The sequence below is a fragment of the Paractinoplanes pyxinae genome (assembly GCF_026626335.1).
In the GTDB taxonomy this organism is placed as follows: Bacteria; Actinomycetota; Actinomycetes; order Mycobacteriales; family Micromonosporaceae; genus Actinoplanes; species Actinoplanes pyxinae.
Genome location: NZ_JAPNTZ010000001.1, coordinates 223,683 through 280,757 on the forward strand (window position 1 = coordinate 223,683; position 57,075 = coordinate 280,757).

49 protein-coding genes (2 of these 49 running past the window's edge) are annotated in these 57,075 nt (G+C 72.1%); 26 read left to right on the forward strand and 23 right to left on the reverse strand.

The window, feature by feature from the left end:
* Positions 1-174, forward strand: the 3' end of a protein-coding gene (locus OWR29_RS01065) for an alpha/beta fold hydrolase (protein ID WP_267560325.1). It extends 1,359 nt beyond the left edge of the window; the window shows 174 of its 1,533 coding nt (coding positions 1,360-1,533); its start codon lies off the left edge, out of view; its stop codon occupies positions 172-174.
* Between the two features lie 6 nt (positions 175-180).
* On the opposite strand, the gene OWR29_RS01070 is transcribed toward OWR29_RS01065, so the two are convergent.
* On the reverse strand, positions 181-699 hold the full coding sequence (locus tag OWR29_RS01070; RefSeq protein ID WP_324291217.1) for a peptidase M23: 519 nt from the start codon (positions 697-699) through the stop codon (positions 181-183).
* Positions 700-883: 184 nt separating this feature from the next.
* On the opposite strand from OWR29_RS01070, the gene OWR29_RS01075 reads away from it, so the two are divergent.
* On the forward strand, positions 884-1,747 hold the full coding sequence (locus tag OWR29_RS01075; protein ID WP_267560326.1) for a hypothetical protein: 864 nt from the start codon (positions 884-886) through the stop codon (positions 1,745-1,747).
* A gap of 2 nt (positions 1,748-1,749) precedes the next feature.
* Here the strand turns inward: OWR29_RS01075 and OWR29_RS01080 are convergent, their stop codons facing one another.
* Both OWR29_RS01080 and OWR29_RS01085 read right to left on the reverse strand, forming a co-directional pair.
* On the reverse strand, positions 1,750-2,499 hold the full coding sequence (locus OWR29_RS01080) for an SDR family oxidoreductase (RefSeq protein WP_267560327.1): 750 nt from the start codon (positions 2,497-2,499) through the stop codon (positions 1,750-1,752).
* A gap of 2 nt (positions 2,500-2,501) precedes the next feature.
* Complete coding sequence (locus tag OWR29_RS01085) at positions 2,502-3,374, reverse strand: TIGR03620 family F420-dependent LLM class oxidoreductase (RefSeq protein ID WP_267560329.1); 873 nt, start codon at positions 3,372-3,374, stop codon at positions 2,502-2,504.
* 256 nt (positions 3,375-3,630) lie between these two features.
* Between OWR29_RS01085 and OWR29_RS01090 the strand changes: the two genes are divergently transcribed.
* Positions 3,631-4,086 carry a DoxX family protein gene (locus tag OWR29_RS01090; RefSeq protein ID WP_324291209.1) on the forward strand — a complete coding sequence of 152 codons (456 nt, stop codon included), beginning with the start codon at positions 3,631-3,633 and terminating at the stop codon, positions 4,084-4,086.
* 4 nt (positions 4,087-4,090) lie between these two features.
* The gene (locus OWR29_RS01095; protein WP_267560331.1) at positions 4,091-4,861 is read left to right on the forward strand and encodes a hypothetical protein; all 771 of its coding nucleotides are present in this window, start codon (positions 4,091-4,093) and stop codon (positions 4,859-4,861) included.
* A 3-nt stretch (positions 4,862-4,864) separates the two neighbouring features.
* Here the strand turns inward: OWR29_RS01095 and OWR29_RS01100 are convergent, their stop codons facing one another.
* On the reverse strand, positions 4,865-6,202 hold the full coding sequence (locus OWR29_RS01100) for a ricin-type beta-trefoil lectin domain protein (RefSeq protein ID WP_267560332.1): 1,338 nt from the start codon (positions 6,200-6,202) through the stop codon (positions 4,865-4,867).
* Positions 6,203-6,431: 229 nt separating this feature from the next.
* Here OWR29_RS01100 and OWR29_RS01105 point away from each other — a divergent pair, with 229 nt between their 5' ends.
* The 4 genes from OWR29_RS01105 to glnII all read left to right on the forward strand — a co-directional run bounded on the left by OWR29_RS01105 (position 6,432) and on the right by glnII (position 11,305).
* The gene (locus tag OWR29_RS01105) at positions 6,432-8,477 is read left to right on the forward strand and encodes a S1 family peptidase (protein WP_267560334.1); all 2,046 of its coding nucleotides are present in this window, start codon (positions 6,432-6,434) and stop codon (positions 8,475-8,477) included.
* A 98-nt stretch (positions 8,478-8,575) separates the two neighbouring features.
* Positions 8,576-8,896, forward strand: coding sequence for a putative quinol monooxygenase (locus tag OWR29_RS01110; protein ID WP_267560335.1), 321 nt, complete (start codon positions 8,576-8,578; stop codon positions 8,894-8,896).
* Between the two features lie 35 nt (positions 8,897-8,931).
* Positions 8,932-10,155, forward strand: a complete 1,224-nt coding sequence (locus OWR29_RS01115) for a sugar porter family MFS transporter (RefSeq protein WP_267561163.1) — start codon at positions 8,932-8,934, stop codon at positions 10,153-10,155.
* 121 nt (positions 10,156-10,276) lie between these two features.
* Positions 10,277-11,305 (forward strand): glutamine synthetase, encoded by a 1,029-nt coding sequence (glnII, locus tag OWR29_RS01120; RefSeq protein WP_267560336.1) that lies wholly within the window; start codon positions 10,277-10,279, stop codon positions 11,303-11,305.
* On the opposite strand, the gene OWR29_RS01125 is transcribed toward glnII, so the two are convergent.
* The 4 genes from OWR29_RS01125 to OWR29_RS01140 all read right to left on the reverse strand — a co-directional run bounded on the left by OWR29_RS01125 (position 11,296) and on the right by OWR29_RS01140 (position 17,606).
* Positions 11,296-13,989 carry an ATP-binding protein gene (locus tag OWR29_RS01125; protein ID WP_267560337.1) on the reverse strand — a complete coding sequence of 898 codons (2,694 nt, stop codon included), beginning with the start codon at positions 13,987-13,989 and terminating at the stop codon, positions 11,296-11,298. The two genes, glnII and OWR29_RS01125, sit on opposite strands and share 10 nt — an antisense overlap.
* A gap of 22 nt (positions 13,990-14,011) precedes the next feature.
* The gene (locus OWR29_RS01130; RefSeq protein WP_267560338.1) at positions 14,012-15,025 is read right to left on the reverse strand and encodes a medium chain dehydrogenase/reductase family protein; all 1,014 of its coding nucleotides are present in this window, start codon (positions 15,023-15,025) and stop codon (positions 14,012-14,014) included.
* A 75-nt stretch (positions 15,026-15,100) separates the two neighbouring features.
* Positions 15,101-16,906, reverse strand: coding sequence for a multicopper oxidase family protein (locus OWR29_RS01135; RefSeq protein ID WP_267560339.1), 1,806 nt, complete (start codon positions 16,904-16,906; stop codon positions 15,101-15,103).
* 61 nt (positions 16,907-16,967) lie between these two features.
* Entirely contained in the window at positions 16,968-17,606 is a 639-nt protein-coding gene (locus tag OWR29_RS01140; RefSeq protein ID WP_267560340.1) for a TetR/AcrR family transcriptional regulator, read from the reverse strand.
* 150 nt (positions 17,607-17,756) lie between these two features.
* Between OWR29_RS01140 and OWR29_RS01145 the strand changes: the two genes are divergently transcribed.
* Positions 17,757-17,879, forward strand: a complete 123-nt coding sequence (locus OWR29_RS01145; RefSeq protein WP_267560341.1) for a hypothetical protein — start codon at positions 17,757-17,759, stop codon at positions 17,877-17,879.
* Complete coding sequence (locus OWR29_RS01150) at positions 17,876-18,988, forward strand: winged helix DNA-binding domain-containing protein (protein WP_267560342.1); 1,113 nt, start codon at positions 17,876-17,878, stop codon at positions 18,986-18,988. The genes OWR29_RS01145 and OWR29_RS01150 overlap by 4 nt, the downstream gene beginning before the upstream one ends.
* On the opposite strand, the gene OWR29_RS01155 is transcribed toward OWR29_RS01150, so the two are convergent.
* Genes OWR29_RS01155 through OWR29_RS01165 form a run of 3 tightly spaced genes read right to left on the reverse strand, consistent with a single transcriptional unit; the run spans position 18,985 to position 21,007 of the window.
* Positions 18,985-19,428, reverse strand: coding sequence for a cupin domain-containing protein (locus OWR29_RS01155; RefSeq protein ID WP_267560344.1), 444 nt, complete (start codon positions 19,426-19,428; stop codon positions 18,985-18,987). The two genes, OWR29_RS01150 and OWR29_RS01155, sit on opposite strands and share 4 nt — an antisense overlap.
* Before the next feature lie 23 nt (positions 19,429-19,451).
* Positions 19,452-20,216: an SDR family NAD(P)-dependent oxidoreductase gene (locus OWR29_RS01160; protein ID WP_267560345.1), complete on the reverse strand. Its 765-nt coding sequence runs from the start codon at positions 20,214-20,216 to the stop codon at positions 19,452-19,454.
* On the reverse strand, positions 20,216-21,007 hold the full coding sequence (locus tag OWR29_RS01165) for an alpha/beta hydrolase (protein WP_267560346.1): 792 nt from the start codon (positions 21,005-21,007) through the stop codon (positions 20,216-20,218). The genes OWR29_RS01160 and OWR29_RS01165 overlap by 1 nt, the downstream gene beginning before the upstream one ends.
* Before the next feature lie 101 nt (positions 21,008-21,108).
* Between OWR29_RS01165 and OWR29_RS01170 the strand changes: the two genes are divergently transcribed.
* The 8 genes from OWR29_RS01170 (at position 21,109) to OWR29_RS01205 (ending at position 33,238) form a co-directional block, all read left to right on the forward strand.
* Complete coding sequence (locus tag OWR29_RS01170) at positions 21,109-23,865, forward strand: ATP-binding protein (protein ID WP_267560347.1); 2,757 nt, start codon at positions 21,109-21,111, stop codon at positions 23,863-23,865.
* 85 nt (positions 23,866-23,950) lie between these two features.
* Entirely contained in the window at positions 23,951-26,635 is a 2,685-nt protein-coding gene (locus OWR29_RS01175; RefSeq protein ID WP_267560348.1) for an ATP-binding protein, read from the forward strand.
* A gap of 52 nt (positions 26,636-26,687) precedes the next feature.
* Positions 26,688-28,031 carry an FAD-binding oxidoreductase gene (locus tag OWR29_RS01180; protein WP_267560349.1) on the forward strand — a complete coding sequence of 448 codons (1,344 nt, stop codon included), beginning with the start codon at positions 26,688-26,690 and terminating at the stop codon, positions 28,029-28,031.
* Positions 28,032-28,151: 120 nt separating this feature from the next.
* Entirely contained in the window at positions 28,152-28,658 is a 507-nt protein-coding gene (locus OWR29_RS01185; protein WP_438872544.1) for a MarR family winged helix-turn-helix transcriptional regulator, read from the forward strand.
* A gap of 1 nt (position 28,659) precedes the next feature.
* Positions 28,660-29,484 (forward strand): helix-turn-helix transcriptional regulator, encoded by an 825-nt coding sequence (locus OWR29_RS01190; RefSeq protein ID WP_267560352.1) that lies wholly within the window; start codon positions 28,660-28,662, stop codon positions 29,482-29,484.
* 189 nt (positions 29,485-29,673) lie between these two features.
* Positions 29,674-30,603, forward strand: a complete 930-nt coding sequence (locus OWR29_RS01195; protein WP_267560353.1) for an NADP-dependent oxidoreductase — start codon at positions 29,674-29,676, stop codon at positions 30,601-30,603.
* Between the two features lie 248 nt (positions 30,604-30,851).
* Positions 30,852-31,352 carry a cupin domain-containing protein gene (locus OWR29_RS01200; protein WP_267560354.1) on the forward strand — a complete coding sequence of 167 codons (501 nt, stop codon included), beginning with the start codon at positions 30,852-30,854 and terminating at the stop codon, positions 31,350-31,352.
* A 116-nt stretch (positions 31,353-31,468) separates the two neighbouring features.
* The gene (locus tag OWR29_RS01205) at positions 31,469-33,238 is read left to right on the forward strand and encodes a DUF6055 domain-containing protein (RefSeq protein ID WP_267560356.1); all 1,770 of its coding nucleotides are present in this window, start codon (positions 31,469-31,471) and stop codon (positions 33,236-33,238) included.
* An 872-nt stretch (positions 33,239-34,110) separates the two neighbouring features.
* Here the strand turns inward: OWR29_RS01205 and OWR29_RS01210 are convergent.
* Entirely contained in the window at positions 34,111-34,899 is a 789-nt protein-coding gene (locus OWR29_RS01210; protein ID WP_267560357.1) for a CAP domain-containing protein, read from the reverse strand.
* Between the two features lie 190 nt (positions 34,900-35,089).
* On the opposite strand from OWR29_RS01210, the gene OWR29_RS01215 reads away from it, so the two are divergent.
* On the forward strand, positions 35,090-36,538 hold the full coding sequence (locus OWR29_RS01215; protein WP_267560358.1) for an alkaline phosphatase PhoX: 1,449 nt from the start codon (positions 35,090-35,092) through the stop codon (positions 36,536-36,538).
* A gap of 2 nt (positions 36,539-36,540) precedes the next feature.
* Here the strand turns inward: OWR29_RS01215 and OWR29_RS01220 are convergent, their stop codons facing one another.
* Genes OWR29_RS01220 through OWR29_RS01240 form a run of 5 tightly spaced genes read right to left on the reverse strand, consistent with a single transcriptional unit; the run spans position 36,541 to position 42,248 of the window.
* The gene (locus OWR29_RS01220; protein ID WP_267560359.1) at positions 36,541-37,632 is read right to left on the reverse strand and encodes an ABC transporter ATP-binding protein; all 1,092 of its coding nucleotides are present in this window, start codon (positions 37,630-37,632) and stop codon (positions 36,541-36,543) included.
* On the reverse strand, positions 37,629-38,612 hold the full coding sequence (locus tag OWR29_RS01225; protein ID WP_267560360.1) for an ABC transporter ATP-binding protein: 984 nt from the start codon (positions 38,610-38,612) through the stop codon (positions 37,629-37,631). The genes OWR29_RS01220 and OWR29_RS01225 overlap by 4 nt, the downstream gene beginning before the upstream one ends.
* Positions 38,613-38,618: 6 nt before the next feature.
* Positions 38,619-39,563 (reverse strand): ABC transporter permease, encoded by a 945-nt coding sequence (locus tag OWR29_RS01230; RefSeq protein ID WP_267560361.1) that lies wholly within the window; start codon positions 39,561-39,563, stop codon positions 38,619-38,621.
* Positions 39,560-40,567: an ABC transporter permease gene (locus tag OWR29_RS01235; RefSeq protein ID WP_267560362.1), complete on the reverse strand. Its 1,008-nt coding sequence runs from the start codon at positions 40,565-40,567 to the stop codon at positions 39,560-39,562. Before OWR29_RS01235 ends, OWR29_RS01230 begins: the two co-directional genes overlap by 4 nt.
* A gap of 7 nt (positions 40,568-40,574) precedes the next feature.
* The gene (locus tag OWR29_RS01240) at positions 40,575-42,248 is read right to left on the reverse strand and encodes an ABC transporter substrate-binding protein (protein WP_267560364.1); all 1,674 of its coding nucleotides are present in this window, start codon (positions 42,246-42,248) and stop codon (positions 40,575-40,577) included.
* Positions 42,249-42,421: 173 nt separating this feature from the next.
* On the opposite strand from OWR29_RS01240, the gene OWR29_RS01245 reads away from it, so the two are divergent.
* The 3 genes from OWR29_RS01245 to OWR29_RS01255 all read left to right on the forward strand — a co-directional run bounded on the left by OWR29_RS01245 (position 42,422) and on the right by OWR29_RS01255 (position 46,824).
* Positions 42,422-45,070 carry an AfsR/SARP family transcriptional regulator gene (locus OWR29_RS01245; RefSeq protein WP_267560365.1) on the forward strand — a complete coding sequence of 883 codons (2,649 nt, stop codon included), beginning with the start codon at positions 42,422-42,424 and terminating at the stop codon, positions 45,068-45,070.
* A gap of 143 nt (positions 45,071-45,213) precedes the next feature.
* Entirely contained in the window at positions 45,214-46,413 is a 1,200-nt protein-coding gene (locus tag OWR29_RS01250; protein ID WP_267560366.1) for an MFS transporter, read from the forward strand.
* A 24-nt stretch (positions 46,414-46,437) separates the two neighbouring features.
* The gene (locus OWR29_RS01255; RefSeq protein WP_267560367.1) at positions 46,438-46,824 is read left to right on the forward strand and encodes a hypothetical protein; all 387 of its coding nucleotides are present in this window, start codon (positions 46,438-46,440) and stop codon (positions 46,822-46,824) included.
* On the opposite strand, the gene OWR29_RS01260 is transcribed toward OWR29_RS01255, so the two are convergent.
* The 3 genes from OWR29_RS01260 to OWR29_RS01270 form a co-directional block, all read right to left on the reverse strand.
* Complete coding sequence (locus OWR29_RS01260) at positions 46,809-47,693, reverse strand: aminoglycoside phosphotransferase family protein (RefSeq protein ID WP_267560368.1); 885 nt, start codon at positions 47,691-47,693, stop codon at positions 46,809-46,811. The two genes, OWR29_RS01255 and OWR29_RS01260, sit on opposite strands and share 16 nt — an antisense overlap.
* Complete coding sequence (locus OWR29_RS01265; RefSeq protein ID WP_267560369.1) at positions 47,690-48,472, reverse strand: transglutaminase-like domain-containing protein; 783 nt, start codon at positions 48,470-48,472, stop codon at positions 47,690-47,692. Before OWR29_RS01265 ends, OWR29_RS01260 begins: the two co-directional genes overlap by 4 nt.
* Positions 48,473-48,716: 244 nt before the next feature.
* Complete coding sequence (locus tag OWR29_RS01270; protein ID WP_267560370.1) at positions 48,717-50,147, reverse strand: glycoside hydrolase family 76 protein; 1,431 nt, start codon at positions 50,145-50,147, stop codon at positions 48,717-48,719.
* 130 nt (positions 50,148-50,277) lie between these two features.
* Here OWR29_RS01270 and OWR29_RS01275 point away from each other — a divergent pair, with 130 nt between their 5' ends.
* Both OWR29_RS01275 and OWR29_RS01280 read left to right on the forward strand, forming a co-directional pair.
* The gene (locus OWR29_RS01275; protein ID WP_267560371.1) at positions 50,278-50,961 is read left to right on the forward strand and encodes a TetR/AcrR family transcriptional regulator; all 684 of its coding nucleotides are present in this window, start codon (positions 50,278-50,280) and stop codon (positions 50,959-50,961) included.
* Entirely contained in the window at positions 50,948-52,453 is a 1,506-nt protein-coding gene (locus tag OWR29_RS01280; RefSeq protein ID WP_267560372.1) for an FAD-dependent monooxygenase, read from the forward strand. The genes OWR29_RS01275 and OWR29_RS01280 overlap by 14 nt, the downstream gene beginning before the upstream one ends.
* On the opposite strand, the gene OWR29_RS01285 is transcribed toward OWR29_RS01280, so the two are convergent.
* Positions 52,450-53,469, reverse strand: a complete 1,020-nt coding sequence (locus tag OWR29_RS01285) for an aldo/keto reductase (RefSeq protein ID WP_267560373.1) — start codon at positions 53,467-53,469, stop codon at positions 52,450-52,452. The genes OWR29_RS01280 and OWR29_RS01285 overlap by 4 nt on opposite strands.
* Before the next feature lie 44 nt (positions 53,470-53,513).
* Here OWR29_RS01285 and OWR29_RS01290 point away from each other — a divergent pair, with 44 nt between their 5' ends.
* Positions 53,514-53,813, forward strand: coding sequence for a hypothetical protein (locus tag OWR29_RS01290; protein ID WP_267560374.1), 300 nt, complete (start codon positions 53,514-53,516; stop codon positions 53,811-53,813).
* On the opposite strand, the gene OWR29_RS01295 is transcribed toward OWR29_RS01290, so the two are convergent.
* Positions 53,810-55,171, reverse strand: a complete 1,362-nt coding sequence (locus OWR29_RS01295) for a glycoside hydrolase family 6 protein (protein WP_267560375.1) — start codon at positions 55,169-55,171, stop codon at positions 53,810-53,812. The genes OWR29_RS01290 and OWR29_RS01295 overlap by 4 nt on opposite strands.
* A gap of 94 nt (positions 55,172-55,265) precedes the next feature.
* Positions 55,266-55,901 carry a fasciclin domain-containing protein gene (locus OWR29_RS01300; RefSeq protein ID WP_267560377.1) on the reverse strand — a complete coding sequence of 212 codons (636 nt, stop codon included), beginning with the start codon at positions 55,899-55,901 and terminating at the stop codon, positions 55,266-55,268.
* A gap of 134 nt (positions 55,902-56,035) precedes the next feature.
* Here OWR29_RS01300 and OWR29_RS01305 point away from each other — a divergent pair, with 134 nt between their 5' ends.
* Positions 56,036-57,075 carry the 5' portion of a sensor domain-containing phosphodiesterase gene (locus tag OWR29_RS01305; RefSeq protein WP_267560378.1) on the forward strand. 166 nt of this gene lie beyond the right edge of the window, so 1,040 of the gene's 1,206 nt are visible here — the first part of the coding sequence; the start codon lies at positions 56,036-56,038; its stop codon lies off the right edge, out of view.

Below are 57,075 nucleotides of genomic sequence, written 5' to 3' on the forward strand. Positions count from 1 at the left end.
CTGGTGACCGTGGACGACAACCAGCACGGCGTCTACGTCTACGGCGGCAACGCCTGCGCGCTCACCGTCGGCACGGCCTGGCTGGTCGACGGCAAGTTCCCGAAGGACACGGACTGCGCGGCCTCGCCGGCAGCCGGGCCGGCCGGGACGCTCAGAGGGTTCGGTCAGCGGTAGAGCAGGTCAGGAGCAAGGGCTGGGGCGCGGGTCACTTCCGGCGCCCCCGCTCAGCCTCTCGACCAGACGGTTGGCGGCCGGAACGTGCTTCGCGTACGCCTCCGGGTAGGCCGAGATCTGGACGGCCTGCGCGGCCTCGGTGACCCGCATCTGCTGCCAGCCGTCGGTGCGCAGCAGCTTGTCGTAGAACTTGCCGGTCTGGTACGCCGGGTCGCGCAACTGCTTGGGCGTTCCCCAGCCTTGACTGGGCCGCTGCTGGAACAGCCCGATCGAGTCGCGGTCGCCACCGCGCAGGTTACGCAGGCTCGATTCCTGCATGGCGGTGGCGACCGCGACCACCAGACCCGCGTCCGGAACCCGTCGCTGCTGCCCGATCGTGACGATGACGCGAGCGTTGGCGACCTGCTCGTTGGTCCAGTGGTCGCGAACCGGAGCCGACGACGGCTGGGCGGGGGTGCTGCACTCCGCGTCGGCCTTGAGAGCCGGACTGAGGGCGAAGCCGACCACGACGGCGGCGGTGATCACGAGCAAGGCACGCACTATGAAAATGACCTTCCGGGGTTGGGGCCCGGAGAGAGTACATGGAAGCCGGCCGATGACAACATCGACGGAACGGGCATCGGCGGCGGCCGACGTCCGCCTCTTCCCTTCTTAAGACGTATGTCTTAGGTTCGGCGCTGACCGTACGGCGCCGGCTGCAGGGGGATCCGTGCCATCACATCGCGACGATGAGCGGCCGGAGCTGTTCACCGGGGAGGACGGCTCGCGGCGGGCTCGGTGGACGTTGGGTGCTGCCGTTGCCGGCAGCCTGCTGCTGGTCGGGGTCACTGCGTTCTTCGTACGCCTGGGGAACGAGCCGGTGGGGGAGGAGCCGCCGCCGGTTTCGCTCACCGAGCCGTGGGAGCCGCCGCTCCGGTTCGAGTCGGAGCCGGCGCGGTCCGAAACGCCGTCTGTTCCGGTGGCCACCACGCCGCACGAACAGCCCGTCCGGACCCGGCCGCCCGCCCCCGTTACGAAGAAGCCGGTCGAAGCGCCGCCGGCCCTCAGCGTCACTCGGTCTTCCGTGCCCGCCGTCGTCGACCTCTCGGGGGTCGGCACTCGAGACTGGCTCCACTGGGGACTTTCGAGCCCGGAATCGGTCGACCGGCGAGCCGGTGGCTCCGGCGAGATCAAAGACCTCGTCGTCTCGGCGCCGGCCGGGCGCTACGACAACAACCCGCAGAGCTTCAGCTGGACCGTTGGCACGCCGACCGCCTCGGCCGGGCCCTCGCCTACCGGGCTGTACGTCTGTCAGCCGGGCGCAACGTTCACCATCGCCGTTGCCGCGGCCCCGGCCACCCGGACCTTGCGTCTCTACGCCGGCGTGTGGATGGCCGAGGGGCGGCTGACCGCCACCTTGGCCGGCCGGACCGTGACGGCCGAACTGGTCAACGAGCGGACCAACGGCAACGCGGTGTTCGTCCTGCGGTTCCGGGCGCCGGCCGCCGAGACGCTGCGGGTGACCTGGGCCAACGCCGTGCCGCACCACCCAACCTGCGGCAACGTCAACGTCCAGGCGGCCGCGCTGAGCTGAGCTCAGACCTGGCTGGCGCCGCCGTCCACGTAGATCTCGGCGCCGGTCATGTAGGAGCTGGTGGAGGAGGCCAGGAAGAGCACGGCGTCGGCGATCTCGTCCGGGCGGCCCAGGCGGTCCATCGGCACGCCGCTGGCCAGGCCCTTGAGCAGCTGCTCGGCCGCCTCGGGGTCGGGGGCCAGGCCGCTCAGCCCGGGCGTCGCGATCGGGCCGGGCGCGATGCTGTTGACCCGGATGCCCCGCCCGACCAGCTCGGCCGACCAGCTGCGGGCGAACGAGCGCAGGGCTGCCTTGCTGGCCGCGTAGACGCTGAACGACGCGGCGCCCTTCACGTCGATGTTGGAGCTGGTCAGGATGACCGAGGCGCCCCGGTTGAGCAGCGGCAGCACGGTCTGCACGGTGAACAGCGTGCCGCCGACGTTGGTGTTGAACGTGCTCGCGTAGTGCTCCCAGGTGATGTCGCCCAGGGCGGCGAACTCGCCGCCGCCGGCGTTGGCGAACACGATGTCCAGGCCGGCGCCGCGCTCGCGGATCGCCGCGGCCACGCGTTCCAGGTCGGCCGGGTCGGCCACGTCGGCCCGTACGCCGGTGGCGTCGGGGCCGATGGCCGCGACCGCGTCGTCCAGGGCCTGCTGCCGGCGGCCGGTCAGGAAGACGTGGGCGCCCTCGGCCGCGAGCTTCCGCGCGGCGGCCAGGCCGATGCCCGAGGTCGCGCCGGTGACCAGGGCGGTCTTGTTGTCGAGAGTGTTCATGATCAGTTCTCCTTGGTGGTGACGAGGCCGGCCAGCTCGCGCCATTGCGCCAGCGGCAGGCCGGAGGAATCGGGGGTGAGAAGGTCCAGCGCCAGGTGATCGGCGCCGGCGTCGAAGTGCTCGTCGATGCGGCGCCGTACGTCGTCGGCGGTGCCGTGCGCGACCAGGGCGTCGATGAGGCGGTCGCTGCCGCCGGGCCGCAGGTCGTCGTCTCCGAAGCCGAGGCGCCGCAGGTTGGCCTGATAGGTGGGGAAGCCGAGGAACATGCCGATGCCGGCCCGGGCGGTGGCGCGGGCGCGGGCCCGGTCGGTGTCGAGCACGACGGCCAGGTGCGGGGCGATGAACGGGGCCGCGCCGACCCGTTCGCGTTCGGCGGCCACGTAGCCGGGGGTGACCAGGAAGGGGTGCCAGCCGGCGGTGCGGGTCACGGCCAGGTCGACCATGCGCGGGCCCAGCGCGCCCAGCAGCCGCCGCGAGGTTCCGACGGCCGGGCCGAGGTCGTCGAGGTAGCGGGACATCGTGGCGACGGGGCTGCCGTACTCGAGGCCGTGGGCCCGGGCGCCGGCCGGACTGCCGATGCCCAGGCCGACCACGGTTCGCGGGCCGTGCTCGGCGTCGAGCTTCGCGACCCGGTCGGTCAGCTCGGCGGCTTGCTGGCCCCAGATGTTGAGTACGCCGGTGACCACCCGGCTGCGCGGCGCGCCGGACAGCACGTGGCCGGCGTCGTCGAGCGTGCCCGCGCCGTCCATGCCGGGCAGCCACAGCGTCCGCCAGCCGATCTCCTCCAGTCCGGCCGCGAGGTCGCCCAGTCGCGAGCGGCCGGCGTGCCGGAACCGGGTGCTCCAGAGACCGGCCCGGCCCAGTTCGTCTCTCATCGCCGCCTCCTTTTCTGTATCGGTCGGTATGTAATTAGAGAAGCTAGCACCCCGCCAGCCATTTCTGTACTGATCGGTTGGAGTCGTGCGTCACGCCCGGAGCGGGAATTCGTGCGCTCGCCGCGGCGGTTGCCTTCCCAGCCTTTGGGAGCGCTCCCATACCGCTACCAGGACATAGATGAACTTCATTGCGTACGGGTTTCCGGCGCTCTTAGCCTGCGGTCGTCCCCGTCCCCACGGTTCCCCAGGAGAAGCCATGACTCCCCACCGCTTCACCGCACCGACGTGGTCGCTGTTCCGCATCGTGGTCGGCCTGCTGTTCCTCTGTCACGGGCTCGCGTCCGTGTTCGGGGTGCTGGGCGGCAACCGCGGCACCGGGCAGCCGATCGAGCCGGGCACGTGGCCCAACTGGTACGCCGCCCTCATCCAGCTGGTGTGCGGCGCCCTGGTGCTGGCCGGCCTGGCCACGCGTCCGGCCGCGGTGCTGGCTTCCGGTTCCATGGCGTACGCGTACTTCGTCGTCCACCAGCCGCAGGGCGTCCTGCCCATCGAGAACGGCGGGGTCACGCCGGCCCTGTACGCGTGGGCCTTCCTCACCATCGCGGTGCTGGGCGCCGGGCCCTGGTCGCTCGACGCGCTCATCGCCGGGCGGCGCGGCGTGCCCGCCGTGGCCGCGAGCAACCTCCACCTGCAGCCCAGCAACGGGAGATAGAAAGATGCGCCGCCTTCTCACCATTCTCGCCGCAACAGTGATGCTCGGCGCCGGCGCAGCAAGCGCCGCCGAAGCGGGCGCCGCCGCACGCGGGTCGTGCCGTCCGGGGCTGCTCTTCTGTGAGGACTTCGAGCGGCTGCCGACCGGCGGCGCGGCCACGCTCAAGTGGGGCGTCGACACGCGCAACGGCGCGCTCACCGTGGAGCGGGCCCGCCGAGGCAACAAGGTGCTGCACGTGCGTACAGCCGGGAACGGGCACGCCTTCCTGCGGGTCGACGACTTCGCGGCGCCGGGCAACCGGTTCTTCGGGCGGATGCGGTTGCGCGTCGACGCCTTCCCGACCGCCCCCGATTGGGCGCATTTCACGCTCGTGGAGGCGACCGGCTCGGGCAGCGACGAGATCGTGCGGCCCGTCGGCGGCCAGTACGCTCCGACCGTACCGGGAACGTTCTGGGGTGTCGGGGCGGACGGCGGCCCCACCGGTGACTGGACGAACTGGCGCGAGTCGGCCCCCGTCGCCGAGGACACCTGGCAGTGCTTCGAGTGGATGCTCGACGCGAACGGCAACCGGGTGGCCGTGTGGATCGACGGCGTGGCCAACCCGGAGCTGACCGCCTCGACCACGGACCACGGCGGCAACGACGTTCCGTTCGTGCTCCCGGTCGTGGACACCGTCAAGGTGGGCTGGCAGCTCTACCAGGACGGGTCCACGCCGGGTGCGTACGACCTGTGGATCGACGATCTGGCCCTGTCGACCCGGCGACTCGGATGCTGATGGCTAACCGCGGCGCCACTTCTGGTTGGCGCCGCCGACGCAGGTCCACAGGTGTAGCAGGGCGCCGTTGTCGGGTTTCCACTCGGCGATGTCGACGCACTTGTTCGCCTGCGGGTTGACCAGGTCGCCGGCCGCGTTCAGCACGAACTGCTGAGCCGCGGTGCCGTTGCAGGTGTAGATCTGGATGGCCGCGCCGTCGTTCGTGGCGGCGTCGGCCACGTCCAGACACTTGTTGTTCTCGGTGCGCAGCGTGCCGTTGACGAACTGCCACTTCTGGTTGGTGCCGTCGGTGCAGTCCCACACGTGCACGCGCTGGCGGTCGGCGAAGTTCCAGGCCGGCACGTCGATGCACTTGTTGTTCCAGTTGCTGACGATCCGGCTGGTCGTGCCCGCCGGCGGATTGTCGGTCGAGCTCGGCGTGCAGGTGTTGTCGGCGGTGACGTTGTCGGTGTGCCTCGTGCCGGCCGCGCGGAAGGCGTTGACCCGGGCCGTCGCCTCGGCCGGGGTCAGCACCTGCTTCTTGGCGTGGAAGACGTAGTCGATGTTCTCGTGCCAGACGCTGGTGCCGCCGCTGTGCCCGGTGAGGTCGATGAACCACTGGTTGAAGTCGATCGACATGTTCTGCCGGGGATAGAACTTGCCGCCGTGCGTGCCGACGAGCTGGCCGTCGATGTAGTAGCGGACCTCGCCGTTGGCCACGGTGGCCATCACGTCGCGCCAGCCCGCGATGCTGCGGCTCTGGCTGCTGTACTGGCGGTCCTGCACCCACGGGTCGGGCTGGTACGTGTACCAGGTGGTCTGGAAGTTGGTCGGCCCGGTCGCGCCCCAGCCGCCGTTGGGCAGGTACTCGCTGAAGTCGAGCTCGCTGTAGATGGGGTCCATCGCGTAGCGCAGCGGCGAGATCGTGTAGAAGGTCTGGTTCACCAGGTCGCCGTCGGGGCCCGAGGCCGGGGTGTCGGCGAACTTGATCCGGGCGAAGTAGGTGCCCTCGAAGAACCGCCGGTCGGACAGCGACATCTCGGCGTGCGTGGTGCCGCCGGCCGTGCCGTTGGTGGTGGCCTGCAACCGGGCCACGGTCTGGCCGTCCACGACGGGGAACGAGACGTTGCCGGCCGACCAGGTGGCGCCGGGCACACCGGGGCCACCCGAGTTCGTGCGTACGTGCCACCCGCGCTGGCCGAGGGCGGGGTCCGCGGTCGAGCTGTAGGTGAAGTCGTCGAACAGCACGCCGCACGTGACCGCGGCCTGCGCGGGCGAGGACGGCGCCGCGGCCAGCCCGGCGGCGACCACGAGCGCGGCCGCGGCGGCGTGGATCGTACGGCGTATCAAGGCTTTTGCCATCGGAGTGGGGCCTCCTTGGGGGATGGGGGAGGCTCACAGCATCGCCACGGCCGTCGACGCCGGTCAATGAATTTTTTACATCCCATGGCCAAGTAGAGAAAATTATTACTGTCGACGGTGCCCGAACGTACATCGATGGTCGTTCACGCAGCGTTCACCGGCCGGGACCACCGGAACATTCATGATCATCTACTCTTGTGGGCTGGTTCCTAAACATGGGGGAAGAGTTGTGCGCACTTTGAAAGGCCGTCGAGCCGGTCTGCTCGCGGCAGCAGTGGCGTCCACGGCGCTGATCGGCGCCCCGGCGTACGGCATCGCCGGCGGGACCGAGGCCGCGGCCGGCGCCTATCCGTTCGTGGCCCAGGTCGCCGTGAGCGACAGCTTCGCCTGCACCGGATCGCTGGTCGCTCCGCAGTGGATCGTCACCGCCGCCGACTGCTTCGGTCCCGGTGCCACCGACCGGCCGGCCCAGCCCACCACCGTCACCATCGGGCGCAGCTCGCTCGCCGCCAACGCCACCGGCCGGGTCCGCGCGGTCACCAGCCTGGTTCGCCACCCCGGCGGCGCCGTCGTCCTGGCCCGCCTCGACGCGCCGGTCACCGACATCACGCCGGTCACGATTGCCACCGCCCCGCCCACGGCCGGTGAGACCCTGCGCAGCGCCGGCTACGGCCGCACGGCCACCACCTGGATCCCGGGCACGCTCAGCACCGCCGACTTCGCCGTCGACACCGTCGCCGACGCCGCCATCGACGTCACCCCGTCCGGCGACGTGTCGACGTGCAAGGGCGACGCGGGCGGTCCGCTGTTCCGGGCCGGTACCCCGGCCCAGCTGGTCGCCCTCAACGCCGCGTCCTGGCAGGGCGGCTGCCTCGGTGAGAGCGAGACCCGCCGCGGCGGCACCGGGGCCCGGCTCGACACGCTGGCCGACTGGGTCGCCCGGAACACAACCGACCCCTACCCGGGCGTGATCAGCCCGCCCAACCCCGGCTTCGAGAGCGGGCTGTCCGGCTGGGCGCAGTACGGAGCGGGCGGCAACGTCGCCTCCACCGAGCGCGTCTACGCCGGCACGAGCGCCGTGAAGATCGTGGACAGCAGCACGTCGGCCGCCGACGGGGTGGAGAGCACCCGCATGCCGGCCGCGCCCGGCATCCGCTACACGGCCGTGGCCTTCGCCAACGCCTCCAGCGGCCAGCCCGACCTCTACGTCCGCTTCCTCGACGCGAGCGGCGCCCAGATCTCGGCCGCCCTCACCACGTACTCGGCCGCCGCCGGGCAGTGGCAGCGCATGTCGACCACCGGGTTCGCGCCGGCCGGCACCGAGCAGGTCAGCGTCCTGCTCTACTCGGCGCAGGCCAAGACCACGACCGCGTACTTCGACCAGGTCGAGCTGACCCGCACGCCCGGCGTCCCGCTGATCAACGCCGGGTTCGAGAGCGGGCTGACCGGCTGGGCCCAGTACGGCGGGGGCGGCAACACGGTGTCGGCCGATTACGCGTACGAGGGAATCAATTCCGCCAAGATCGTGGACGCCAGCACCACGGCCGCCGACGGCCTGGAGGGCACCAGCCAGCCCGCCGTGCCCGGGGTCTCGTACACCGCCACCGCCCAGGTCACCGTCACCGCCGGCAAGCCGGATCTGTACCTGCGCTTCTTCAACACGGCCGGCGACGTGGTGGGCAGCTCGGCCACCGCCTTCGCCGGGAGCCTCGGCCGGTGGACCCCGATCGCCCACACCGCGACCGCGCCGGCCGGCACCGCCCGGGTGTCCGCGCTGCTCTACTACAGCCTGGTCAACACCGGCACGGCCTACTTCGACCAGATCGCGGTGGCCCGGACGGCCGACGTCGCGGTGCCCAACCACGGCTTCGAGAACGGGCTGGCCGGCTGGACGCAGTGGGGCGCCGGCGGCAACACCGCCTCGACCGAGCGGGCGTACACCGGCGCCACGTCGGCCAAGCTCGTCGACACCAGCACCGCGACCGCCACCGGCCTGGAAAGCGTGCGGCTGCCGGCCGCGCCCGGCGTCCGCTACTCCGGCCTGGCCCGGATGTTCGTCCAGTCCGGAACGCCGTCGATCTACCTGCGTTTCTACAACGCGTCGGGCGCCCTGATCACCAGCACGGCCGTCGACCACGCCGGCCCGGCCAACTCGTGGCAGTGGCTGAGGGTGGCCGCCACCGCGCCCGCCGGCACCGCCGAGGTCACGGTGCTGCTGTACTCGAAGGCCGCCTCGACCGGCACCGCCTTCGCCGACCACGTCATCGTGCAGTGACGCCCCGGAGGGCCGGCGCGGTGAACGTGCCGGCCCTCCGCCGCACCGCCTAGCATCCCGACGGGGCCCGACAGCGGCCGGAGGGAAGGGCAGGGGCGATGTTCGCACTGGTAGTACGGTTCGATTGCCGCGACGACGAGGCGGCCGCCCGCTTCGACGAGCTGACCGCCACGGCGGTGCAGCAGATCACCGAACTCGAGCCGGGCACCCTGGTCTACGCGACCGCAGCCGTCGAGGGCGAGCCCCTGGCCCGGGTCTTCTACGAGGTCTACCGGGACCGGGACGCCTTCCAGGCCCACGAGGACGCCGAGCACATGCGGCGCTTCCACGAGCTGAAGAATCCGCTGCTGACCGCCACCCGCGTCGAGTTCCTGCAGCCGGGACCCGGCAAGGGAGCCGTCTCGGGGGAGCCGGCTTAGGCGCGCCGGCTCGGGGTAACCCCGTCGGCGCTGTCATCGGGGCCCTCACCTGCAGCCGGCTGGCCGAACGGCGGGGCCGGCACGGCACCCTGCTCCTCATCGGCATCGTCTTCGTCGTCGGGTCGCTGGCCGCCTCGCTCTCACCCGATCCGATCACCCTGTCGCTCAGCCGACTGGTGCTGGGCTTCGCAGTCGGTGGCGCCACCCAGACCGCGCCCGTGTACGTGGCCGAGCTGGCGCCGACCGCCTACCGCGGGCGGCTGGTGCTCTTCTTCCAGATCGCCATCGGCGTCGGCATCGTCATCGCCACCATCACCGGCGCGGCCGAGGTCATCGACTGGCGCGTGGCGATCGGCATGGCCGCCGTGCCCGCCGCCATCATGTTCGCGCTGATGCTGAGGCTGCCGGAGAGCCCGCGCTGGCTCGCGCGAGAGGGCCACCTGGACCGGGCCCGGCAGGCGCTGGAGCGGGTGCGGCCCCAGGGCAGCGACCTGTCCGGGGAACTGCGCGAGATCGAGGACAACGCGCAGGCCGAGAAGGGGGCCGGCACCCGCGGGTGGGCCGGGCTGAAGGCGGCCTGGGTGCGGCCGGCGCTCGTGGTGGGCTGCGGGCTGGCGATCTTCACCCAGCTCTCCGGCATCGAGATGATCGTCTATTACACGCCCACGATCCTGACCGACAACGGCTTCCCGGACTCGACCGCGCTGCGGGTGTCGGTCGCCCTCGGCCTGACCTACCTGATCGCGCAGCTCATCGGCTTGTCCATCATCGACCGGGTGGGCCGGCGCCGCCTGACGCTGCTGACGCTGCCGTGCGCCGCGGTCGCGCTCATCGTGCTCGGCGCCTTCTTCGTGACCGGCCACGACGGCAAGTCGATGATCCCCTGGATCGTCGGGACCCTGATCGCCTTCATGGCCTTCACCGCCGGGGGGATCCAGCTCATGGGCTGGCTGACCGGCTCCAAGATCTATCCGCTGGCCACCCGGGCGGCGGGCGCCGCGGCGCAGTCGGCCTCGCTGTGGGGCACCAACGTGCTGATCACGCTGACGGTGCTGAGCACCATGAAGGCGATCGGCACGGGGCAGACGTTCTGGATGTACGCCGTCTTCAACCTCGTCGCGTTCGCCTTCCTCTATCGGAAGATGCCCGAGCTGACCGGCCGCAGCCTCGAGGAGATCGAGAACCGGCTGGAAGAGGGACAGTTCACCCCGGCCGCGTTCGCCCGGCGGGACTCGACGGCCGGCGTCAGGGCCGGGTGACGGCAGACACACGCTCCGAAACGTGGGCGTCACACATGAGCAATGGGCGGGAAACCGGGTGTTGCCAGGCTGGCCACGTCACCGCGCAGGCCGTACAGCTAATCCCCGGAGGATGTGGATCGTGAGCTTCAAGGCAGAGTACATCTGGATCGACGGCACCGAGCCGACGGCGAAGCTCCGCTCCAAGACGAAGATCCTGGACGACCAGGCCAAGGGGGCCGAGCTGCCGATCTGGGGCTTCGACGGCTCGTCGACCAACCAGGCCGAGGGCCACTCCTCCGACCGGGTGCTCAAGCCGGTCTTCACCTGCCCCGACCCGATCCGCGGCGGCGACCACATCCTCGTGCTGTGCGAGGTGCTGAACATCGACATGACGCCGCACGAGTCCAACACCCGGGCCGTGCTGGCCGAGGTCGCGGAGCGGTTCGCCGGGCAGGCGCCGATCTTCGGCATCGAGCAGGAGTACACGTTCTTCGACGGCGCCCGCCCGCTCGGCTTCCCGGCCGGCGGCTTCCCGGCCCCGCAGGGCGGCTACTACTGCGGTGTCGGCGCCGACGAGATCTTCGGCCGTGACGTCGTCGAGGCGCACCTGGAGAACTGCCTCAAGGCGGGCCTGACCATCTCGGGCATCAACGCCGAGGTCATGCCCGGCCAGTGGGAGTTCCAGGTCGGCCCGCTGGCGCCGCTCGAGGTGGCCGACCAGCTGTGGGTGGCCCGCTGGCTGCTCTACCGCACGGCCGAGGACTTCAAGATCTCGGCCACGCTCGACCCGAAGCCGGTGAAGGGCGACTGGAACGGCGCCGGGGCGCACACCAACTTCTCGACCAAGGCGATGCGCGAGGGCTACGACGCCATCATCACCGCGTGCGAGGCGCTGGGCGAGGGCTCGAAGCCGATGGACCACGTCAAGAACTACGGCGCCGGCATCGACGACCGCCTGACCGGCCTGCACGAGACCGCCCCGTGGAACGAGTACAGCTACGGCGTCTCCGACCGCGGCGCCTCGGTGCGCATCCCGTGGCAGGTCGAGAAGGACGGCAAGGGCTACATCGAGGACCGCCGGCCCAACGCCAACGTCGACCCGTACGTCGTGACCCGCCTCATCACCGACACCTGCTGCTCCGCCCTGGAGAAGGCCGGTCAGGCGTAGGCGTTTCCCCGCGTGGCGCCGATCAGCTCCGGGTGGTCCCGGAGCTGCCGGCGTGACGTGAGGCCGAGCTTGCGGAAGATGCTGCGCAGGTGGGCGTCGACCGTGCGCTTGCTGACGAAGAGCTGACCTGCCACCTCGTTGGAGGTGGCGCCGGCTCCGACCAGGCGGGCGACGGCCACCTCCTGCATGGTGAGTTTTTCGTACGGGTGCTCGGACCGGGAGTGCACCCGCTCGCCGGTGGCCCGCAGCTCGTCGGCCGCGCGCCGGGCGAAGCCGTCCTGCCCGGCCGTCTCGAGCAGGTCGTACGCGGTGTGCAGCTGCACCCGGCAGTCGCGGCGCCGGCCCTGGCGGCGCAGCCATTCCCCGTACAGCAGATGGGCCCGGCCCAGGTACGGCGTGAGCCGGCCGTCGGCCAGCAGGTCGACGGCCTCGCGGTAGTCGTTCTCGTTCCCGGTCACCAGCCCGCGCGCATAGGCGGCGATGCCCCGCCCGGTCGCGGTTCCGCTGGCCTCGGTGCGTTCGGCCAACGTGGCCAGGGCTTCGGCCGCGACGGCGGGCTCGTCGCAGCGGACCGCCGCCTCGACCAGTTCGGGCAGCGCCGGTCCGATTAGGAAGATGCCGCCGGGCTCGACGGCCCGGCGGGCGGCGGCCAGCGCGGCCGGGTAGTCGGCCAGCCCGTTGTGCAGGGTGGCCGCCGTCGCGTGCAGGTTGGTGACCCACCCGGCCTGGTCGGGCTCGGCTGCTATCGCCGCCGCCAGCTGGAGAAATTCGTCGCGGCGGCCGCGCTGGGCGGCCAGGTGCAGCCGGTGGTACAGCAGCGGGGCGGCGTCGGTGGCGTCGGCGACGGCCGCCTCCTCGGCGGTGGCCGCGAGGGCCTGCCCCGGATCGCCGGTCAGGACGATCGCCTCGACCGCCTTCTGGGCCAGGCCGAGCCGCAGCAGCAGCGGGGATCCGGTGGCCCGGCCCGTCTTCACCAGCCATTCGGTGATGGCGGCGTGGGTGTCCGGGTCCCACAGCTCGACGGCGACCATGGTGGCCAGCGCCGGCCGCCGGGCCCGGGTCGTGTCGTCGTCGATGGCCCGGCGCAGCAGCGGAGCGGCGGCCCGGTAGCCGTCGGTGACCAGCGCCAGCAGAGCATCCAGCAGATCGGGCGAGGCCGAGGCGGGCGCCGAGGCGCGGGCGGCCGCGACCACCTGACCGACGACACCGCCGGCCCGGCCCACGACCAGGCTCATCTCGAGGGCGTCGAGGAACCAGCCGCGGGCCCGTTGCGGGTCCAGGGTGGACAGCCGCCGGGCGGCGCTCACCATCAGCATCGGCCCGGCGCCGTCGCGATGCCGGGCGAACGCCGTGCGGCCGCGCAGCAGCTCGGCCTGCGCCCGCTGCAGCTCGCTGAGCCCGGCGTTGTCGAGCGTGGTGAGCAGGGCGATCGCCTTGTCGGTGGCCCCGGCGTCGAAACTCGCCTGGGCGGCGGCCAGGGTCCGCTCGATCCGGAGCTCCGGATCGAGCGAGAGCGCCACCGAGCGTTCGAGGAAGGCGGCCGCCGCGGCCACCCCGCCTCGGGACTGCGCACGGGCGGCACACCGGTCGAGCTGGGCCGCGACCTCGTCGTCGGGCCCGGCGCAGGCCTGGGCCCGGTGCCAGGCCTGCCGGTCGGGCGCCGTGCCGGGGTCGGTGGCGTCGGCCAGGGCGCGGTGGGCGGTGCGGCGCTCGGCGTCCCCGGCCGCCCGGTACACCGCGGAGCGGGCCAGCGGGTGGCAGAAGCTGACGCGGTGGCCGAACGCCGCCAGGCCGGTGCCGGCCGCCTCGGCGCTCGTGCTCGTCAGATCGAGGCCGAGGTGATGGGCCGCGCTCCACAGCAGGCCCGGATCGCCGGTCGGGTCGGCGCTCGCGAGGATCAGCAGCAGCCGGGCGTGGCCGGACAGGCCGGTCAGCCGGGCCCGGAAGCCGTGCTCGATCCAGGCCGGCACCGAGGAATTGTCGGGCGGCTCGAACCCGCCGGCTCGGGGCAGTTCGAGCAGGGCCAGCGGGCTGCCCTGGGCCTCGGCCACCAGCCGGTCGCGCACCTGGTCGTCCAGCGGGAACGGGCTGCGCTCGGCCAGCAGGGTACGGGCCTGGTCGTCGGTGAGGCCGCGGAGAAGCACCTCGGGCAGCTCGTCGAATTCATCGGCGCGCTCCCCGATGCGTACGGCGAAAAGCAGGGCGACCGGATCGGTGGCCAGCCGCCGGGCGAGGAACCGCAGGACCTTCGCCGACGCGCCGTCCAGCCATTGCGCGTCGTCGACCCGGCACAGCAACGGCTGCGACCGGGCGGCCGCCGACATCAGGCCGAGCACCCCCAGCCCGACCTCGAACTCGCCCGGGGTGCCCTCGGCCATCCCGAAGGCCACCCGCAGCGCGTCGCGGTGCCGGGGCGGCAGATCGTCCAGGTGCTCGAGCAGCGGCACACAGAGCTGGTGCAGGCCGGAGTACGGCAGCTCCTGCTCGAACTCCGACCCGAAGGCGTCGACCACGCGGAACGAGGGCGCGGCGCGTACGGCGTGATCCAGCAACGCCGTCTTGCCGATGCCCGCCTCGCCCCGCACCACCAGCGCCCCGCCGCGACCGTCGCGCGCCGCGGCGGTCAGCGCCTCGATGCGCCGCGTTTCGTCGAGCCGGCCGACCAGGGCCGGCGAAGTGTGCATGGCACCACCGTAGAGAACCGGATCACTCCCCGGTCAGGATGACCTTGCCCGCCACCGTGTGCGACTCGGCCAGCGCCATCGCCTCGGCCGCCCGGTTCAGCGGGAACGTCGCCGCGATCTGCGGGGTGAGCACGCCCTCGGCGAGCAGCTTGAACACCGCCGCGAGGTCTTCGTGGTGCCGCCTCTTGGAGGCGGCGGCCCAGAAGTTGTAGAAGCGGGCGCTGCGGTTGTTGGGCGACAAGTGCCACATCCACAGCTGCGAGAACAGGTTCAGGAAGGTCAGCTGGGGCGAGCCCGGGCTGTTCTTGTCGGCCGCCGTCCCGTACGAGACCAGCGTCCCGCCCTTGCGCACGAGCCGCCACGACTTCTTGAGCCCGTCCCCGCCGACGTGGTCGAACACGGCGTCCACCCCGTCCGGGGCATGGTGGGCGATTTGCGCGTACGCGTCGGGGTCGCGGTAGTCGACCGGGATCGCGCCGAGCTCGCGCACCAGGCCGTGGTGCCGGGCCGAGGCCGTGCCGACGACCGTGATGCCGGCGTGCCGGGCCAGCTGCACGAGCGTGGACCCGACACCCCCGTTCGCGCCCAGCACCACGATCGTCTGCCCGGCCCGCACTCGCGCCACCCGGTACAACATCTGATACGCGGTGACGCCGTTGACCACGACGGTCTCGGCATCGGCCGCGCCCACCCCGTCCGGCACCGCCACCAGGGCCGCCGCGTCGGTCACCAGGTGGCTGGCCCAGGCCCCGACCTTGGTGACCACCGCGAACCGCCGCCCGGCCGGCCCCGAATCCACGCCGTGGCCGGTCGCGGTCACCGTTCCGACGGCGTCGTAGCCGGGCACGAACGGGAACGGCGGCTGGCCGAAGTAGCGGCCGAGGCGCATCTGCTGCTCGGCGAACGAGACCCCGGTCGCCTCGACGCGCAGCACGACCTGGCCCGGGCCGGGCGGCGGCAGGTCACGGGTGCGGACCTGCAGGCCGCTCGGCTCGACGACGCCGGGCAGGACGATTTCGGTGGCGGTAACAGTCACCCGCCGAGTGTGTCCGGGGTCCGGTGCCGGCGGCCTCGGCGAGAGTTGCCTAATCGGCGATCGGTGACGGCCCGGCTACTCGGGCGCGTGCTCCGACGAGTACGGGGTGGTGACCCCGGCGTACGCCAAATGCATGATCATCCCGTCGGCGCCGTGCTGGAAGTTGTGGCAGTGGTCCATCCAGATGCCCGGGTTGTCGGCCCGGAACTCGATCTCGTAGACCTCGCCGCCGGCGATGTTGAGCGTGTCGGTCCACCACGGGCTGCCCGAGGCCGGCTCGCCGTTGCGGGCGAGCACCCGGACGCGATGGCCGTGCAGGTGGAACGGGTGGTTGATGATGCTGCGGCTGGCGATCCGCATCCGCACCCGGTCGCCCCGGCCGACTTCGAGGGTGGGCACGGCGGGGTAGAGGCGCCCGTTGATCAGGCTGCTGACGTACGACAACCGGCCCTGGCTGAACCCGAAGCCGTCGTCCAGCCGCAGGTCGAACGTCTTGTCGTGGCCGCCCAGCACCGGTTCCGAGCCCGAGCCGTACGTCAGGGGGTCGAACTGCCCGCCGCCGGTGTCCGGGGCTTGGCCGGCCGAGCCGTTGGGACTGAAGGTGAGCGCGGCATCCGGGCTGCCGAGCGTGACCGGGCCGGCCGGCATCGTGAAGGCGACGTCGTAGCGGCCGCCCGCCGCCAGCAGCAACTCGGTGCCCGGCTCGAGCGGGGTGGCGCCCTGCACCGCGTTGCCGTCGATCGCCGTCACCCGGAACGGGGCGCCGCTCACCCGGACGGTCTGCGGCTCCTCGGAGCTGTTGACCGCGCGGACCAGCACCTCGCGACCGGCCGGCGCGGTCTCGCCGGTGGGCCGGTCGTTGCGGTCGAGCGCGACGACGTCCCCGTCCGGCCCGGGCCAGGCGTGGGTGAACACCGTACGGTCCAGGCCTTCGAAGGTCGCCGGCTCCTCGACGATCAGGGCGCCGAACAAGCCCTTCTTGACGTTGAGCAGGCCGTCCCGGTGCGTGTGGTACCAGAAAGTGCCCGACCGGTTGGGCACGAACCGGTAGACGTGCCGCTGCCCCGGGGCGACGGCGTCCTGGGTCACGCCGGGCACGCCGTCCTCGGCGTTGGGCACGTCGACGCCGTGCCAGTGGATGGTCACGCCCTCGTCCACGTTCTCGTTGACCAGGGTGACCTCGACCAGCTGGCCCCGCTTGACCCGGAGCTGCGGGCCGGGCGAGGAGCCGTTGAAGGTCAGTCCTGCCACGGCGAGCCCGGAAGCCAGGTGCACCGACGTTCTCGCGGCGACAAATGTTTCGCGTACGGCGGGAACTTGGTCTTTCGGCCCGGCCAGCTGACCCACCGCGAGTGGCCCCGAACCGCCGTGCTCGTGCCCGTCGGCGGACGCGTCGGCCCGGCCGGCGAGCACCAGCGTGGTCGCCGGGACCAGCAGAAGCGCGACCCCCACCCACGGCAACCGGGCCAGCCGCGACGCCGATGACCGCCACCGCCCGACCGCCACCGAGAGCCAGAAGACGACCCCCAGCCCGACGGCCGACCCGGCGAGAACCAGAACGGTGTCCTGCGGAGCGAACGGCGCCAGCAGCCACCACACCGACAGCACCCCGCCCGACGCGGCGAGGTTCGCGGTCGTACGACCGGGCCGCCAGACCGCCAACGCCGCCGGAAGCAACGCCAGCGGCACCTGCACGCTCAGCCGGGAATCGGCCAGCAGCAGCCCGCCGGTCAGCAGCAGCAACGCCACGACCAACCGGCCCGCGGCCAGCCCGGCCAGCACAGACAGCCAGCGGCGGGAAGCCCGCAGCCCGGCCACGGGCGCCGCGATCAGCGTCAGAACGGCCAGCGTCAGATCTACGTAAATCAGAATTCCGTACACCGCACCACGGTGCGGCGCTCACCGGCCCGGCCGCGTCGGCAGGAACTGCCTAAGCGCACATCTAGGCAAGGTGCGGCGGGACGGGCCGGCCGGTCGGGGTGACCGGGGCGGTCAGCATGCCGGCGATGGCGTCGGCCAGGAAGTCGCCGACGGCGAGCCACTGCGGATCCGAGCCGTCGCGTTCGGCGCGGCCCTCGACGTCGGCCGCGGTCGACGTGATGATGCGGGTGATCAGCCGGGTCCGGCCGGCGACCACGGTCCGGTCCAGGTGCTTGAGGTGGGTGACCATCGAGCGCCGGATCCGCAGCTGGTCGGGCCGGTCGTCGCTGAGTTCGACGATCAGCGGGAGGGCGGCCGGGTCGTGCAGGGCCTGACCCAGGAAGCGGGCCCGCCAGCTCGGCCGGGGCAGCGCCGCCAGCACCTGCATGGACGGCATGACGAAGCTGCGCACGTCCTCCAGCACGGATTCGGTCTTCGCCGTCTTCGCCGGCCGGTGTTCCAGCACGGCGTCGAGGTGCCGCGAGATGAGGGCCCGCAACAGGCCGTCCCGCCCGCCGAAGTGGTAGCGCACCGCCGAGTGGTTGGCGTTGCCGGCCGCCTCGCCCACCCGGCGGTCGGACACCGGCGCGGTGCCGGACTCGGCGAACAACCGTTCCGCGGCGTCGAGCAGCGCGGTCCGAGCCGATTCCGACCGCGCCATCCTTCGCCTCCCGTGTCTCCCCGCGATCCTAGATACTGGCCCGGTGCCGCCGTGGAGAAGAGACCCGTGGGCGGTCGTCGTGCACCAGTGGATCCGGCAGTCGCGGGACGCCAAGGACGTGCTGGAGGGCGGCCGCCACGCCACGGCATCGTGCCGACCTTGGTCACCTCGTGGGGTGTCTTCGTCGCGCCGCTCACCGGAGAGCAGATCGGGGTGCTACGCCTGGATCCCGACGTCGAGAACATCGAGAAGATGGGCTGGGCCGGCCTGTGAAGTTGTCCCTGGATCAAGTGCTGTCGTGGCGGATGCGGCGGCAGTTCCTCGACCGGCCGAAGGGCGTGTCGACCGAGCAGATCGTCGAGCGGCTGGTCGGCGTGCAGGCGCAGGTCGCGTCGGCGGCCGAGCAGGCTGTCGGCGTGCGGCACCCGGCGTCGGCCGCCACGGGAGAGGCGCTGCGGAACCGGAAACTGATCCGGGTGTGGGCGATGCGCGGCACGCTGCACCTGCTCACCCCGGACGACGCGGCCGCCGGCCTGAGCCTGATCGCCGCCGCCCGGACGTGGGAGAAGGGGGCCTGGCAGAAGACGTTCGCCACCGCCGCCCAGGTCGCCGAGATCGCCGACGCGGCCCGGGAGGTGCTGCACGGTGAGGTTCTGACCCGGGAGCAGCTGGCGGCGCGGATCCTCGAGCGCACCCGCGACGACTCGCTCGCCGAACTGCTGGGGTCCGGCTGGGGCGCCGTGCTGAAGCCGCTGGCCTGGCAGGGCTTGCTGTGCCACGGGCCGAGCGAGGGCAACAAAATCACGTTCACCAGCCCCGCGACGTGGATCGATGGCTGGAACGGGCTGCCCGAGCCGGACGAGGCGGCCCAGCGGGTCATCCCGGCCTATCTCGGCGCGTACGGACCGGCCACATCGGACACCTTCGACCAGTGGCTTATCCGCGGCGCGTCGAAGAAGGCCGCCCTGAGGAAGTGGTTCGCCTCCCTCACCGACGCGGGCGTGCTGACCGAGGTCACCGTCGACGGCCGGGCCGCGTACGCGCGTACGAAGGACCTCGACGACCTGGCCGCAACCGAACCGTTCACCGGAGTGCGGTTGCTGCCCGCCTTCGACCAGTTCGTGCTCGGCCCCGGCACCAAGAACGAGGAGATCATCGCGCCGGAACGCCGGCCCCTGATCAGCAAGGCCGCCGGCTGGATCTCGCCCGTCGTGGTCAGCGGCGGGAGGGTGGCCGGCACCTGGGAGGCCGGCGACAACGGTTTCAGCGTGACCCTGTTTCCCGAGGCCGGCGCCGTTTTGCGCAAAGACCTGAAGGCCGAGGCCGGCCGGATGGCGAAGCTCGCCGGCATCCGGCCGGACCTGACGGTGACGACTGCTTAGCCGATCGGCGGGGGACCGGCCACGTGGACGCGGTAGGTGTCGGCCGAGGCGAGGATCGCGCCGATGTCGAACTCGGCCGGGGCGTCGTCGACGTTCGCGACCGGGGAGCCGTTGCCGGTGAACCAGTTCTCGACGTGGCCGGGGGCGAACACGGCGGCCAGCTTGGCCTTGTCGCTGCGGACGAGGTAGCTGTGGGCCACCCCGCGCGGGCCGTGGGCGGCCTGGCCGGGCTCGAGGTCGAACTTCTGGTCGCCGACGAAGAAGCTCACCTTGCCGTCCAGGACGATCCAGACCTCGTCCTCGTTGTCGTGGATGTGCATGGGCGGGGCGTGGCCGGCGATGTCGGTGAACTCCATGACCGACACGGCGCCGCCGGTCGCCTCGCCGGGCACGAGGACCCGGACCTGGCCGCCGAGGAACCAGAAGGGCAGATCGGACATTTTCTCTCCAGGGCAGGGAACGATCAGAGGGTGCTGACTAGGCCGCCGTCGATGGCGAAGTTCGAGCCGGTGATGTTGGCGGCGCGGGAGCCGGCCAGATAGACGACCAGGTCGGCGACCTCCTCGGGACGGGTGAAACGGCCGAGGACCGAGTCGCCCGCCGCGCCGGCGGCCACGGCCTTGGGGTCGGCGCCGGTGGCCTTCGCGACGGATTCGGCCACCCCGCCCTCGCCCAGCCACAGCGCGGTGGCGACCGGGCCCGGGCTGACCGTGTTGACCCGGATGCCCTTCGGGCCGTACTCCTTGGACAGCGACTTGCACAGGCTGGCCAGCGCCGCCTTGGCCGCGCTGTAGTCGACGACCAGCGGGTCGGGCAGGACGGCGTTGACCGAGCCGACCGTGACGATGCTGCCGCTCCCGCGCTCGACCATGCCGGGGAGCACGGCGCGGGTCATGCGTACGGACGTCAGCAGATTGACTTCCAGGGTCGCGGCCCAGTCCTCGTCGGTCACCGACAGGAACCCGCCGGTACGCGGCCGCACTGCGCCGACGTTGTTGACCAGCACATCGACCTCTTTCAAGGAAGAGAGGATCGCGGAAGGCGCCTGCGGATCGGTGAGGTCGGCGAGGACCGAGGTCACCCGGCCGGTCTCCGCCAGCTCCTTCAGCTCGGCCGATCCGCCCTTCGAAACCGCCGTCACCGAGTAGCCCTCGGCGGCCAGGGCGGCCGTGACGGCCAGCCCGATGCCCCGGCTGGCGCCGGTGACGATCGCAGTGCCGCCGGACATCACAGGCCCTGCCGCCGCAGCCAGGTCAGCGCGGTGTCGGCGACCTCGCGCCACCCGCTGTCGATGGTCAGCGAGTGGCCCTTGTCCGGGAACTCGGTGATGTCGGTGACGGCCTCGGAGTGCCGGTACTGCTTGAGTGTGGCCCGGGTGACCGCCTCGGGCACGGTGTGGTCCTTGCCGCCGGTCATCAGCAGCAGCGGGCCGCGCGACTGGTTGTCCGTGTCGACCTTGGCCGGCGAGTGCGGGTCGAAGTTGGCCGCGGCCGCCTCGAACAGCGGCTTGCCGGGGGCGGGGATCGTCCACTTCTCGAACAGCGCGTCGGATTCCTCGGCCGGGATCGCGTTGCCGAAGGCGAACCGGAACTGCTCGGCCGTCAGTGACACCGCGCGGTGCTTGTTGGCCGGGTTCTTGAACACCGGCAGGGTGGCCCGCAGCGCCGACAGCGGCAGCGGCAGCACGCCCTTGATCTGAGCGGCGTCGATCGCCACGGCGGCCCGGCCCAGGTCCTGTCCGAGCAGCTTCTGGGCGATCATGCCGCCGAACGAGTGGCCGATGAGGATCGGGGCCTCGTCCAGCCCACGGATGATCTTGGCGAAGTGCTCGACCACGTCGTCGATGCCGTGGTCGGCGATGCTCTCGGGGGTCTCGCGGGCCTCGGCCACGGTGTCGGGGTCGCCGGGCCAGCCGGGGGCGATCGGCGCGTACCCCTCGGCGCGGAACATCTCGATCCAGGGTTCCCACGAGGTCGCGTGCAGCCACAGGCCGTGGATGAAGATCACTGGTGTCGTCATGGCGTCAGGACACCAGTCGTTCGGGCAGATCGAATCAGGGAAAGACCACAGTTTGGGAGCGCTCCTTGCGCCGTCCGATCGGGGATTCCTAAGGTCGACCGGTGACCAGCGGTGAGGCCACGCCGCTGTTCGTCGGCCGGGCGGGCGAGACTGAGCGCCTGCGGGCCTGCGCCGACGAGGTCCGGGCGGGCGGTTCCCGGCTGGCCGTGGTCGAGGGTGAGGCCGGCATCGGCAAGAGCGCCCTGCTGCGCAGCTTCTCCTCGACGCTCGGCGACTTCACGGTTCTGTGGGCGACCGCCGATGCGTCCGAGACCGATTTCCCGTACGGCGTGATCGGCCAACTGACGAGGCGGGCCGGCCGCGACGTGGCGCTCCGGTTCCCGCTGCTGTCCGAGCCCGCGGCCGGCTCGACCCCTCACGTCATCGGCGGCCAGCTGCTCCTGCTGCTGGGCGAGCTGCAGCAGCCGGGCCGCCCGGTGGCCGTGATCGTGGACGACCTGCAGTGGGCCGACCGCGCGTCGACCCAGACCCTCGGCTTCGTGCTGCGCCGCCTGTGGTCCGACAGCGTGCTGACGATCCTGGCCACCCGGCCCGCCGCCGAATCGGCCGACGAGTCGCTCGACCGGCTGCTGCACTCCTCGGACCAGGCGACCCGGATCGACCTCGGCGGCCTGGGCCAGGACGACGTCGCGCGGCTGGCCGCGGCGATGATCGACGGCCCGCTCACGCCGGGCCTGAGCGACCGGCTGCGCGACTACACCCGCGGCCACCCGCTGCACCTGCGCACGGTGCTGACCGAGGTGCCGGCCGACGTGCTGCGCGACGACGCGGTCCGGCGGTGGCCGGTGCCGCGCTCGCTGCTGGTGGCCATCAACGCCCAGCTCGACCGCCTGCCCGCCGAGTCGCGTGAGCTGCTGGAGGCGCTGGCCGTGCTGGACGCCCGGGTGCCGCTGTCGACGGCCGGCCGCCTGGCCGACCTGCCCGACCCGGCCCACGCGCTCGGCCCCGCGCTCGCCGCCGGGCTGGCCGTGTGGTGGCCGAACGAGCCGCAGAGCCCGGTCGCACTGGTCCACACCCTGCAGCGGGACGCCATCTACGACGCGCTCAGCCCGGAACGGCGGCGCACCCTGCACGCCGGCGCGGCCGGTCTGGTCGGCACGGCCGCGAGCTGGAGCCACCGCGTCGCGGCCGCCACCACCACCGACGAGGGCCTGGCGGCCGAGCTCGAACAGGCCGGGATGCGGGAGGCCGCGGCCGGGCGCAACGCCATCGCCGCCACCCGCCTGCGCTGGGCGTCGGCCCTCTCGCCCGGCCGCGACGACCGGGAGCGACGGCTGCTCACCTCGTGCGCCCAGTCGCTGCTGACCCTGCGGGCGGACGGCGCCCTGCCGCTGCGGCCGCAGGTCGAGGACTGCGCGCCGGGCCCGCTGCGCAGCTGCGTCCTGGGGATCATGGACATGATGACGGGCCGGATCCCCACCGCCGAGGAGCACCTGAACGAGGCCTGGCGCGAGGCCGGCACCGGCTGGGTGGCCGCCCTGGCCGGCCTGTTCCTGGCTCAGATCACCATCGCGAGCGGCCGCGGCGCCGACACGGTCGAGATCGCGCGGCGCACGCTGGCCGCCGGTGACCTCGACCCGGCCACCACCGACCTGACCCGGGCGCTGCTGGCCACCGGGCGGATGTGGCACCTCGGTCCGCGCGCGGCTCTGGGTGATCTCACGCATCTGCCGGTGGAGAGCTACGACGTACGCGATGACAACCTCGACACCCTGGCCACGCGCGGGGTGATGCGGCTGTTCCTGGGCCGCCTGCCCGGGGCGCGGGCCGACCTGCGCACCGTCGCGTTGCGGGACCAGCAGGGCGCGAGTTCCCGGCTCGGCCCGGCCACCCTGGCCCTGCAGTCGGTCGTGCACTACCTGGCCGGCGAATGGGCCGAGAGCGAGTCCGCCGCCGACCGGGCCCGGGCCGTCGCCGCCTCCCAGGACCAGCTGGCCTTCGACGCGGCGGGCCGGTTCGCCGCCGTCTGCGTCGACGCCGGCCGGGGCGAGTGGGAGCGGGCTCAGGGCCGCCTCGACGAGCTGTCGCGCATCGTGCAGACGTTCGGGTCGCCGCCCGACATCGTCTACTCGTCGCTGGCCGCGGCGACCGTGGCCCAGGCCCGGGCCGACTCCGGGGCGATACACCGATCGCTGCAGCCACTGCTCGACGAGTCGGGCCCGCGGTTCCGGCCCTTCCGGCTGTGGCAGCAGTCGCTGCTGGTCGAGGCGCTGACCGGGGAGGGACAGATCGACGCGGCCGACGCCGTGCTGAGCGACCTGCGGGCCGGGCACGATCCCGGCGGCTATCTGCGGGACGTCGTGGCGCGGCTCGCCGGGCAGGTCGCCGAGGCCCGCAACCGCCCCCGGGACGCCGTCGAGATCTATCGGAGCGCGCTCGCCGTCGAGGTCGACGCCGACACCGCGCCCCTCTACCGGGCCATGCTCGAGCACGCGTACGGGAAACTGCTGCTGGCCACCGGGTCGGCCTCCCGCCGCGCCGCCGCGACCTGGCTGACCCGGGCCCACCGCCGGTTCAGCACGCTCCGGGCCGTGCCGTTCCAGCAGCGCTGCGAGCAGGACCTGACCGTGGCCGGGCTGACCGCGGCCGAGAGCGACCCCGCCCGCCCGCTCACGCTGACCGAGCGCGAGCTGTCGGTGGCCCACGTCATCGCCAACGGGCGGACCAACCAGGAGGCCGCGGCCGAGCTCTACGTCAGCCAGAAGACCGTCGAGTATCACCTGTCGCGCATCTACGCCAAGCTCGGCATCTCGTCGCGCCGCCGGCTCGCCGACGCCCTGCGCGCCCAGGACGCGTAGCGCCCCTAGGGCCGCGGTTTAGGGTCGTTCCCTGGCGTGCCCGGGCGGTGCCCGATGGTCCCCTGGTGCGGGGGGTGGTGCCGCGATGGGGTTCATCGGCCGTCACCATGAACAGCAAGTGCTGGCTGATCTGCTGGCCGGAGTCCGCGACGGGCGCAGCGGCACGCTGGTCGTCGTGGGCGAGCCCGGCAGCGGCAAGACGAGCCTGCTTGACCGGGTGGCCGCGAGCTGCCCGGACGTCCGGGTGGTGCCGATCGCCGGGGCCGAGCCGGAGAGCTGCCTCGGGTACGCGGCCCTGCACCGGCTGCTGAGGCCGTGGCTGGGCGGCATCGACGCGCTGCCGGAGCCGCAACGGGAGGCCCTGCGGACGGCCTTCGGCCACACCGCGGGCGGCACGACCGACCGCTATCTGGTCGGCATGGCCGCGCTCACGGTGCTGGCCGAGGCGTCCACGCCGGAACCGCTGCTGTGCGTGATCGACGACGCGCAGTGGCTGGACCGGGAGTCGGCCGACGCCCTCGCCTTCGTCGCCCGTCGCCTGCACGCCGAGGCCCTGGGTCTGCTGTTCGCCACCCGGCCGGACGGCCCGGCGCCGGTCGGCGATCTGCCCACGCTGACCCTGTCCGGACTGCCCGAAGAGGACGCCCGCAGCCTGCTCGCGGCCGGCGTGGCCGGTCGCCTCGACGACGAGGTGGCAGCGACGCTCGTGGCCGGGTCCGGCGGCAACCCGCTGGCCCTGACCGAACTGGCCCGCACGCTCAGCGCCGGGCAACTGGCCGGCCTCGTCCCCCTGCCCAGGCCGCTGCCGGCGGGCGTACGGCTGGAAACGCACTTCCAGCAGCAGATCCGGCCGCTTCCCGCCGAGACCCGGTTGCTGCTGCTGCTCGTCTCGGCCGCGCCGCCGGGCGACCCGTCGCTGCTGTGGCGGGCCGCCGCCCATCTCGGCATCGCCGCCGACCACATGGACCGGGCGCTGGCCGAGGGCATCCTGACCGCCGCGCTCGACTTCCGGCACCCGCTGATCCGCTCGGCCGTGTACCGCGGAGCCGAGGCGGCCGACCGGCGGCTCGTCCACGCGGCGCTGGCTGCCGCGTACGACTCCGCGCTCGACGCCGACCGGCACGCGTGGCACCGCGCGCAGGCCACCATCGGGCTCGACGAGCAGGTGGCCGCGCAGCTGGAGCAGGCCTCGGAACGGGCCCGGTCCCGCGGCGGTCACGCCGAGCAGGCCGCCTTCCTGGCCCGCGCGGCCGACCTCTCGCCCGACCCCCGCGCGCAGGCCGCCCGCCTGGTCGCGGCGGCCCGGGCCCACCTGGTGCTGGGCGACCCGGACGCGGCGGGCCGGATGCTCGACCGCGCCGAGCCCGGCCTCGACCGTCCCGTGCCGCGGGCGCTGGCCCGGCAGGCCCGGGCGACCGCCGAGATGTACGCGGGTCAGTACGCCAACGCGCCCGGCATCCTGCTGGAGGCGGCGAAATCGATCGCCGCCCTGGACGCCGCGCTGGCCCGGAAGATGATGTTCGAGGCGATGCAGGTCGTCCTGATCACCGACGACCACGCCACCATGCTCGAGATCGCCCGCAGCGTGCTGGACATGCCGGCTGCCCGGCCGGATCGGGTCACGTACGCCGACCTGTTCCTGGTCGGCTGCGCCACGCGCCTCGCGGGCGACTACGTCAACGCCGTGCCGTTGCTGCGTGAGGCGCTGGCCGCGGACGAAACCCTGGTCGAGGACGGCCCGCCGCTCGCCGTCATCAGCTTCCTCGCCGCCGACGACCTGTGGGACGAGGAAGCCGGCCGGCGGATGTGGAACGAGCTCGAAGCGTACGACCGCCGCAGCGGCGCCCTGGGCACGCTGCGGACCACTCTGGCGGTCGGGGTGGCCTGGGAGCTCAGGGCGGGCCGGTTCGACGCGGCCGAAGCGCTCCAGGACGAGGCGGCCGACCTCTCGAAGGTGCTCGGTCCGCTCCTGGTCGGCGGCGTCGAGCGGATCGAGCTGCTGGCCTGGCGCGGCCGGGAGGACGAGGTGCGGTCCCTCGCGGCCGGCGCGACCGGGCTCGGCTTCCTCGTCCGCAACTCGCTGGCCGTGCTGGAGATCAGCCTGGGCCGGTATCCGGAGGCGCTGGACTGTCTGCGGCCCTCGCTGGAGCGCGACAAGCCCGGCGCCGCGACCCGGTCGCTGCACGAGATCGTCGAGGCTGGAGTGCGCAGCGGCGACCATCAGGCGGCGAAGGCGGCGCTCGTCCGCTTGGAGGAACGGGCCCCGGCCAGCGGCACGCCCTGGGGCCTGGGCCTGCTGGCCCGCTGCCGCGCTCTGATGGCCGACGACGACCAGGCCGAGCCGCACTACCGCGAATCGATCGCATTATTGACTCGTACGCACATCAGGACCGAACTGGCGCGGAGTCACCTGCTCTATGGCGAATGGCTGCGCCGGCGCCGCCGCCGAGCCGACGCCCGCGCCCAGCTGCGCACCGCCCACGACATGTTCACCCGCATGGGCGCCACCGCCTTCGCCGGCCGCGCCCGGACCGAGCTGCAGGCCACCGGCGAGCGCCCCCGCTCCCGCGACGACCGCGCCGACCGCGACCTGACCCCGCAGGAACGCCAGGTGGCCGGCCTGGCCGCGGCCGGGGCGACCAACAGCGAGATCGCCGCCCGCCTGTTCCTCAGCACCTCCACCGTCGAGTACCACCTGACCCGCATCTTCCGGAAGCTGTCCATCACCTCCCGCCGCAAGCTGGCCACCGCCCTGCGCGAGACCGCCTGACCTGTCGTGTTGGTGACGGCACGATCGGTGACCGGGAGGCTAGGGTCCGGCCATGACGGACTCAGGGGCCGTGCGGGCGTTGCGGGACAGGCTGGGGGAGCGGCTGATCGCTCCCGGCGACGGCGGGTTCGACGCCGCCCGGCGGGTGTGGAACGCCGACGTGGAAAGGCATCCGGCTCTGATCGGCCGATGCGCGGACGCCGATGAGGTGAGCGCGGTGGTCCGGGTGGCGCGCGACGAGGGGCGGCCGCTTTCCGTACGGGCCGGGGGCCACGATTGGGCCGGGCGGGCGCTGCGCGACGGCGGGATGGTCGTCGACCTCACCGGCATGCGCGGCGTGACCGTCGACCCGGACGGCCGCGTTGCCACCGTCCAGGGTGGAGCCTTGTCGTCCGACCTGATCGCGGCCGCGGCGCCGCACGGGCTGGTCGCCACGACCGGGGTGGTCAGCGGGGTCGGGCTGGCCGGGCTGACCACCGGGGGCGGGTACGGGCCGCTGATCGGCCGGTTCGGGCTGGCCGCGGACAACCTGCTGAGCGCCGACGTGGTGCTGGCCGACGGCCGTACGGTGGTGGCCGGACCGGAGGCGGATGCCGACCTGTGGTGGGCGCTGCGCGGCGGCGGGGGCAACTTCGGCGTCGTGACCAGCCTGCGGCTCCGGCTGCACGAGCTGCCCTCGATCCTGGCCGGCATCCTGCTGTTCCCGCCGGACGAGGGGCCGGCCGTGCTCAACGGCTACGCCGAGATCGTGGCCACCGGGCCCGACGAGCTGACCGTCATGACCGGCTTCCTGCCCGGTCCCGGTGGGCCGATGGCCTTCCTGTGCCCGTTCTGGTGCGGCGACGACCAGGCCGCGGGCGAGCGCCTGATCGGGCGGCTGCGGTCGCTGGGCCGCCCGGTGGTCGACCGGATCGAGCCCATGCCGTACGCGGCGGCGCTGCGCATGTTCGACGCCAACATCGTCGAGGGCACGCACTGCCTGCTGCGCAGCCGCTGGCTGGCCTCCGTGTCGTCGCACGCGGCCGAGGCGCTGACCTCTGCGGCGTACGGAGTGACCTCGCCCTTCTCGGCCCTGGTGGTGAACCACTTCCACGGCGCGGCGGCCAAGGCCGACCCGGCCGGGACGGCGTTCGCCCACCGCGTGCCGCACCACCCGATCGAGATCATCGCCACCTGGACCCCGGGCGAGCCGGCCGACCGGCATCGCGACTGGGCCGACTCGGTCGCCGCGGCCCTCGACCCGGTGGCCCTGCCCGGCGGCTACCCGAATCTGCTCGGGCCGGAGGACGACGCGCGGGCCCGGGACTCGTTCGGCGGCAACCTGGGCCGCCTGCTCGACCTGAAACGCCGCTACGACCCGGACGCCGTCTTCTCGGCGATCCCGGCCCTGCTCTGACGCCGGCGTCGACCTGCTCTGACGCCGGCCCCGGCCCTGTTCTGACGCCGGCCCCGGCCCTGTTCTGACGCCGGCCCCGGCCCTGGTTGCTTCGAGCTCGAAGCACGTAGGATGGCCGGCGTGACCGACCCGACGCCTGGCCTGAACTCCGAGCAGCTCGGCGCGTACTTCGCCCTGACCGAGGTCAGCAGCCTGCTGCAGTACGCCGTCGACGAGCATCTGCGGTCGGCCGGCGACCTGAGCTACGTGCAGTTTCAGATCCTGGCCCGGCTGGTGCACGTCCCGGGTGGCAAGCTGCGGATGACCGACCTGGCCGACGGCGTGGTCTACAGCCGCAGCGGGCTCACCTACCAGGCCGGGCTGCTCGACAAGCGCGGGCTGATCACCCGCTCGCCCTCGCCGGACGACGAGCGCAGCGTCATCGTGACGGTCACCGACGCCGGCCGCGACCTGATCGCCCGGGTCCTCCCCGAGCACGCCGAAAGGGTGCGGCAGCTGCTGTTCGAGCCGATGAACGGCCAGGATCTGGCCGCCCTGAGCGCGATCCTGGGCCGGGTGCGCGAGCACATGCGGGCCACGCCGCCCCGGTCGGCCAAGCCCCGCGCCGCGCGCGGCCGCGGCAACTGACATGGACCGGGCGTTGCTGGCCGACTTCCTGCGGGCGCGGCGCGAGGCGCTGCAACCCGAGGACGTCGGGCTGCCCCGGGGCGCCCGGCGGCGGACCGGCGGGCTGCGGCGCGAGGAGGTCGCGGCGCTGTCCGGGGTGTCGACCGACTACTACGGCCGGATCGAGCAGCAGCGCGGCCCGATGCCGTCCGAGCAGGTGCTGGCCGCGCTGGCCCGGGCCCTGCAGCTGAGCCTGGGCGAACGCGACCACCTGTTCGACCTGGGCGGGCACCCGGCGCCGCGGCGGATCGTGGACGACGACCACGTCAGCCCGGCCATGATGCGCATCGTCCAGCGGCTCTCCGACACCCCGGCCGTGGTCTTCAACCAGTTCGGTCAGTGCCTGCTGCAGACGCCGCCGGCGGTGGCGCTGTTCGGCGACTACACCCGGTTCACCGGCATGGCCCGCTACCTGGTGTACCGGTGGTTCACCGACCCGCAGCAGCGCGCGCTCTATCCGTCCGAGGACCACGACGTGCGCGGGCGCGTCTTCACGGTCGAGCTCCGGACGGCGTACACGGCCGACCCGACCGGCCGGGCCGGCGAGATCGTCGCGGCGCTGCTGGAGGTCAGCGAGGAGTTCGCCGAGGTGTGGCGGCGGCACGAGGTGGACGTCACCCACCACCACGACCTCAAGCGCTACCGGCACCCCGAGCTGGGCGAGCTCGAGCTGTACGGGCAACGCCTGATCGACCCCGAACAGGCTCAGGAACTACTCGTCTTCTCGGCCGTGCCGGGCACGCCGAGCCACGAGAAGCTGCAGCTGCTGGCGGGCGTGCGGCGCTGATCCCCGGACGACTTGTCCGTGGATAAGTTCGACCTTCATCCGGCCTTCCCGGCACGCGAAGCTCGATGAGCAAGAGCGGCCGCGGATGCGAGCCGGCTCACATCCCGGAAGTGTTGCTTCGAATCCGAAGCATGCTACGGTCTGAATGTGCTTCGAAAACGAAGCAACTGAGAGAGGCGAGGGATCCCCATGAAGGCAGTGCGTTTCCACGAGTACGGCGACCCGTCAGTCCTGCGGTACGAGGACGCCGAGCAGCCCGTCGCCGGCCCCGGCCAGGTGCTGATCCGGGTCGCGGCCACGACGTTCAACGGCATCGACGGCAACATCCGCGGCGGCTACATGCAGGGCCCGATCCCGGTCACGCTGCCGCACACGCCGGGCATCGACGTCGCCGGCACGGTCGAGGCGCTGGGCGAGGGCGTGACCGGCTTTCAGCCCGGCGACCAGGTGATCGGGTTCCTGCCGATGACCGGTGCGGGCGCGTCGGCCGAGTACGTCGTCGCCCCGGCCGAGATCCTGGCGACCGCGCCCACCGGCATCCCGCTGGCCGACGCGGCGGCACTGCCGGCCGTGGGGCTCACCGCCTTTCAAGCGCTGTTCGACCACGCAGGGCTCAAGAGCGGGCAGCGGGTGCTGATCAACGGCGCCGGCGGGGCCGTCGGCGGGTACGCGGTGCAGCTGGCCAAGCGGGCCGGCGCGCACGTGATCGCCGTGGCCGGCCCGCACAGCGCGGCGCGGGCCCAGGGCGCGGACGAGATCATCGACCACTCGGCCGTGGAGGTGACCGCGGCGGTGAGCGAGCCGGTCGACGTGGTGCTCAACCTGGCGCCGATCGAGCCCGCGCAGCTGGCCGCGCTGCTGGGCCTCGTGCGCGACGGCGGCGTCCTGGTCAGCACCACGGTGTGGATGCCCGCCCCCAGCGACGAGGAGCGCGGCGTACGGGGAATCGACCTGTTCGTCCGCAGCGACGCCGCCCAGCTGGCCGAGCTCGTGAAGCTGGTCGACGCGGGGGAGTTGCGGGTCGATGTCGCCCGCCGGGTGCCGCTGGCCGAGCTGCCGTCGGTTCACGCCGAGGCCGCCCAGGGCGGCGTGCACGGCAAGGTCGTCATCGTCGCCTGAGTTCCGTTCCGCCCGCTCGCCCTGCCCGCTCGCCCTGCCCGCTCGCTCGCCCTGCCCGCTCGCTCGCCCTGTCCGGCCCGGCTCGGCCCGGCTCGGCTCGGCTCGGCCCGGCCCGGCCCGGCCCGGCCCGCGAATCTGTCCGGCGCGCGTGCGTGTTCGTCCGGCCCACCCGCGAGTTCGTCTTGCTTGTCCGTGAGTTCGTTCTGCCCATCCGCGAGCTCGTTCTGCCCACCCGCGAAGGAGACACCGTGCTTCCCGACGACAACCCCGCCCGGTCGCTGACCGTGGCCAACCCGGACGACCCGGCCACCACGTTCATCTCGCTGGTCGGCAACACCTACGCCATGCTGATCACCGGCGAGCAGACCGACGGCAAGTACTGTCTGATCGACATGCGCGTCCCCGACGGCGGCGGCCCGCCCCCGCACCGGCACGACTTCGAAGAGATGTTCACGATCCTCGAGGGCGAGATCGAGTTCACGTTCCGCGGCGAGAAGCACGTCGTCCGGGCCGGGTCCACGATCAACATTCCGGCCAACGCCCCGCACAACTTCCGCAACGCCTCCGGGGCGCCGGCCCGCATGCTCTGCATGTGCACCCCGGCCGGCCAGGACGAGTACTTCATGCGCATCGGCGACCGCGTCGCGAGCCAGGACGCGCCTCCGCCGCAGCTCTCCGAGGCCGAGATGCTGGAGCGTCGCAAGCGCGCGGCCGAACTGGCCTCGACCTATCGCAGCGAATTCCTCTGAGCCGCCCACCTGCACAGGGAGCGCTCCCACCTTTTCTTAAGCATTGATGAACGCCGATTGCCGAAACCGTTTTCGGTGATTACCGTGAGCCGTCCTGACAAAGGATGGTGATGGTGATGAATGTTCTTCGTCGGCGTCTGCTCGGCTCGGCCGCCGCGGCGGTGGTGCTGGCCGGTGCGTTGTCCGCACTGCCGCCGGGGCCGGCCGCCGCGGTCGGTTCGTTGCCGGCTGCCGCGGCGGCCAAGACCGTTTACATACCGGCCCGGTGGACGCAGACCGGCGAGGTGCCGTGGGCGGCCAACCGCACCCGCGAGTCGAACAACTTCATCCTGCTGTGGGGCGAGAAGTCGGGCACCGACCCGGCGGCCGCGCCCTCGCCGTACAAGTTCGACGCCGGCAACATCATCACGCAGCTCGAGAACCTGTACTCGTTCTACGTCAACACGATGCAGTTCACGCCCGAGCAGGGACTGCTGGCCCAGCACAAGATCATCGTGATCGTCACCAACACGTGGAACCGCACCGAGCTCAACGCCTGGGCCACCGGCGGCTCGGTCGACGGGCGGGTCGGCGTCATCAACATCGACCCGCGGGCGGCCCTGCCCGGCTCGTGGGGACTGGCCCACGAACTGGGGCACGTCTTCCAGAACTACACGTTCCTCGGACGCTCCGGCTATGGCTTCACCGACGCGAGCGCGGGCACGTTCTGGGAGACGACGGCCGAGTTCATGGCCATGCAGGCGCTGCCGACCACGGCCGCCGGTGACCTGAGCCGGTGGCTGCGCTCCGAGAACCTGTACTACAGCTCGAGCCGCCATCACTACGGCAACTGGATGCTTCTGCAGTACATCAAGGACCGGGACGGGCTCGCGATGGTCAACCGCATCTGGAACGAGGCCCGCAACACCGAGCACCCCCTCGAGACGTACCGCCGCGTCGCCGGCATCACCCAGGCCGAGCTCAACCGGCGCGTCGGCGAATACGCATCCCGTACGGCGACGTACGACTTCGGCAACCGGTCGACACTGATGCCGTTCATAAACAACGTGTACGGCGCCGGCTTCCTCAACAACGCGTACAACGGCGGCAACGTCGAGGCGGTCGACCAGTCGCTCGGGCACTACCGCATCAACGCCCGCGTCGCCCCGTCCGACTACGGCTTCAACAAGATCAAGCTGGTGCCCGCCACCGATGGCGGCCTGGTGCGGATCCGGCTCAAGGGCCACGCCGAGACCGGCGCCACCGGCTGGACGTACGGGCTGGTCGCCGTCCGCAACGGCACCCCGCGTTACTCGCCGCTCGTCACCGGCACCGACGGCCAGCTCTCGTTCCAGCTGCAGTCCGGCGAACGCGACGTGTGGCTTGTCGTCACGGCCACCCCCACCGCCGTGCCGCACTACGCTTTCCTCGACGGCTACAACAAAGCCCGTCGTTTCCCGTACGAGTTCCGTCTCACCGGCGCGACGCCGTCGGGCTTCGAAGCGGGCTACGTGAAGCCGGCCGCCACCAACGGAGGCCGCTGGCACCCCAACGGCGGCGGCTGGGTGGCCGCCAACGCCAACGTAGCCGCCACCGCCTACGTAGGCCCGAAGGCCGCCGTGATGGCCGGCACCGTAACCGGCAACGCCCGCATCGAAGGCCTGGCCTGGATAAACGGCGGAACAGTAGGAGGCAACGCCGTCGTGAAGGACAACGCCCTGATCCAGTCCGGCGCCAACCTGACCGGCAACGTGGTAGTCGGCGGCGACGCCGAATTCGCCACCCCCTGCAGCTCCGGCACCTACTTGGCCTTCAACCCCAACCGCCGCTGCGACGGCGCCCCCGGCGAATCCGACATCAACCCGTCCTTCACCACCTTCCCCAGCGCCGAACTGGCGCTCAACTGAGCGAAAGCGGGCCGGCAACCCCGGCCCGCTCACCGGTTGCTCACTGCTCGCCGGTCGCCACGGCGCCTGCGCCGGTTGTTCGCCGCTCGCCAGCTATCCCGGCCCGCTCGCCGGTGACAGTGGGCCCGTTGCCGGTCGCGTCGGTCCGCGCGGGTCGTTTCGGTCCGAGCAGGTGGTGGGCTTGCGCCGGTCGTTCGTTCGCTCGCTGGCTATGCCGACCGCTCGTCGGTGATGGGGGATCCGTTGCCGGTCGTGTCGGCTCGCGCTGGTCGTCTTGGACCGCGCGGATGGTGTGGGCTCCCGCCGGTCGGTCGCCCGCTCATCGGCCATGCCGGCGCGTTCGCCGGTGACAGTGAGACCGTTACCGGTGACGCCGGCCTGCGCTAGTCGTCTCGGTCGACATCGGTGGTGCGGGTCCGCGCCAGTCGTTCGCCCGCTCCCTTGTCGTCCCGACCTGTGCCGGCCATCTCGAATCGCTCGGGCCACCCCGGGCCGCTCACCGGTGCCCGGCTCGCGCCGCCTATTCCGGCCCGCCCGCCGGTCGTCGGGCTCGCGCTCGTCGTAACGACTGGTGTCGGCCCGGCCCGCGTCGGCCGTCTCAGCCGTCGCCGATCACCCCGGCCCGGTTGCCGGCTACAGCAGCCCGCTTCCGGGCCACGGCAACGCAGCTTTCGCGAAGTGCAGGTCGCAGGGCCGGCCGCTCGCGAAGGGCGAGTCATAGTGACCCGGCCACTCGCCAAGTGCGGATCGCGGCGGCCCGGCCTCTCGCGAAGTGCGGATCGATGTAGCCCTGTTCGCGAAATGCGCATCAGAGCGGCCCGGCCGCTCGCGAAGGTGGACTACAGCGGCCCGGGCCCGCCGCGGGGTGCGGGTCAGAGGGGCGACGCGAAGTTCTGGGTCCAGTAGCGGGTGCCCTTGCCGGACTTCGTCACGCCGACGCCGATGTTCTTGTAGCCGCAGTTCAGGATGTTGGCCTTGTGGCCGGCGCTGTTCATCCAGCCTTCCATGACTGCGGCCGGGGTCTGGTAGCCGGCCGCGACGTTCTCGGCCACGCCGCCCCAGCGGTAGCCCTCGGCCGACACTCGGTCGCCCATCGAAGCTTCGCCGGGCAGCTGGTGGGACATCGTCTCCTGCGCGGCCTGCCGGTCGGAGTGTTTCTTGGCCGAGCGGTGCAGGCGGGCGTCGCCGGTCAGGGCGCCGCAGCCGGCCTTCGAACGTTCGGCGTTGACCAGGCGGATCACCTCGGTCACGGTGTCCGAGCTGCCGCCTTCGGGGGCGGGGGGCTGGGTGGTCGGCGTCTTCGTCTTCGTCGGCGACTTGGTCGGGCGCTTGGTCGTCTTGGTCCGGGTCGGCCGGGGCGCGGCGGTGGTGGGCTTCGCCGTGGGGGTGGGGGTGGGCTTGGCCGTGGTGGTCGTGCTGGGGGACGGGCTGGCGGTCGGTGACGAGGACGGCGGCAGCGGGTCGGCGGCGAGTTCCGTCTCGAGGTCCGGGCCGGGCGTGGCGTTCAGGGGCTCCGCGTCGACGGGGGCGGACGCGGCCGTACGAGAGTCGTCCGACGAGGACCGCGCCACGGCGATGCCGGCGGAGCTGGCCCCGATCACCCCGACCGCGACGGCGATCAGCAGGACGGGTCGGAGGCTGCGGCGGGCGTGGGCGGGCACGGTGAATCTCCTCGGGCGTGGGGGTGGAGATCCAAGTATCTGCATCCGCGCCGGTCCCGGCCCGAAGCTAAGGAACCCTTAAAGATCCGCTCAGCGGACCTTAACGCCACCCGGATTCTTCACGCCGATATCGCCCGCCGGACGCCCGCGCGGGCTATCGGTGTCGATCCATGTGCGTTGACTGGGCGCCATGCCTGCTTCACGTCGCACCTTTCTGGCCGGTGGCGCCGCCGCCGGTGTCGGCCTGGCCGTCGCCGGGAGCGTCCCGTCCCTCGCCCAAGCCCACCCGAGCCGTCCGCCGGCCCCGGGCGGCCACGTCCCGTTCCCGCCGCTCGTCGACGACCCGAACGGCATCCTGGCCCTGCCCGCGGGTTTCCGCTACGCGGTCGTCACCCGCACCGGGGTCACCCGCCTCGACCACGGCCAGGGTGTCACCCCGTCCGACCACGACGGCATGGCCGTCTTCGACGCCGGCCGCGGCCGGTACACGCTGATCCAGAACCATGAGAACGACCCGGGCGCCGAGTTCGGCGTGCCGCACGTCCGGGGCACCGTCTACGACCCGGGCGCCCTCGACTCCGGCGGCTGCACGGTGATCACCACCGACCGGGCCGGGCGCAACCTGGGCGAGTTCGTGGCCATCAGCGGCACCGTGTCCAACTGCGCCGGCGGCCCGACCCCGTGGGGCACGTGGCTGACCTGCGAGGAGACCGAGGATCGGGCCGGGGACAAGTGGGAGGAGAGCGGCCGTACGGGCGTCTTCCAGAAGGACCACGGCTACGTCTTCGAGGTGTGGGCCGACGGCAGCTCCGACCCGCGGCCGATCAAATGCCTGGGCCGGTACGCCCATGAGGCGCTGGCCATCGACAAGGACCGCACCCACATCTACCTGTCCGAGGACGCCGACCAGCCCAACGGCCTGTTCTACCGCTGGACCGCGCCGCGGGGCGTCAAGGTGGGCCCGAAGGTGCTGACCCGCCTGCCCGCGGACGCCGGTGTGCTGGCCGCCATGCAGATCATCATGGACGACGGCTCGGTGCTGCCCGACGTCGCGTACCTGACGTCGGCCCAGCTCGGGCGGCCGTTCCCCGTACGGTGGAAGGAAGTTCCCGAGCGGGACGCGCGCACCAAGCCCGTACGCGAGCAGTTCGCCGACGGTGAGGTGACCCGCGGCCGCAAGTTCGAGGGCGTGTGGGGCACCGACGACGGTGTGTACGTCGTCAACTCGTACGCGTGGGAAGACGGCGAACTGCCGGCCGACGCCGCCCCGCACGACGGCATGGTGTGGTTCTACCACTACCGCAACCAGACGATTCAGCTCGTCACGTACTTCCCGCACCAGGTCACGGCCGAGGAGGGCGCCCCGGCCAGGTACACCGACCTGACCTTCGACGGCCCGGACAACGTCACCGTCACCCCGTGGGGCAGCCTGGTGCTGGCCGAGGACGGCGCCGGCGCGTCGCACGTGCTGAGCTCGTTCCCGGGCGGCCCGACCTACGCGATCGCCCGCAACCAGCTCAACGACTCCGAGTTCACCGGGCCGGCGTTCACCGACGACGGCCGTGTCCTCTTCGTCAACATGCAGGACCCGGGCCTGACGCTGGCCATCACCGGCCCGTGGGAGAAGTACCTCGGCTGATCTCAGGGCGTCGGAAGGTCACCCTGGGTGGGGATGAGTTCCGCGTCGACGGCCGCGTCCCCGGCGGGGCGCACCAGTTCGGCGCGGACCTCGTGCGGCCGCAGCTCGCCGCTGAGGATCTGCTCGGCGAAGTGGCAGGCCACCCGCTGCCCGGAGTCGTCGAACACGCGCAGCTCGGGACGCTCCTCGGCACATCGGATCTGCGACCAGGGACAGCGCGTGCGGAACCGGCATCCGCTGGGCGGGTTGGCCGGCGACGGCAGGTCGCCGGCCAGCAGGATCCGCTCGCGCCTGTCCTCGACCAGCGGGTCGGGGATGGGCACGGCCGAGAGCAGGGCTTTCGTGTACGGGTGGAGGGGGCGCTCGTACAGCTGGTCCGCAGTGGCCTCTTCCACCAGCGATCCCAGATACATGACTCCGATGGTGTCGGAGATGTGCCGGATCACGGCCAGGTCGTGCGCGATCACCAGATAGGTCAGCCCCAGCGATTCCTGCAGGTCGTCCAGCAGGTTGACCACCTGGGCCTGGATCGACACGTCGAGCGCGGACACCGGCTCGTCGGCCACGATCAGCTCGGGGTCGAGCACCAGGGCCCGGGCGATGCCGATCCGCTGCCGCTGCCCGCCGGAGAACTCGTGCGGATACTTGCTCAGCGCCGACGCCGGCAACCCGACCGAGTCCAGGGTGGACCGCAGCTTCTCGTGCATGGAGGTCCGCAGGCCGTGCGCCTTCAGCCCCTCGATGAGCAATGACTCGACCGACTGCCGGGGGTCGAGGCTGGACATCGGGTCCTGGAACACCATCTGCATGCGGCGGCGGAACAGGCGCATCCGCTCGCCGCTGAGCGCGCGGACGTCGGTGCCGTCGAAGGTGATGCCGCCGCTGGTCGGCTCGACCAGGCGCAGCAGGCCGCGGCCCAGCGTGGACTTGCCGCACCCGGACTCGCCGACCAGGCCGTACGTCTCGCCGCGCTTGATTTTCAAGGAGACACCGTCGACGGCGTAGACGTAGCCGACCGTACGGTCGAAAAGCAGTCCGCTCTTGATCGGGAAGTGGACCTTCAGGTCGTCGATCTCGACCAGGGCGTCGCTCACGCGGGCACCTCCTGCGGTACGGGGTTCGTGCACCGCAGCGCGCCGCCGCGGAAGGTCGGCTCGAGCGGCACGGTCTCGCCGATGCAGTCGTCGATCACCCGGTCGCACCGCGGGGCGAACGCGCACCCCTCCGACCACGGGATGTTGTCGCTGACCGAGCCGCGGATCTGGTGCAGCCGCTCGCCCCGGTCGACGTCGAGGCGGGGCACCGACTGCAACAACCCGTGCGTGTACGGATGTCGTGGCTCGGCGAACAGCTGGTGGCGGTAGGCCCGCTCGACCACCTTGCCCGCGTAGAGCACGTTGACCGTGTCGCACAGACCGGCCACCACCCCGAGGTCGTGGGTGATCATCACCAGCGCCGTGCCCGAGTCGTCGACCAGCTCCTTGAGCAGCGTCAGGATCTGGGCCTGGATGGTCACGTCGAGCGCCGTGGTCGGCTCGTCGGCGATCAGCAGGCGCGGCTTGCAGGCCAGGGCGATGGCGATCAGGGCCCGCTGCCGCATGCCGCCCGAGAGCTGGTGCGGGAACTCGTCGAGCCGCCGGTCCGGGTCGGGGATGCCGACCGCGTCGAGCAGGTCGCGAGCCTGTTTCAAGGCCGCCTTGCGGGTGCGGCCCTGGTGGCGTTCCAGCACCTCGGCCACCTGCAGGCCGAGCGGGATGACCGGGTTCAGCGACGACAACGGGTCCTGGAAGATCATGCCGATGTCCCGCCCGCGCCAGTCGCGCAGGTCTTGCGGGCGCAGCTTCAGCAGGTCGGTCTCGTCGAACCGGACCTCGCCGGTGACCTTGTTGCCGCGGCGGGGGAGCAGTCCCATGATGGCCAGGCTGGTCACCGACTTGCCGCAGCCGGACTCGCCGACCAGCCCGACCGTCTGGCCCGGCTCCACCGTGAAGCTCACGCCGTCGACGGCTCGGACAGGCCGGGTGCCCTTGCGCTGGAAGACCACCGACAGATCGCGTACGTCGAGAAGGGGCATCTCAGATCACCGCCGGTTCTTCGGGTCGAGCGCCTCACGGATGCTCTCGCCGAGCAGCGTGAAGCCGAGGGCGACGAGGATGATGGCCAGGGCCGGGTAGTAGGCCAGTTCCGGGCGTACCTCGAAATAGCGCACGCCGTCCACGCCCAGCATCAGCCCCCACTCGGCCCGGTTGATGTCCGGGTCGCCCAGGCCCAGGAACGACAGGGCGGCCGCGTCCAGGATGGCCACCGCGAACGTCAGTGTGGCCTGCACGATGACCGCGGTCAGCGAGTTCGGCAGCATGTGCCGGGACACGATGTGCCGCTGCTTCACGCCGAGCGCGCGGGCGGCCAGCACGTGGTCGCTCTCGCGCTGGGCCAGCATCGACCCGCGCAGGAGCCGGGCGAAGATGGGCACGTTGACGATGGCCACCGCGACGATCACCGTCCACTGCGACGACTCGCGGGCCAGGGCGACCAGCGTGATCGCCAGCAGCAGGCTGGGCAGGGCCAGCATGACGTCGGTCAGGCGCATGACCACCGCGTCGACCCAGCCGCCGACCGCTCCCGCGACCGCCCCCAGCAGCACGCCCGCCAGCAGGCCGATGAGCGTGGCCAGGACGCCCACGAACAGCGTCTGGCGGGCGCCGTAGATCATCCGGGACGCGAAGTCGCGGCCCAGCGGGTCGCTGCCCAGCGGGTGCCCGGCCTGGGCGCCGGGGATGGTGTCCACGGTCAGGTTCTGGGTCAGCTCGGGGAAACGCTGCACCGGGTCGTGCGGCGCCACCAGCGGGGCGAAGATCGCGATGATCAGGAACAGCACGATGATCGCGGCCCCGACGATCGCGGTCGGGTTGCGCACCAGCCGGCGGCCGGCGTCGCGGAGCAGGCTGACCCCGCCCGCGTCGGACGTGTGGGCGATGAGCTCGTCGATGCGGCGGCGCTTGACGTCGGACAGGGCCCGGGTCATCGCACACGCACCCTCGGGTCGATCACCGCGTACGAGAGGTCGACCACCAGATTGACCACGATGAAGACGACGGCGGCCAGCAGGATCAGCGCCTGCAGCACCGGATAGTCCCGGCTGCCGCTGATCGAGTCGGTGATCAAAGTGCCCAGCCCGCCCCAGTTGTAGACCTTCTCGGTGAGCACCGCGCCCGCCAGCAACGCCCCGGTCTGCAGGCCGATGATGGTGACCACCGGCAACAGCGCGTTCCGCAGCACGTGCCGCTTGCGGATCGTGGGACTGCGCAGCCCCTTGGCGTCGGCGGTGCGGATGTAGTCCTCGTCCAGCACGTCGAGCACGCTGGCCCGGGTGATCCGGATGATGATGGCCAGTGGGATCGTGGCCAGGGTGACGGCCGGCAGCACCAAATGCCACAGGGCGTCGGCCGAGGCGTCCAGTTCCCGGGTCAGCAGCCCGTCCAGCACGAAGAACCCGGTCACGTCGGTGTTGTCCAGGCCGGTGCTGATCCGGCCCGAGGGCGGGAACACGTGCACGCCCTGGGTCAGCCAGTCCTTGAGCAGGTAGCCCAGGAAGAAGATGGGGATCGAGATGCCGACCAGGGTGACGATGATCGTCGCGTTGTCGAGCACCCGGCCGCGGTGCCGGGCGGCCAGGTAGCCGAGCGGGACGCCCAGCCCGATCGCGATGATGATCGCCGCGACCGCCAGCTCGACGGTCGCCGGGAAAGCCCGCCCGATCACCTCGGTGACGGGCTCGCCGGTGCGGATGGAGTTGCCGAAGTTGCCGGTGACCACGTTTTGCAGGAACTTGCCGTACTGGACCCAGATCGGCTGGTCGTAGCCGAGGGCCCGGGTTAGCAGCTCACGGGTCTGTGGGGTCGCGCGTTCACCGAGCAACGCGTCGACCGGTCCGCCGGGCAGGCTGCGCAGCCAGAAGAACACCAAAGTGGTCAGGGCGAGCAGCGTGACTGCCAGTTGGACCAGCCGACGCGAGATGACTCTCAGCATGGATCGGTTACTTGGTCAGCGAAACGGTGTTGAACTCCTCGGCGGTGAGCGGACTGGGCACCAGGCCCTCGACGTTCTTGGTGGTCACGATGGCCGGCGGGGCGTGCCAGATCGGCACGGCGGGCAGCCACTTGGCCGCCAGGTCGCGGTTGACCTGCTCGAACGCGGCCTTCTTGCCGGCCTGGTCGACAGTCGCGTCGGCCTTGCCGATGGCGGTGAACATCTCGGTCATGGCGTCGTCGCCGAACTCGGGCTTGGCCCGGCCGAAGAACGTGCCGACGAAGTTGCCGGGGTCGTTGTAGTCGCCGGTCCAGCCGAGAATGTGCAGGTCCTGCTTGCCGAACTGCTGCACGTCGTCCTTGAAGCCGCCGTTCCACGGGCGCGGGACGCCGTTGACCTTGATGCCGGCCGCCTGCAGGTCGTTGGCGAGCACGGTGAAGATCTCTTGCGGGTTCGGCATGTACGGGCGGGAGACCTCGGTCGGGTAGTAGAAGTTCAGCGTCAGCCCGGTGGCCCCGGCCTCGGACAGCAGCTGCTTGGCCTTGTCCACGTTGTACTCGTACTTCTGCACGTCGGTGGCGTAGCCGAGCACCGTGTTGGGCAGGAACTCGTCGGCCACGGCGGAGCCACCCGGGCCCTTGGTCTGCACGAGCTGGGCTCGGTTGAGGGCGTACGCGATGGCCTGGCGCACCCGCAGGTCTTTGAGCTTGGGATTCTTCTGGTTGATGCCCAGGTAGAGGATGTTGAAGGCGGGCCGGTCGAGCACCTTGTAACCCTCGCCGGCCAGCGCCTTGCGGTCGGCCGGGGCCGGGAAGTCGATGGCCTGCACCGTGCCCGCGCGCAGCTCCTGCTTGCGGGTGTTCTCATCCTTGATGATCTTGATGATCATCTTGTCGACCTTGGCCTTGTCGCCCCAGTAGTCGGGGTTCTTGTTCAGCGTGATCTCGCCGGTGGCCTTGTTCCAGCCGCCGTACGTGAAGGCGCCGGTGCCGGTCGGGTGCTCGTTGGCGAAGGCGCTGTACGAGAACGAGTCGCCGTTCTGGGTGACCTTGTCCGCGTCGTACTGCTTCATCGCGGTCGGGCTGGCGATGGAGAACGCGGTGAGCGTGAACGCGCCCGGGAACGCGCCCTTGTACTTCTTCATCGTGACGACAGCGGTGTTCGCGTCGGGCGCCTTGCAGTTGTCGTAGACCGCGTCCGGGTTGCCGGCGAACCCGCCGAACACGTCGGCGTAGTAGATCATCTGCGACTGGGCGGCCTCGCCCTTCATGTTGTACCAGCGGTCGAAGTTGGCGCAGACCGCCGTGCCGTCCAGCGCGCTGCCGTCGTGGAACTTGACCCCCTGGCGCAGCTTGAACGTCCACACCTTGCCCGAGGGGTCGTTCTCCCAGCTCTCGGCCAGGCCGCCGACCAGCTCGGCGGTGCCCGGCTTGTGGGTGATCAGGGTGTCGTACATCTGCCGGATCGGCCGGAACGACTCACCGTCGTCGTTGAAGATCGGGTCGAAGTTCTTGGGATCGCCCGCGCCCGCGAAGATGAAGGTGCCACCGGCGGCCGAGTCACCGCCACCGCTGTCCCGGTCGCTCTCCGCGCAGCCGGCCGCGCCGATTGTCAGTGCCGCGACGGCGCCGGCGGCGATGACCGCCCGGAGCCTCGTCGCCCGCATTCGTGATGCACGCATCCTGATCCCCTCGTCCTTTGGGTACGGACAGCCACTCGTGACGCTGGTCACCGTTGGCGAGACACTAACCACTCACGGCGAAGAGAGGGCGGGTTGGTATCGGATCGTGTCCTTTGTGGTCTTCAAGATCAGGGATCGTTACGTGTGGATCTTTCTACCCCGCCGGGAGCGCTGTGCTTGAGGTACGTCTGCTGGGGCCCGTCGAACTCTGGGCCGGCGGCCGGCCGCTGCCGGTCGGGGAGCCGCGTCAGCGCACGGTGCTGGCCGCGCTGGCCTGCGAGGCGGGCCGGGTGGTCACGGCCGAGACCCTGATCGACCGGGTGTGGGGCGAGGCGGTGCCGGCCCGGGCCCGGCACTCGCTGCAGTCGCACCTGGCCCGGGTGCGCGGCGCGCTGCGCCGGGGCGGGGTTGATCCGCTGGTCCGGCGCTCGGGCGGCTACCTGCTCGACCTGCCCGCCGACCAGGTCGACCTGCTGCGGTTCCGGGCGCTGGCCGGGGCGCACGGGGACGTCGCGCAATTGCGTTCGGCCGTACGGTTGTGGCGCGGCGAGCCTCTGGCCGGCCTCACCGGTGACTGGCCCGCCGCCATGCGCGCCGCGTGGGACGCCGAACGCCTGCTCGCGGTCGTGGCGTGGGCCGAGGCCGAACTGGCGACGGGCGACCCGGCCGCGGTGATCGGCCCGCTCGGGGCGATCGTGCGGGAGCAGCCGCTGGCCGAGCCGGTCGCGGTCGCGCTGATGCGGGCGCTGCACGCCACCGGCCGCACCGCCGACGCGCTCGGCCAGTACGACGCCCTGCGCCGCCGGCTGGCCGACGAGCTCGGCGCCGACCCCGCCCCGGCCACCCAGGCCGCCCACGCCGCCATTCTGACCAGCAACGAGGCCGCGGCCGTGGCCCCGCTCGAACCGGTTCCGGCCCAGCTGCCGGCCGACGTGGCCGACTTCGCGGGCCGGGCCGGCGCGCTCGCCCAGCTGGACAAGGTCCCGGCGCTCGCCGTCATCGGCGGCTCGGCCGGCGTGGGCAAGACCGCCCTGGCCGTGCACTGGGCGCACCGCGGGGCCGCCCGCTTCCCGGACGGCCAGCTCTACGTCGACCTGCGCGGCTTCGGCCCAGGCGGCACGGCGATGGATCCGGGCGAGGCGGTCCGCGGCTTCCTGGGCGCGCTCGGCGTCCCGGCGCCCCGCATCCCGGCCGACCCGGCCGCGCAGTCGGCGCTGCTGCGCAGCCGGCTGGCCGGTAAGCGGCTGGTGCTGGTGCTCGACAACGCCCGCGACAGCGACCAGGTGCGCCCGCTGCTGCCCGGCGCCGGCGCCTGCGTGACCCTGGTGACCAGCCGCAACCAGCTCACCGGGCTGGTCGCCGCGGACGGCGCCAAGCCGCTGCACCTGGACGTGCTCGACCACGATGAGGCGCGGGAACTGCTCGACCGGCGGCTCGGCCGGGACCGGACCGCGGCCGAGGCCGAGGCGGGCGACGCGATCATCGGGTTGTGCGCCCGGCTGCCGCTGGCCCTCACGCTGGCCGCCGCGCACGCCGTCATGCAGCCCGGGCTCGGCCTGGCGGCGCTGGCCGAGGGGCTGGCCGGCACCCGGCACCGGTGGGCCCCGCTGGCCGGCGACACCCCTGACACCGACGTACGGGCGGTGTTCTCGTGGTCGTACGAGGCGCTGACCTTGGACGCGGCCCGATTGTTCCGCCGGATCGGCGTACACCCGGGACCCGATTTTTCGGCCGCGGCGCTGGGATTCGCGGACGGACTGCGGGAGCTGACCCGGTCGAATCTGATCACCGAGCACGCGCCGGGCCGGTACCGCCTGCACGACCTCATGCGGGCCTACGCGGAAACCCTGGAGACCGACCCGGCGGTCCGCGCCGAGGACGAGGCCCGCCTGTTCGATCACTACCTCGGCACCGCTTTCACGGCAGCCATGCTTCTGGTGCCGGCCCGGTCGGCGCCGGTCGTGCCGATCGAGGCGGCCGGTCAGCCGCTCGCCGACCAGGAGGCCGCGATGCGCTGGTTCGCGGCGGAACGGGCCGTGCTGCTCGCCTGGGCCGCCCGCACCGACGGCGACCGGCCCTGGCAGCTGGCCTGGACGCTGGACACCTTCCTCTACCGCCAGGGCCCGTGGCACGACCTGGTCACCGTGTGGGAGAGGGCGCTGGCCACGGTCCTCGACGAGCCGGCCCGGGCCTACGCGCACACCCGCCTCGCCCGGGCCTGGACCCTGCTGGACCGCGCCGCCGAGGCCGACCGCCACTACCGGCTGGCGCTCGAACTGCACGAGCGGGCCGGCGACCGGGACGGCCAGTCCATCGTCCACCACGAGATGGCGATCCTGTGCGAGCGGCAGGGCCGGATGCGCGACGCCTTGGCCCACGCCGAACAGGCCCTCGAGATCTCCGGCTACGGCAGCGCCAACACGCTCAACACGATCGGCTTCTACCGCGCGCAGCTGGGCGACTTCGCCGGTGCCCTGGAGTTCTGCGAGCGGGCGCTGGCCCTGTTCGAGAACAGCAGCGACGGCGACGACAGCCGGGCCGCCGCCTGGGACAGCCTCGGCTTCATCCGGCACGGGCTGGGCGAGTACGACGCGGCGGTCGAGTGCTACGAGACGGCGCTCGGCCTCTACCGGCAGCTCGGCGACCTGTACTGGGTGGCCGACACGCTCGTGCACCTGGGCGACACCCATCAGGCCTGCGGGCGTACGGCCGACTCGACGGCCGCCTGGCGCGAGGCGCTGACCATCTACGAGGACCTGGGTCACGCCAACGCGGCCGAGGTGCGGCAACGGCTGTCCGCAGGAATTCCGCAGGGTTCATGAGCGATCGTCGAACCCGACCTGACACCAGGGAAGGGAGTTCGACATGACCGCGGACAACAAGGGTGCGACCTGGGGCCGTCGCGGGGCGACCTGGGGCTAGGGAACGAGCGCCGCCCGGGACGTCGGGCGGCGCTTCTCCGCTCATGGCGACCTATCGCGAGCTCTTCGCCTATCGGGAATTCCGTTACCTGTACGGCGGTCAGGTGCTGTCCTACCTCGGCGACCAGGTGGCGGCGGTGGCCGTGGCCGTGCTGGTCTTCGATCGCACGAACTCGGCGCTGCTGTCGGCGGTCGCCTACGCCAGCTCGTGGCTGCCCGGCGTCCTCGGCGGGCCGGTCCTTTCCACGTACGCCGATCGCCTGCCCCGGCGGTCGGTGCTCATCGTCTGCGACCTGGCCCGGGCCGCTCTGATCGCCCTCGTGGCAGTGCCCGGCCTGCCTCTATGGGTGGCGATCGTGCTGCTCTACGCGGCCCACCTGTTCTCGCCGCCGTTCGTGGCGGCCCGCGCCGCCCTGATGCCCGAGATGCTGCCGGGCGAGGCGTACATAGCCGGTAACGGCCTGAGCAACATCACCAGCCAGCTGAGCCAGCTGTTCGGGTTCGTGGCCGGCGGCGTGATCGTCGCGGCCGTCGGCCCGGTGTGGTCGCTGCTCGGCAACGCGGCGACCTTCGTGGCCTCGGCCCTGCTGATCTCGGCCGGCCTGGCCCGCCGCCCGGCCCCGACCCTTTCGGGCGAGACGACCGGGTTGCTGGCCCAGTCGCGCGACGGCATCCGCTACATCCTGGCCGATCCCTGGCTGCGCACCTGCCTCGCCCTGGTGTGGGTGGCGAGCGCCTTCTCGTTCGCCCCCGAGGCGATCGCCTATCCCTGGGCCGACTCGCTCGGCGGCGGCCCGGCCCAAGCGGGACTGCTGCTGGCCGCGCCCTCGGCCGGCTTCCTGCTGGGCGCCATCCTGCTGACCCGCGTGCTGAGCCCCGAAACCCGCGACCGCGTGCTGAGGCCGGCCGCCGTGCTGTCCACAGTGGCCCTCGTGCCGGCCCTCCTCGACCCCGGCCTGCCGGTGGTGCTGCTCCTGCTGGCCGCGGCCGGCCTGGGCGCGTCGTTCATCGTTCCGCTCAACGCCATTTTCGTACGCCGGGTGGCCCCGGAGTTCCGCGGCCGCGCCATGGGCGTGGCCGCCTCCGGCCTGCTGGTCGTCCAGGGCCTCGCCTTCCTCGCCGCCGGCGCGGCCGTGCAGGCCGGCCTCTCACCCTCAACCGTCGTAGGCCTCAGCGGCCTGCTCGGCACGGCAGCCGTCCTGGTCACTCGGATGGCCCGGGTTCCGGCGCGGGCCGACAGCTAGTTCACCACTTCGAAGGGACACCAGATGGTACGGAAGACGGTCGGCCGCGTGCTGGTCATGGTGCTGGTCGCCGCGGCGGGTCTGCTCGTTTCGACCCAGGCGGCGCAGGCCTTCACCCGCAGCGAATTTTGCGAGCGCGAGGGGCTGAGCATCAGCTACTTCGCCGACAACAAGACCTACCTCGGGCGCGCCACGTTCCACTGGTACGCCGGCTACCACACGATCGACATCTACGACGCCGAGCCGCGTGACGGCGCCGTCATGTCGGCCCGGGTCGACTTCGGCGGGGGTGACGTCCGCGAGTTCTACACGTTCGCGCGGATCGACGAGGACGTGTACAAGTGGCGGGCCGTCTGGAACGGGTACGCCTCCCGCTGGTACCCGGAGGACAACTGCTACCCGCAGGACTGATCGGCGTACTCGGAGAAGATCTCGCCGAGGATGCGCCGGCTCTCCGGCTCGTCCTCGACGCTGCTGGCGAGGGTCTTCCACAGCGCCCATCCGCGTCCCCGGGCCCACATCGCGTCGTCCACCGACAGCCGCTCGCGGAAGGCCTTCCGGCCGTCGGCGGTCAGAAGCGTCCAGGCGATCGCCAGGTCGCAGGCCGGGTCGCCGACGCCGCATGTCCCGAAGTCGATGACGGCCGACAGATGGCCGTCATCGAGCAGCAGGTTGCCGCGGGCGATGTCCCCGTGAAACCAGCGGTCCACCCCGTCCCAGGGGGCGTCGAGGGCCGCGGCCCAGATCTCCCGCACCAGGTCCGAGTCGTCGGCATCCTCGACCATTTTGTCGAAAGTGCGCAGAGTTCCGCCCCGGAACCAGTTGTGCACACCCGGGCGCGGGCCGTCGGTGGCGTCGACGCCTTGCAGGGCGGCCAGAAACTCGGCCAGGTCGAGCGCGAACCGCACCGGGTCGGCGATGCTCTCGCGGCTGGCCGGCGCCCCGTCGATCCACCGGTAGACCGACCACGGGAAGGGATAGCCCGCATCCGGCTCGCCCTTGGCCAGGGAAACCGGAACGGGCAGCGGCAGCCGGTCGGCCAGAACCGGCAGCCACCGATGCTCCTTCTCGACCGCCAGGGCGTACTCGGCGGCGCTCGGCAGCCGCACCAACTTGTCGGCGCCGAGGTGAAAGGTCCAGTTGTCCCAGCCGCCGACGGCCACCGGCTTGACCGGAAGCTCGGCCCACTGAGGAAACTGCCCAGCTATGAGCCGGTGCACCTGCGCCACCTCGACGGCGATCCGCTGCGGCACCGGCCCGAGATCCGGGATCTCGCTCATCGCGCGACCGCATCGGCCGGGGGCCGGAGATCGGGATACAACTCGAAGCACTCGCCGACCTCGGCGACCGACACCACGTCGAGCACCTGGTCGAGCTCCTCGTGCGGCTGATCGAGGGGCTCCACCTGCAGCCGGTCGCACCAGTACCAGCCCGCCACCTCGACCTTGTCGAGGGCGCCCACGTCGTTGATCAGGCTGCCCCGCAGTTCGTCCCACCCCCACAGCTCCCCGTTGCCGTACACGGCCGGTTGCGCGGCGCCGGCGCGGCACAGCTTCCACGCGGTCACGCCGTCCTGGAAGTCGTCTCGAGTCAGATCGCTGCGCCCGGTCTGAGAATCGGTGAGAACCCAGCGGGAACCGTCCCAGTACTCGACCACCCAGTGATCGATCCACCGCCCCTTCGCGAAATACCCAGCAAACCCACACCGAACCCGAGCCGCCGTCCCCACAGCGCGCAGCAAGGCACAGTGCAGCAGCGCGAAGTGATAACAGAACCCGTACATCCTCCGCCCGACAGGCCGAGCCCGATCCAAAGGCGCCGAATCAATGCCGACCACGTTGTCCACGATCGCCTCGGCCCCCACGGTCTCGATGTGCGCCCGGCGCCCAGCCGAAAAGCGCAGCCCCCGCACCTTCGCCGTGTGGTTGTGAACCAGCAGACTGCGCACGACCGCACCGAGCGTTTCAGGCTCCGCCGGAAGCCCGACGACCCGATCCCGGTGGCGCCCCAGGTCCGAGGTCACGCTGGGCTGCCGGTAGAACCGTGCGCTCTCCTCCATGAGAAAGGAGGCTACAAAATTCGAGCCGTATCCTCGCCCCGGAGTTCTCGTCCGTCGAGGCCCGGCTGGGTCGGCGACACGGGGGACAACCGGGAACTGCAGCACCGCGGCGTCACCTGTCGACCAGGCCCGGCCTGAGCATGCAGCTGGCGCACCGGGGCCTGCGTGACCTGGTCACGACCCGCCTGCTCGCGCCCGTCGGCCGTACGCTCGCCCGTTGCTGCACCGAAGCGGAGCCGCGGTATCAGGTGGCGGCGTTCAGCAGGTCGAGGGCGGCGTGCTGGCAGGCGTGGGCGCTGGGGACGAAGGGGCCGGCCCAGTGGATGCCGTACTCGTCGAGGGCGTTGCGGTTGGTGGTGTAGGCCGAGGTGGCCTGGCGTTGCAGGTACGTCTCGTAGGCGCCGCCGGTGGCGTCGTTGAGGACGCCCAGGCCGCGGGCGTACTCGCCCTTCCAGGAGGGCTGGTCGCCGGTGCAGCTGGCGCCCTCGCCGGGCTCGCGGAGGATGCTGCCCGAGTTGAGGGCGTTGCTGGTGGTGGAGGCGTCCGCGATGCGGCGGGCCACGGTCAGCGCGTTGGCGTCGCCGGTGGCCTTGTTCAGTTGGACCAGCGCGTTCATCAGGACGCCGGAGTTGTAGGTGAGCGGGCCGCTCGTGCCGCGGCAGGTGCCGAGGTCGATGCGGTCGATCACGATGTTGGCCGAGGTGAGCATGCCGGTGCCGGCGAACCACGTCCAGCCGGTTCGGGCCCGGTCGCGGTAGACGGTGTCGCCGGCCAGGCGCTGGGCCAGCGCGGCGTTGAGCTGGATGTACAGGCTGTTGGCGATGGCCACCTTGGTGGTGCGGGCCGTGTCCCACCAGATGCCGCCGCCGCACCTGGTGTCCCAGTAGGCGTGCATGTGGTCGGCGTCGGCGCGGGCGGTGCTCAGATAGCGGCTGTCGCGGGTCAGGTCGTACGCGGCGATCCAGGCCAGGCCCCACCAGCCGGTGTCGTCCAGGTATTCGTTGCGGAACTGGCCCTGGCGGCTGGCGAGCTGCCGGTCGTACGTGTTGGCGATCGCGTACCGGTAGCTGTCCATCCCGGACACCCGGATGTTGTCGATCAGCGCGGTCAGGGCGTTGGCGCTGGTCCACCAGGCGTTGTCGTCCCACAGGCCGGTGTCCTGGCGGTAGCGCATCATCAGCGCGGTGGCCGCGGCCCGCCCGCGGTCGGCGGCGTTCCATGTGCTGCGGGCCCACGCGGTGCAGGCGATCTCGGGCCGGTCGCCGGCCTTGCCGCACGCGCGCAGGGCGCCGACGCCCCGGTTCACCCAGTCGTCGACGTTGACCATGGTTCCCCTCGCGCCGGTTCCGCCGGCCGGCACCACCGCGCCGCCGAGCCGGCTGCCGCTCGCCCAGGTGCGGCCGCCGTCGAACGACCGGTCCAGCCACACCTCGTCGCCCGCCTGGCCGCCGTCGATCGAGCCCCACCCCATCGAGTTGGCGTCGTCGACGTGCAGCGTGAAGATGCGCCCGTAGAGCGTGCTGCGCACCGGCGTCCGGTCGCCGCCGGCCTGGCCCGCGTCCCGCCCGTCGCAGTAGCGGTTGCAGATGACGGCCGCCGAAGCGGGCGCGGCCGTCCCCACCAGAATGCCGGCCACGATCGCCCCGGCCGTCACGATCCGTCCCCAGCTCACCATGGTCAGGATTCTGCGACGCCGAAGAGTCGGTGAGCCGGTGTATCAGATTTATTTACGTCTATCTAAAAACATTGTTAACTCGCAACGCGTGCTATAAATAGACCGACGGTCGGTCTGACAAAGGAGCGGCATGGCCCGTACGGTGAACGAGCGCGACCATGCGGCCCGGCGCGACGCCATCCTCACCGCGGCGTACCGGCTGATCGCGACCAAGGGCTACCAGCAGATGACCGTGCAGGACCTGCTGGACGACCTGGCCATCTCCAAGGGCGCCTTCTATCACTACTTCGACTCCAAGCCGGCGCTGCTCGACGCGTTCATCGACCGCGTGATCCGCAAGTACGAGAGTCAGCTGGCGCCGGTTGCCGGAAGCGATGAGCCACCGCTGGAGCGGCTACGACAGGCTTTCGTGGTGCTGGCCGGCGCCCGCGTCTGTGACCGGGCGTTCATGGCCGCCCTGCGGGTGCTGCACTCCGACGACAACGCCGTCGTCATGCAACGCTCCCGGGCAGCCGGCATCGCGCGGTTCGGGCCACTGCTGGCGCCGATCCTCCGCGAGGGCGCGGCGACCGGCGTCTTCCGGGTGGAGCGGCCCGAGGCGGTGGCCGCCGCGCTGGTGACCATCGTGCAGGACCTGGTGGACGCGACCGGGCGGCTGCTGCTCGACGACGCGGACTGGCCGGCCGTCGACGCCATGGTCAGCGTCTACACCGAGATCGTCGAACGCACGCTGGGCGTGACGTCCGGGTCGATCGAGATGCTCGACCGCCGCCTGCTCGAGCAATGGGTTGAGGAGCACCGTGGACAACAGTGACCCGAAGCGAACCACCGTCGTCGTGGCCGGAATGGGCCCGGTCGGGGCGATGCTGGCCGTCCTGCTCGGTAGCCGGGGGGTGCCGGTGATCGTGGTCGAGCCCCAGGACCGGCCGTACCCGAAGCCCCGGGCCGCGGTGCTCGAGATCGAGTCGATCCGCATGCTGACGGCGTTGCCCGGCCTGCCCCCGCTCGAGGAGTGGGCGACGCCGCTGGCCCGCAACGGCGTGGTCGACCGCGACCATCGGCCCCTGCTGATGGTCGAGCAGACCGCCCGGGCGTACGGGCTGCCGCAGATCGTCCGGCTCGACCAGCCCGCGCTGGAGGCGGCCCTGCGCGCCGCCGCCGTCGCCACCGGCTGCGTCGAGGTGCTGGCCGGGCGCAGTGTGCGCGGCCTCGAGCAGAACGACGAAGAGGTGAGCGTGCTGCTCGACGACGGCACCCGCGTGACGGCCCAATGGCTGGTGGGGTGCGACGGCACCGGCAGTGCGGTGCGTGCCGCAGCCGGGATCGGGTTCCCGGGCCGGACGTTCGCGCAGCCGTGGCTGGTGGTCGACGCCCCGGTCCGGGACGGCGCCGGCGCTGTGCCGGGGGTCGGCGGCGCCACGGACGGCGGCGCGAGCATCGCGTTCGTGCTCGACCCGGACCGCCCGGCGGTGGCCATGTCGCAACGTGACCGGTGGCGCTGGGAATGGATGCTGCTGCCGGGCGAGGATCCGCAGGCGATGGCCGCGGCCGAGCCCGTGCGGGCGTTGGTCGGCGACTGGGTGAAGCCCGGGGACGTGGACATCGAGCGGGCCACCGTCTTCACCTTCTACGCCCGGATGGCCGACCGGTGGCGGGCCGGCCGGGTGCTGCTGGCCGGGGACGCCGCCCACGCCATGCCGCCGTTCGCCGGGCTCGGGCTGGGCCTGGGGATGCGCGACGCCATCGCCCTGGCCTGGCGGCTCGCGGACGTGGTGAACGGCGTGAGCGGTCCCGACCTGCTCGACGGGTACGCATCGGAGCGCCGGCCCGACGTCGAGAGCTCCACAAAGCTGGCCCTGCGCATCGGCCGGCTGGTGCAGTCCCGCAGCCGTACGGCGATGGGGCTCAGCCGGGCCGTGCTGCGAGTCTTGGCTTCGGTGCCCGGGCTCGGAGCCCGTGCCGGCGGCAAGCCGTTGCCCGCCCGCCGGCTTCCCCGGGCCGTCGCCGGGCCGCTTCCGCAGGCGGGCCGGGTGCTGCCCAATCCGTGGATCAGCGTCCGCGGCGGGCCACGGGTGCGGCTGGACGAGGTCATCGGGTACCGGTGGGCCTACATCGGCCACGGGTGCGATCCCCGGGACGTGGCCGCCGGCATTCCGGACGGCGCGGTGCTGCTCGCGCTCGATCATCCGGACGCCGCGCCGGGCTGCCTGCCCATCGAGGACCTCGACGGTCTGCTGGCCGGGACCGGTCGGCCGGGCCGCGTCACCGTGGCGCGGCCCGACCGTTTCCTGCGCGGAGTGCTTTAAATGGTGCGGCTGCGCTGGTCGAGGCCGAGCGGGCCGTACGGGTAGTCGTTGGGCCGGGGGTCGCTGGCCTCGTTGAGGGCGCTCGTCTCGTCCTCGGTGAGGTGCAGGCCGGCCGCCTTCAGGTTGGCTTCCAGCTGGTCCAGGGTGCGAGCGCCCAGGATCGTGGCGGTCACGCCGGGACGGTCGGTGACCCAGGCCAGCGCCACCTCGGCCATGGAGATGCCGCGGGCCTCGGCGATCCGTTGCACGGCGTCGACCACGTCCCACGTGCGCGCGGAGTTGCGCCGGTCGTAGGCCTCCATCCCGCGTTCCGGGTTGTCGCCGAGGCGGGTGGCGCCGGTCGGCCGCTGGTCCCGCTGGTACTTGCCGGTGAGCCAGCCGCCGCCGAGCGGGCTCCACGGCAGCAGGCCGAGGCCGGCGTCGAGCGCGGCCGGCACGATCTCGTACTCGGTTTCCCGTACGAGCAAGTTGTACTGCGGCTGCAGGCTCACCGGGCCGGCCAGCCCCAGCTCGCGGGCCAGCGCCACCGCCTTGGTCAGCTGCCAGCCGGTGAAGTTCGAGAAGCCGTAGTAGCGGATCTTGCCGGCCCGGACGAACCCGTCGAGGGTGCGCAGCGTCTCGTCGAGCGGGGTGTACGGATCCCACGAGTGAGCCTGGTAGAGATCCACAGCCTCGACGCCGAGCCGGCTCAGCGAGGCGTCGAGCGCCCGGGTCAGATGGCGGGCCGACAGCCCGGCGCCGTTGGGGTCGGACGCCATGGGGAACCGGCCCTTGGTGGCGATCACGACGGCCTCGGTGACGTCGGCCGGGCGGGCGGACAGCCAGCGGCCGATGATGTTCTCGGACTCGCCCCGCGTGTAGACGTCGGCGGTGTCGATGAACGTGCCGCCGGCCTCGACGAACCTGTCCAGCTGGGCGTGCGACACCTTCTCGTCGGACTCGTTGCCGAAGGTCATGGTGCCCAGGCAGAGCGAGGAGACGGCGCATCCGCTGCGCCCGAGCGTGCGATATTCCATACCCACCAGCATGCCCACGCGCCGGGTGCTGAATCATCGTCGGCATGGCAGTGATGGTGGAGATCCACTTCCCGGTGACCGCTGACGACGAGTGGATCGACGACGTCGGCGACTTCCTGATCGACCTGGAGGAGGAGTTCGGCCTCGAGGAGTACGAGGACGGTGAGGAGGTCGGCGACGAGTACGTCTTCTTCCTGGCCGGCGCGCGGGAGCGGACCCTGCTGGCCGCGGCCTCGAAGGTGGCGACCCGGGAGGGGGTGCCGGCCGGCGCGTACGCCATGGTGACCGACACCGCCGCTCCCGAGGTCGGCCTGGGCCGCCGCGTGAAGCTCCCGGTTCGCTAGGCCGTGCAGGTCAGGCCGGGTGCGCCGGCCGGACCCGAGGCGATGAAGCCGAACTCGGCCGTCGCGCCCGGTTGCAGCGAGCCGTTCCAGGCCGCGTTGCGCACGGTGGCCGTCGACCCGCTGACCGACAGGACACCGCCCCAGACCTGGTTCACCGTCTGCCCGGCGGCCAGGGTCCACGACACCGACCAGCCGCTGACCGCGCCGCCGCCGGCCTTGACCGTCACCTGGCCCTGGAAGCCGCCCTGCCACGAACTCGACGTCACGTAGGCGGCGCCACACGCGCCGGCCGGAGGATTGGTCGTCGGGGTAGTGGTCGTCGGCGGAGGCGTGGTGACCGGCGGGGTTGTGGCCGGCGGGGTCGTGGTGGGCGGGGTGGTCGTGGGCGGGTTCGAGGCGCCCGTGGCCAGGCTGGCGGCCAGGTCGGGCTGGAACGAGCCGGCCGCGTACCGGCATCCGTCCGCCTCGCCCGGCGGCTTGATCCACAGGTACGCGTCGATGCTCGCGTCGCCCGTGTCGAGCGTCGGGTAGCGCCCGATCCGCCGGTCTGTGTTGTCGTCGCCGCACCAGTCGCCGGCCGCGCCGCCGTTGCGGCTGGTGTCGATCACCTGGCGCTTGCCGGTGATGCCCCGGCCGGACAGCGAGCTCAGGACCGTACGGCCGAAAGCAGTTTCGTTCGCCGTCGACTGGAAGTTCGAGGCGTTGGTGTAGAAGCCGTCGCCGTCGGCGATGCCCGCGTCGGCCAGGCGGCGGGCCTGTTCGGCCCCGCTGTTCCAGGCCGAGTGCCCGCCGTCCAGATACACCTTGGCCCCGGCCGCCTTGAGCGTCCGGGTCGCGGTGGCCAGCGCCTGGTTGCGGGCGGTGATCTCGCCACTGCTGAGGCAGGTCTGCAGGGCGATCGAGTCGGGCTCGAGCAGGATCAGCGTGGTCCGGCCGGCCAGTCCGCGGGCGATCCCGCTGACCCAGGTCTGGTACTGGGTCAGGTCGGGGGCCCCGCCGGCGCTGGCGCCGCCGCAGTCGCGGTTGGGGATGCCGTACACGGTCAGGGCCGGAACCTGTCCGGCCGCGGCGGCCGCGCCGACGTAGGTGGAGACCTCGGACTGCACGGTGCTCAGATTGAAGTTCGAGAGCCAGCGGGTGGCGGGCTGACTGGCGATCCTCGAGCTGATGAGCGCCGTACGGGAATCGCCGGGGTTGGCCGCGACCCAGCGGGCCACGGCGGTGTCGGGGTCGCGATAGAGGGTGCCGGAAAGGGTGCCGGCCGAGGCGGAACCGGCGGCCAGTCCGACGCCGGCCGCGGCACAGACGAGGGCGGTGGCGGCGAGAGTCAGCCGCCGTGGGGAGAGGGTGGGGGACAAGATGCTTCCTTCCGAAGGGGACGTCCGGTCTGGGAGCGCTCCCAACGGTAACCCCGCGGGTGGGGGCTGGCAACCGTCGCCAGCCCCCGGGGGATCAGGGAAGGTCGATCGGACGCAGCACCCGGTCGATGCCGTGCGCGATCTGCTTGTTGCCCTTGTTGATGTCGAAGCGGATGACGTGCGGGTTGCGGTCGCTGCGGTCGGCGTCGATCAGCGCGACCCGCTTGTGCCACCGCCCGTACACGTCGACCTTGATCTTCGAACCGGCCGCCGTCGTCAGCTTGGCGTTGTCCGACTTCAGCGCGGCCTTGCGGGTGATCGTGGCGCCCGGGACGACGTGGTACAGCAGCACCGACTCGACGGTGTTGATGCCGAGCCCGGCCACCGCGGTGAACGCCGCCTTCTCGCCCGGCAGCCGCTTGGTGTGCTGGATGTCGGCCACCAGCCGGCGGAACGCGAGGTCGTTGGGCAGGAAGGCGGTCAGCGCGACCTTGCCGTCGGCCAGCACGGCGACCTTGCTGGCCGGCTTGGCCTTGAGCACGGCCTGCACGGCGGCGGTCAGGATGTCGTAGTCGTACCCGTTGCGGTCGAAGCCGCTCTTGTCGGCGGTCAGCACCGCGGCCAGCGACCTCGTCTTCAGCGTCTTGGTGTGGGCGGAGGCCGGCGCGGCGGTGAGGGCCGAGGCGGCGACGGCCGCGGTGGCCACGGCGGCGATCCGGGTGAACCTCATCTTCGGGCGTCCTTTCGGATGTCGGGCGGTGGCATCGGCGCCACCAACCCGTACTTCGTCGGGACCACCCGCCTTGGATGCACGCGGCGCGCGTAAGCACTCAAGAGTGAGCCGGGACGGCCGATGGGAGCTTCGTGCAAATTTCCACGGCGCCGGAGGTGGTCGCGGCGCCCGCCGCCGGCCCGGACGATCCGCAGATCGACCGGCTGCTGGAGCTGGCCCGCACGTACCTGGGCATGGAAGTGGCCTGGATCAGCCGGTTCACCGGCGATCAGCAGGTCATCACGGCCGCGACCGGCCTGCTGGCCGGCATGAACGTGACGGTGGGCGGCGGAACCCCCCTCTCCGCCTCGTTCTGCGCGCGGGTCGTGGCCGGGGCGCTGCCGGCCGTCATCACCGACGCGCGCCGGCACCCGGTCACCCGCGATCTCTCGGTCACCCAGGACATGAACATCGGCTCGTACGTGGGAGCGCCCTGGCGTGACGCCGACGGCAACATCGCCGGCATGCTGTGCTGCCTGAGCCGCAGCGCCGACCCCGACCTCGACGTCCAGGCCGCCCGCTACATGAGCCTGCTGGCCGACCTCGTCGGCGACCACCTCGGCAGCGACGCCGCCCGGGCCGGTCAGGAAAGCCGTCAGGTCGAGGCCGTCGTCCGCGACGTCCTGCGTACGCATGCCGTCCGCGCCGTGGTGCAGCCGGTGGTCCGCCTGGCCGACGGCGTCACGGTCGCCTTCGAGGCACTGTCCCGCTTCGAGCCGGCCACCTTCGCCAGCCCCGACCGAGCTTTCGCGGCAGCCGCCGTGTGCGGGCTCGGCATCGACCTGGAACTGCTCGCCCTCGAGCGCGCCCTGCGCCTGCGGGACCAGCTGCCGGCCGACATGTGGCTGGGCGTCAACCTGTCGCCCGAAGCGGTCAGCACCTCGGCCGCGCGTGATCTGCTGCTGCCGTACGCCGACCGGCGGATCGGCGTCGAGCTGACCGAGCACACCCCGGTCGGCGACTACGACGAGCTCAACGCCTACCTGCGGCCGCTGCGGGACGCGGGCATCCAGTTGGTCGTGGACGACGCGGGCGCCGGGTTCGCCAGCCTCAACCACATCCTGCAGCTGCGCCCGGACACCATCAAGCTCGACATCTCGCTGGTCCGCGGGGTCGACCAGGACCCGGTGCG

What these genes read in the sequence shown, in the direction of transcription:
- OWR29_RS01080 (WP_267560327.1), bottom strand. Translation starts at nt 2,499, where the DNA reads ATGAACACTCTCGACAACAAGACCGCCCTGGTCACCGGCGCGACCTCG.
- OWR29_RS01085 (WP_267560329.1), bottom strand. Translation starts at nt 3,374, where the DNA reads ATGAGAGACGAACTGGGCCGGGCCGGTCTCTGGAGCACCCGGTTCCGG.
- OWR29_RS01090 (WP_324291209.1), top strand. Translation starts at nt 3,631, where the DNA reads ATGACTCCCCACCGCTTCACCGCACCGACGTGGTCGCTGTTCCGCATC.
- OWR29_RS01095 (WP_267560331.1), top strand. Translation starts at nt 4,091, where the DNA reads ATGCGCCGCCTTCTCACCATTCTCGCCGCAACAGTGATGCTCGGCGCC.
- OWR29_RS01100 (WP_267560332.1), bottom strand. Translation starts at nt 6,202, where the DNA reads ATGGCAAAAGCCTTGATACGCCGTACGATCCACGCCGCCGCGGCCGCG.
- OWR29_RS01110 (WP_267560335.1), top strand. Translation starts at nt 8,576, where the DNA reads ATGTTCGCACTGGTAGTACGGTTCGATTGCCGCGACGACGAGGCGGCC.
- OWR29_RS01125 (WP_267560337.1), bottom strand. Translation starts at nt 13,989, where the DNA reads ATGCACACTTCGCCGGCCCTGGTCGGCCGGCTCGACGAAACGCGGCGC.
- OWR29_RS01140 (WP_267560340.1), bottom strand. Translation starts at nt 17,606, where the DNA reads ATGGCGCGGTCGGAATCGGCTCGGACCGCGCTGCTCGACGCCGCGGAA.
- OWR29_RS01155 (WP_267560344.1), bottom strand. Translation starts at nt 19,428, where the DNA reads ATGTCCGATCTGCCCTTCTGGTTCCTCGGCGGCCAGGTCCGGGTCCTC.
- OWR29_RS01160 (WP_267560345.1), bottom strand. Translation starts at nt 20,216, where the DNA reads ATGTCCGGCGGCACTGCGATCGTCACCGGCGCCAGCCGGGGCATCGGG.
- OWR29_RS01165 (WP_267560346.1), bottom strand. Translation starts at nt 21,007, where the DNA reads ATGACGACACCAGTGATCTTCATCCACGGCCTGTGGCTGCACGCGACC.
- OWR29_RS01175 (WP_267560348.1), top strand. Translation starts at nt 23,951, where the DNA reads ATGGGGTTCATCGGCCGTCACCATGAACAGCAAGTGCTGGCTGATCTG.
- OWR29_RS01180 (WP_267560349.1), top strand. Translation starts at nt 26,688, where the DNA reads ATGACGGACTCAGGGGCCGTGCGGGCGTTGCGGGACAGGCTGGGGGAG.
- OWR29_RS01190 (WP_267560352.1), top strand. Translation starts at nt 28,660, where the DNA reads ATGGACCGGGCGTTGCTGGCCGACTTCCTGCGGGCGCGGCGCGAGGCG.
- OWR29_RS01195 (WP_267560353.1), top strand. Translation starts at nt 29,674, where the DNA reads ATGAAGGCAGTGCGTTTCCACGAGTACGGCGACCCGTCAGTCCTGCGG.
- OWR29_RS01205 (WP_267560356.1), top strand. Translation starts at nt 31,469, where the DNA reads ATGAATGTTCTTCGTCGGCGTCTGCTCGGCTCGGCCGCCGCGGCGGTG.
- OWR29_RS01215 (WP_267560358.1), top strand. Translation starts at nt 35,090, where the DNA reads ATGCCTGCTTCACGTCGCACCTTTCTGGCCGGTGGCGCCGCCGCCGGT.
- OWR29_RS01225 (WP_267560360.1), bottom strand. Translation starts at nt 38,612, where the DNA reads ATGCCCCTTCTCGACGTACGCGATCTGTCGGTGGTCTTCCAGCGCAAG.
- OWR29_RS01230 (WP_267560361.1), bottom strand. Translation starts at nt 39,563, where the DNA reads ATGACCCGGGCCCTGTCCGACGTCAAGCGCCGCCGCATCGACGAGCTC.
- OWR29_RS01235 (WP_267560362.1), bottom strand. Translation starts at nt 40,567, where the DNA reads ATGCTGAGAGTCATCTCGCGTCGGCTGGTCCAACTGGCAGTCACGCTG.
- OWR29_RS01240 (WP_267560364.1), bottom strand. Translation starts at nt 42,248, where the DNA reads ATGCGTGCATCACGAATGCGGGCGACGAGGCTCCGGGCGGTCATCGCC.
- OWR29_RS01250 (WP_267560366.1), top strand. Translation starts at nt 45,214, where the DNA reads ATGGCGACCTATCGCGAGCTCTTCGCCTATCGGGAATTCCGTTACCTG.
- OWR29_RS01255 (WP_267560367.1), top strand. Translation starts at nt 46,438, where the DNA reads ATGGTACGGAAGACGGTCGGCCGCGTGCTGGTCATGGTGCTGGTCGCC.
- OWR29_RS01260 (WP_267560368.1), bottom strand. Translation starts at nt 47,693, where the DNA reads ATGAGCGAGATCCCGGATCTCGGGCCGGTGCCGCAGCGGATCGCCGTC.
- OWR29_RS01265 (WP_267560369.1), bottom strand. Translation starts at nt 48,472, where the DNA reads ATGGAGGAGAGCGCACGGTTCTACCGGCAGCCCAGCGTGACCTCGGAC.
- OWR29_RS01270 (WP_267560370.1), bottom strand. Translation starts at nt 50,147, where the DNA reads ATGGTGAGCTGGGGACGGATCGTGACGGCCGGGGCGATCGTGGCCGGC.
- OWR29_RS01275 (WP_267560371.1), top strand. Translation starts at nt 50,278, where the DNA reads ATGGCCCGTACGGTGAACGAGCGCGACCATGCGGCCCGGCGCGACGCC.
- OWR29_RS01285 (WP_267560373.1), bottom strand. Translation starts at nt 53,469, where the DNA reads ATGGAATATCGCACGCTCGGGCGCAGCGGATGCGCCGTCTCCTCGCTC.
- OWR29_RS01290 (WP_267560374.1), top strand. Translation starts at nt 53,514, where the DNA reads ATGGCAGTGATGGTGGAGATCCACTTCCCGGTGACCGCTGACGACGAG.
- OWR29_RS01300 (WP_267560377.1), bottom strand. Translation starts at nt 55,901, where the DNA reads ATGAGGTTCACCCGGATCGCCGCCGTGGCCACCGCGGCCGTCGCCGCC.